Annotated in this window: 38 protein-coding genes, 1 tRNA gene and 4 pseudogenes; 25 read left to right on the forward strand and 18 right to left on the reverse strand. The window is 48.2% G+C overall.

Annotation, left to right across the window (positions count from 1 at the left end):
• The first annotated feature begins 842 nt into the window (after positions 1 to 842).
• Together I6E40_RS03460 and I6E40_RS03465 are read left to right on the forward strand one after the other, a co-directional pair.
• The gene (locus I6E40_RS03460) at positions 843 to 5,378 is read left to right on the forward strand and encodes a translocation/assembly module TamB domain-containing protein (protein ID WP_235385517.1); all 4,536 of its coding nucleotides are present in this window, start codon (positions 843 to 845) and stop codon (positions 5,376 to 5,378) included.
• A 180-nt stretch (positions 5,379 to 5,558) separates the two neighbouring features.
• Positions 5,559 to 6,929 carry a DUF3078 domain-containing protein gene (locus tag I6E40_RS03465; protein WP_235385518.1) on the forward strand — a complete coding sequence of 457 codons (1,371 nt, stop codon included), beginning with the start codon at positions 5,559 to 5,561 and terminating at the stop codon, positions 6,927 to 6,929.
• Positions 6,930 to 6,935: 6 nt separating this feature from the next.
• Here I6E40_RS03465 and I6E40_RS03470 read toward each other — a convergent pair.
• A pseudogene (locus tag I6E40_RS03470) lies at positions 6,936 to 7,259 on the reverse strand (methylated-DNA--[protein]-cysteine S-methyltransferase); the annotation flags it as partial.
• A 340-nt stretch (positions 7,260 to 7,599) separates the two neighbouring features.
• Between I6E40_RS03470 and tet(Q) the strand changes: the two are divergent.
• Together tet(Q) and I6E40_RS03480 are read left to right on the forward strand one after the other, a co-directional pair.
• A complete protein-coding gene (gene tet(Q), locus I6E40_RS03475) occupies positions 7,600 to 9,525 on the forward strand; it encodes a tetracycline resistance ribosomal protection protein Tet(Q) (protein WP_235385519.1) in 1,926 nt (641 codons plus the stop codon).
• A pseudogene (locus tag I6E40_RS03480) lies at positions 9,525 to 9,725 on the forward strand (hypothetical protein); the annotation flags it as partial. The gene tet(Q) and the pseudogene I6E40_RS03480, both read left to right, overlap by 1 nt.
• 130 nt (positions 9,726 to 9,855) lie before the next feature.
• Here the strand turns inward: I6E40_RS03480 and I6E40_RS03485 are convergent.
• Positions 9,856 to 11,145, reverse strand: a complete 1,290-nt coding sequence (locus tag I6E40_RS03485; RefSeq protein WP_005814044.1) for an IS1380-like element IS612 family transposase — start codon at positions 11,143 to 11,145, stop codon at positions 9,856 to 9,858.
• 213 nt (positions 11,146 to 11,358) lie between these two features.
• On the opposite strand from I6E40_RS03485, the gene estT reads away from it, so the two are divergent.
• The 3 genes and pseudogenes from estT to lnu(I) all read left to right on the forward strand — a co-directional run.
• The gene (gene estT / locus I6E40_RS03490) at positions 11,359 to 12,201 is read left to right on the forward strand and encodes a macrolide hydrolase EstT (RefSeq protein WP_235385520.1); all 843 of its coding nucleotides are present in this window, start codon (positions 11,359 to 11,361) and stop codon (positions 12,199 to 12,201) included.
• Between the two features lie 299 nt (positions 12,202 to 12,500).
• Positions 12,501 to 14,090 carry a ribosomal protection-like ABC-F family protein gene (gene abc-f, locus I6E40_RS03495; protein WP_410897028.1) on the forward strand — a complete coding sequence of 530 codons (1,590 nt, stop codon included), beginning with the start codon at positions 12,501 to 12,503 and terminating at the stop codon, positions 14,088 to 14,090.
• Positions 14,091 to 14,374: 284 nt separating this feature from the next.
• Positions 14,375 to 14,827: pseudogene (gene lnu(I) / locus I6E40_RS03500) on the forward strand (lincosamide nucleotidyltransferase Lnu(I)); the annotation flags it as partial.
• Positions 14,828 to 14,999: 172 nt separating this feature from the next.
• Here lnu(I) and I6E40_RS03505 read toward each other — a convergent pair.
• Positions 15,000 to 16,286 carry an IS1380 family transposase gene (locus tag I6E40_RS03505; RefSeq protein WP_235385523.1) on the reverse strand — a complete coding sequence of 429 codons (1,287 nt, stop codon included), beginning with the start codon at positions 16,284 to 16,286 and terminating at the stop codon, positions 15,000 to 15,002.
• 121 nt (positions 16,287 to 16,407) lie between these two features.
• Here I6E40_RS03505 and I6E40_RS03510 point away from each other — a divergent pair.
• Positions 16,408 to 16,611 (forward strand): annotated as a pseudogene (locus I6E40_RS03510) (two component system sensor kinase); the annotation flags it as partial.
• 284 nt (positions 16,612 to 16,895) lie between these two features.
• Here the strand turns inward: I6E40_RS03510 and I6E40_RS03515 are convergent.
• From I6E40_RS03515 to rpsF, 11 genes are all read right to left on the reverse strand, one after another.
• Entirely contained in the window at positions 16,896 to 17,189 is a 294-nt protein-coding gene (locus I6E40_RS03515) for a DUF1294 domain-containing protein (RefSeq protein ID WP_235385524.1), read from the reverse strand.
• Positions 17,190 to 17,444: 255 nt separating this feature from the next.
• A complete protein-coding gene (locus I6E40_RS03520; protein WP_235385525.1) occupies positions 17,445 to 18,344 on the reverse strand; it encodes a LysR family transcriptional regulator in 900 nt (299 codons plus the stop codon).
• A 25-nt stretch (positions 18,345 to 18,369) separates the two neighbouring features.
• Positions 18,370 to 18,867 carry a threonine/serine exporter family protein gene (locus I6E40_RS03525; protein WP_235385526.1) on the reverse strand — a complete coding sequence of 166 codons (498 nt, stop codon included), beginning with the start codon at positions 18,865 to 18,867 and terminating at the stop codon, positions 18,370 to 18,372.
• A gap of 25 nt (positions 18,868 to 18,892) precedes the next feature.
• Complete coding sequence (locus I6E40_RS03530) at positions 18,893 to 19,696, reverse strand: threonine/serine exporter ThrE family protein (RefSeq protein ID WP_235385527.1); 804 nt, start codon at positions 19,694 to 19,696, stop codon at positions 18,893 to 18,895.
• Between the two features lie 482 nt (positions 19,697 to 20,178).
• Positions 20,179 to 20,769 carry a nicotinate (nicotinamide) nucleotide adenylyltransferase gene (nadD, locus tag I6E40_RS03535; protein WP_235385528.1) on the reverse strand — a complete coding sequence of 197 codons (591 nt, stop codon included), beginning with the start codon at positions 20,767 to 20,769 and terminating at the stop codon, positions 20,179 to 20,181.
• Complete coding sequence (gene gmk, locus I6E40_RS03540; RefSeq protein ID WP_235385529.1) at positions 20,766 to 21,335, reverse strand: guanylate kinase; 570 nt, start codon at positions 21,333 to 21,335, stop codon at positions 20,766 to 20,768. The genes nadD and gmk overlap by 4 nt, the downstream gene beginning before the upstream one ends.
• 37 nt (positions 21,336 to 21,372) lie before the next feature.
• On the reverse strand, positions 21,373 to 22,248 hold the full coding sequence (locus I6E40_RS03545) for a YicC/YloC family endoribonuclease (protein ID WP_235385530.1): 876 nt from the start codon (positions 22,246 to 22,248) through the stop codon (positions 21,373 to 21,375).
• 476 nt (positions 22,249 to 22,724) lie between these two features.
• Entirely contained in the window at positions 22,725 to 23,474 is a 750-nt protein-coding gene (gene truA, locus I6E40_RS03550; protein WP_235385531.1) for a tRNA pseudouridine(38-40) synthase TruA, read from the reverse strand.
• A 106-nt stretch (positions 23,475 to 23,580) separates the two neighbouring features.
• Positions 23,581 to 24,036, reverse strand: coding sequence for a 50S ribosomal protein L9 (gene rplI / locus I6E40_RS03555; RefSeq protein WP_235385532.1), 456 nt, complete (start codon positions 24,034 to 24,036; stop codon positions 23,581 to 23,583).
• Between the two features lie 22 nt (positions 24,037 to 24,058).
• On the reverse strand, positions 24,059 to 24,328 hold the full coding sequence (gene rpsR, locus I6E40_RS03560; RefSeq protein ID WP_235385533.1) for a 30S ribosomal protein S18: 270 nt from the start codon (positions 24,326 to 24,328) through the stop codon (positions 24,059 to 24,061).
• Positions 24,329 to 24,330: 2 nt separating this feature from the next.
• Positions 24,331 to 24,672, reverse strand: a complete 342-nt coding sequence (rpsF, locus tag I6E40_RS03565) for a 30S ribosomal protein S6 (protein ID WP_235385553.1) — start codon at positions 24,670 to 24,672, stop codon at positions 24,331 to 24,333.
• A 24-nt stretch (positions 24,673 to 24,696) separates the two neighbouring features.
• On the opposite strand from rpsF, the gene I6E40_RS03570 reads away from it, so the two are divergent.
• The 17 genes from I6E40_RS03570 to I6E40_RS03650 all read left to right on the forward strand — a co-directional run bounded on the left by I6E40_RS03570 (position 24,697) and on the right by I6E40_RS03650 (position 50,712).
• A complete protein-coding gene (locus I6E40_RS03570) occupies positions 24,697 to 25,011 on the forward strand; it encodes a hypothetical protein (protein ID WP_235385534.1) in 315 nt (104 codons plus the stop codon).
• A 45-nt stretch (positions 25,012 to 25,056) separates the two neighbouring features.
• Entirely contained in the window at positions 25,057 to 26,739 is a 1,683-nt protein-coding gene (locus I6E40_RS03575) for an AMP-binding protein (RefSeq protein WP_235385535.1), read from the forward strand.
• Between the two features lie 241 nt (positions 26,740 to 26,980).
• Entirely contained in the window at positions 26,981 to 27,769 is a 789-nt protein-coding gene (gene lptB / locus I6E40_RS03580; RefSeq protein WP_235385536.1) for an LPS export ABC transporter ATP-binding protein, read from the forward strand.
• A 56-nt stretch (positions 27,770 to 27,825) separates the two neighbouring features.
• Positions 27,826 to 30,300: a S9 family peptidase gene (locus I6E40_RS03585; RefSeq protein WP_235385537.1), complete on the forward strand. Its 2,475-nt coding sequence runs from the start codon at positions 27,826 to 27,828 to the stop codon at positions 30,298 to 30,300.
• Positions 30,301 to 30,445: 145 nt separating this feature from the next.
• Positions 30,446 to 31,618, forward strand: coding sequence for a radical SAM family heme chaperone HemW (gene hemW, locus I6E40_RS03590; protein WP_235385538.1), 1,173 nt, complete (start codon positions 30,446 to 30,448; stop codon positions 31,616 to 31,618).
• Between the two features lie 367 nt (positions 31,619 to 31,985).
• Complete coding sequence (locus I6E40_RS03595) at positions 31,986 to 33,008, forward strand: YhcG family protein (RefSeq protein WP_235385539.1); 1,023 nt, start codon at positions 31,986 to 31,988, stop codon at positions 33,006 to 33,008.
• Positions 33,009 to 33,294: 286 nt separating this feature from the next.
• On the forward strand, positions 33,295 to 34,131 hold the full coding sequence (locus I6E40_RS03600) for a BRO family protein (protein WP_235385540.1): 837 nt from the start codon (positions 33,295 to 33,297) through the stop codon (positions 34,129 to 34,131).
• A gap of 498 nt (positions 34,132 to 34,629) precedes the next feature.
• A complete protein-coding gene (spt, locus tag I6E40_RS03605; RefSeq protein WP_235385541.1) occupies positions 34,630 to 35,817 on the forward strand; it encodes a serine palmitoyltransferase in 1,188 nt (395 codons plus the stop codon).
• A gap of 478 nt (positions 35,818 to 36,295) precedes the next feature.
• Entirely contained in the window at positions 36,296 to 38,254 is a 1,959-nt protein-coding gene (gene rho / locus I6E40_RS03610) for a transcription termination factor Rho (RefSeq protein WP_262910839.1), read from the forward strand.
• Between the two features lie 357 nt (positions 38,255 to 38,611).
• Positions 38,612 to 39,589: an ROK family protein gene (locus tag I6E40_RS03615; RefSeq protein WP_235385542.1), complete on the forward strand. Its 978-nt coding sequence runs from the start codon at positions 38,612 to 38,614 to the stop codon at positions 39,587 to 39,589.
• A gap of 235 nt (positions 39,590 to 39,824) precedes the next feature.
• Positions 39,825 to 40,952 (forward strand): DNA polymerase III subunit beta, encoded by a 1,128-nt coding sequence (gene dnaN, locus I6E40_RS03620; RefSeq protein WP_235385543.1) that lies wholly within the window; start codon positions 39,825 to 39,827, stop codon positions 40,950 to 40,952.
• Between the two features lie 146 nt (positions 40,953 to 41,098).
• Positions 41,099 to 41,860, forward strand: coding sequence for a 3'-5' exonuclease (locus tag I6E40_RS03625; RefSeq protein ID WP_235385544.1), 762 nt, complete (start codon positions 41,099 to 41,101; stop codon positions 41,858 to 41,860).
• Positions 41,861 to 42,296: 436 nt separating this feature from the next.
• Entirely contained in the window at positions 42,297 to 43,520 is a 1,224-nt protein-coding gene (gene coaBC, locus I6E40_RS03630; protein WP_235385545.1) for a bifunctional phosphopantothenoylcysteine decarboxylase/phosphopantothenate--cysteine ligase CoaBC, read from the forward strand.
• Positions 43,514 to 44,422, forward strand: coding sequence for a DUF4835 family protein (locus I6E40_RS03635; RefSeq protein ID WP_235385546.1), 909 nt, complete (start codon positions 43,514 to 43,516; stop codon positions 44,420 to 44,422). Before coaBC ends, I6E40_RS03635 begins: the two co-directional genes overlap by 7 nt.
• Before the next feature lie 92 nt (positions 44,423 to 44,514).
• Positions 44,515 to 46,176 (forward strand): DNA repair protein RecN, encoded by a 1,662-nt coding sequence (recN, locus tag I6E40_RS03640; protein ID WP_235385547.1) that lies wholly within the window; start codon positions 44,515 to 44,517, stop codon positions 46,174 to 46,176.
• Between the two features lie 24 nt (positions 46,177 to 46,200).
• On the forward strand, positions 46,201 to 47,916 hold the full coding sequence (locus tag I6E40_RS03645) for a tetratricopeptide repeat protein (protein ID WP_235385548.1): 1,716 nt from the start codon (positions 46,201 to 46,203) through the stop codon (positions 47,914 to 47,916).
• A 534-nt stretch (positions 47,917 to 48,450) separates the two neighbouring features.
• On the forward strand, positions 48,451 to 50,712 hold the full coding sequence (locus I6E40_RS03650) for a putative porin (RefSeq protein WP_235385549.1): 2,262 nt from the start codon (positions 48,451 to 48,453) through the stop codon (positions 50,710 to 50,712).
• Between the two features lie 117 nt (positions 50,713 to 50,829).
• On the opposite strand, the gene I6E40_RS03655 is transcribed toward I6E40_RS03650, so the two are convergent.
• The 4 genes from I6E40_RS03655 to I6E40_RS03670 form a co-directional block, all read right to left on the reverse strand.
• Positions 50,830 to 50,902 (reverse strand) — tRNA-Thr (locus tag I6E40_RS03655).
• 157 nt (positions 50,903 to 51,059) lie between these two features.
• Positions 51,060 to 51,638 carry an OmpH family outer membrane protein gene (locus tag I6E40_RS03660; protein ID WP_235385550.1) on the reverse strand — a complete coding sequence of 193 codons (579 nt, stop codon included), beginning with the start codon at positions 51,636 to 51,638 and terminating at the stop codon, positions 51,060 to 51,062.
• A gap of 98 nt (positions 51,639 to 51,736) precedes the next feature.
• The gene (locus tag I6E40_RS03665; RefSeq protein WP_235385551.1) at positions 51,737 to 51,925 is read right to left on the reverse strand and encodes a hypothetical protein; all 189 of its coding nucleotides are present in this window, start codon (positions 51,923 to 51,925) and stop codon (positions 51,737 to 51,739) included.
• Positions 51,926 to 52,434: 509 nt separating this feature from the next.
• A partial coding sequence (locus tag I6E40_RS03670) for a hypothetical protein (protein ID WP_235385552.1) occupies positions 52,435 to 53,078 on the reverse strand: 644 nt, incomplete at its 5' end.

The raw sequence follows: 53,078 nt of genomic DNA on the forward strand, positions 1-53,078 counted from the left end.
GTTTGCATCAAGCGCAAGGGGTTTTTCCGGTTTTTGTCTTTCATTCATTCGTTCAATTTCTGAACATTTCGCGTGTTTCGTGTTCCAAAACAAAAATATTTCTCCATTAATGTCCATTAATTGTCTCATTAATTGTCCCATTAATTCTGTTCAATTCGTGAACAATTCGTGTTCAAAAAATCAATTAATGGCTTTTTAATGAATCAAATTCATGAACATTAATGTTTCAAAAAGGGTGCGCTCCCAGCAAGAAATGTGTCTCCATTAATGTCCATTAATTGTCTCATTAATTGTCCCATTAATTCTGTTCAATTCGTGAACAATTCGTGTTCAAAAAATCAATTAATGACTTTTTAATGAATCAAATTCATGAACATTAATGTTTCAAAAAGGCTGTTCTTTCGTCTTTCGTCTCTTAGTCTCTTAGTCTCTTAGTCTCTTAGTCTCTCAATGTATAGTTTGTGTATAGTTTGTGTATAGTTTGAAGCATAAACTATACATTTCGTAACGAGCGGAAAATCAGCGAGATGCAGGGTTGAATGTAGGGTTTTGTGTATAGTTTGTATAGTTTTTTTGTTTTCCCTTTTATTTACGTATATGAAGACAGTCGTAGGCTGTGCTCCCGGAAAGGTTGACAGGCGTAAGCCTCCTTCGACGAAGATCAAAAAGCGGGAGCAGGCATGAAGTGCTTCGGTTCGCATTCTGCGTGGACTGAAGGGAAAATGAAGCCAAAACAGAAAGGCACGGCGTAGGTATGCGGCGTTTCGTGGCGTTTTTTGTAAATTTGCGCAGAATAAATCCCAGAAAGCGTTTTTCACCGACCGTACCACTTCATTCTGCTCATGTCTTTCCAACCCCGCCGACATTCCTTCCGAAAGTTTCTGCAATGGACCATTGCCGTACTGCTTTTGGTATATACGCTTCTGTTGGCGGTGCTCAACTTGTCGCCTTGTCGCAACTGGATTGCTTCCACTGCTTCCAAGATTTTGGGGGATGTGTTGAAGACAGAGGTCAGCATTGGCGATGTACAGGTTGATTTGTTCAACCGGGTCATTTTGCACGATGTCAAGGTGAAAGACCAAAAAGGAAAGTCGCTTTTGCAGGCTGGAATGGTTTCTTGCAAAATCGAACTCCGCTCATTGGTGAAAGAGCGTTTGGTCATCCGCACCTTTTCTCTGCTTGACACCGACGTGAATCTCTACAAAGCGTCTGCGCACGAAGCCCCGAACTTCCAGTTCGTGGTCGATGCGTTCAAAAGTTCAGACGAGCGCCCTTCCAAGCCGTTGAATCTGAGCGTGCGTTCTTTGATTATGCGTCGTGTGAATCTCCACTATGATGCGCTTTATCTGCCTCGCAAGAAAACGGGACTTGACGTGAATCATCTCTCTCTGAAGAATTTGGATGCAAACGTCAGTCTGCGTGTGCTGCGTCCCGATTCCATGAATCTTCGTGTGCGTCACGTTGCGGTCAGCGAGAAAAGCGGTTTGCAACTTTCCCATCTTTCGTTTGTCTTTGAAGGCAACGCTCGCTCGGCACATTTGGAAAATCTCCGGTGTCGTTTGCCTCGCTCCTCTGTCTTCGTGGAGGAAATCACTGCCGCTTTTGACACGCGTGCCGCCCGACCGCTCGCCACACTCTCCACTTCCCGTTTCAAGACCAATTTGAAACTTGACACTCGTGACTTTGCCTTCCTGGGCATTGACGCGTTGAACCATGCTCCCCACCTCCTCTCGCTGCAAACTGCTTTGCAATGCCGTCGGGGCAAACTGACGGCAGAGGGACTTCATCTTTCAGTGGATGACGACAGGACGCTGTGGGTGGCAGCACGACAGGGACACTATGCCTGGGGCGGTGCCGAAAAAGGAAATCTGGGAGTGACGGACCTGCAACTGTTTGCCGCTCGCGGCAGTCTCGCCGAGTTGACCGGTGGGGTGATGACTGACAGTACGCTGTGTGGCGTGTTGAAAAGAGTGGGGGAGGTTCAGTTGAACGCGAGCGGTGCATATCGTCTCCTCGCGGATCGCGGCAACCTTCGTGCCACGCTTCGAACCGACTGCGGCGCAGCCGAGGTGCAAGCCACTGCCGACAACGGACATTTGAAGGGCGTTGTCTCCGTTCGCGACGTCGCTCTTTCCTCGCTCCTTGCTTCCGAGACACTTCCGACCATGCTCACCGCCCAAGCCGAGGTGACTTCCACGTTGCAGCGCGGTGAGGTCTTGGCTGCTCGTTCTTCGGTCACCCTTCCACAGATGCAATGGCGCGGAAACGATTTGAAAGACATACGTCTCAATTTGGACTATCAACGCGCCACTTCCCTCCGTCACGCGCTTTCTGCTTCTCTCTCTTCACTGGATGAACAGGCACGAGGAGACGTGGAAGGAAAGGTGGAATGGGGAGGAGGTAAACTCCTGAGCGGTAGTGTGAAAGGTGAACTCCAAAATCTTCAACTTCAGTTGCTCGGAATGCCTGCGGCGTGGCAGCGTGCCTCTGTGGGCGGCAAAGTTTCAGCCGAACTTCTCAGTCCGGGACAGAAGGGGCAGCGTGCAGACATTCATCTCTCCGAGGTGCACTTGCGAGAAGGACCTCACGGCAGCGCTTCCCTTCAAAATTTGAACCTTTTGCTCCAACCCTCGGAAGAGGGAGAACACCTCCACTTGCGCAGCGATTTCCTTGACGCCGATTTGCGGGGCAATCTCTCACCGAAGCGGCTGGTCGCTGCTTTGAAAGAAAAGTGGCAGTGCATCCTGGCGGACACCGCGTCCCACACCGCATCGCTCCGTGACCAAGCCGCCACGTCCCAAGTTCGCACAGCACAGTCGCATCCCGCCTCCACCCGGTTCCGAACCACGAGCGGTCGCCTGCATTGGAAGAGCGCCGACCTTTTGAACGCCCTGCTGGGCACCGACATCGCACTCGCCCACGACGGTGTGGATGTTCAACTTCTTCTCTCCGAAGATGCGCAAAGCCGTTCCTCGCTGACCGTGGGTACCGACAGTTTCCGCATTGGTTCCAACTCCTTTGGGCGCACGGGATGCTATCTCTCCGGTTCAGGCAACCACTATGACCTCTTCTGTCAAACCGTTCGCCACATCTCCCGTCGTCCCTTCCGCCTGGAGGCACAGTTGGACACCCGCGACGGAGAGTTGCCCGCGAAGTTCTCGTGGAAAGCCCTGGACGCTTCGGCGCGAAAATATGAAGGCAGTCTCGCTGCCGTCCTTCGTGCGCTTCCTCGCGGCGGAGGTAAGTTTGACTATCGGGTCCACATTGAACCCACCTCATTCTTCCTCGCCGACAGCCTTTGGCAGGTGGCTTCGGGAAGCGTTTTTGTGACGGGGAAGGAAATTGATTTACAACACATCGGCGTGGCTTCCGGACAGCGAAGCCTCACCGTCAATGGTCGCCTCTCGCCCCACGGCACCGACTCCGTGGTCGCCAATCTGAAAGACATGGAGGTGGCATATATTCTTGACCTCGTGAATTTTGACGACGTCTCCTTTGCCGGTAGCGCCACGGGACGTGTCGTGCTGGCTGGCACCGTGGAAGACCCGCGCATCGAAGCCCGACTCTCAGTGCCCGACTTCTTGTTTAATGACTGCTACATGGGACGTTCCCGCATCAACGGTCGTTGGGACAATCCGACGGGAAGACTCCTCCTTGATGCCGACATGAGACTCACGGAGGACGGCAGCCGGGGCACTGAACTGAACGGTTATGTGGGCATCAAGGAGAAAGCGCTCACGCTGAACATGAAGGCGAAAAAGACCGACCTGCGTTTCCTCTGCCGCTATGTCGATGGTATTTTTGAGGATTTCCGAGGAAACGCCACGGGCGATGTGAAACTCTATGGCGCCTTCAAAGGTCTCGACCTTGGCGGGGAGGTGACAGCCGATGTCACAGCACGCATTCCCGTGACGGGGGTGACCTATCAACTCAAAAACGGTACACTGAAAATGGAACCCGGCGCCTTCCTCTTTGAGGGCTTCGCCATGGACGACGGACGTGGCGGTAAGGGCGAAGTCACGGGAGCACTGAGGCACACCCACCTCAAGAACTTGCGCTATGACTTCCGCGTCGAAGCCAACCGCCTCCTTTGCTACGACCGACAGAAAGATGACGAAATGCCTTTCCAATGCCGGGCTGTCGGTAGCGGAGATGTTCACATCCAGGGTTTTCCGGGATATTTGCAGACCGACATCAACCTCCGCCCCGAATCGCCCACTACGTTCGTCTATACGCTGACCGACACCGACCAAGTGGGAGAAAATGCCGATGTCTTCCGCTTCCACGATGCCGAGGAGAAACTGAAAGCCGCCGTGCTTTCCCAAACTCCCGTCACACTCATTCCCCGAAACACCAGTCCTTCCGGAACGGAAATCGTGCTGAACCTCCTCATCGATGCCAATCCCTCTGCGGAGTTCAAAGTCATCACCGACCCTCGCTCCGGCGATGCCATCACTGCCTACGGCGAGGGCCCGATTCGCGTGAACTTCAGCAACCGAAGTGGATTTGAGATGTATGGCACTTACAACATCGTCAGAGGAACCTACAAGTTCAGCGTACAGGACATCATTCGCAAAGACCTGACTTTGCAGCCCGGAAGCACACTTTCTTTCACCGGAATCCCGAATGAAGGACGTTTGAATTTGAAAGCATACTACACTGTGAACGGTGCGCGCCTCAGTGATTTGAACTACGGCGCCGGATTCAGCGACAAGAACGTCAAAGTGAACACCGTGCTCCACATCAGCGGGCAAGTCAAAGCACCGCAAGTCAGTTTTGACCTCGACCTCTCCGGTATCTCGGAGGACGAAAAGCAGATGGTGCTCCGCCTCATTTCCACAGAGGAGGACATGAACCGACAGGCGCTCTATCTCCTCGGCGTCGGACGCTTCTACACCACCAACACGGGCGGCATCGAGAACGGAAGTGAGAACGCGGGGCGCGGACAGTCCGCTGCAGCCATGCGCTCGTTCCTTTCCACGACACTCTCTGCTCAACTCAACAACGCCATCTCCGAAATGCTCGGCACGCAGTCCCACTGGACCTTTGGCACCAACTTCTCCCCGGGAACGATGGGATGGAGCGACATGGAGGTGGACGGACTCTTGCAAGGAAGACTGCTGAACGACCGCTTGCTCATCAACGGTAACTTTGGCTATCGAGAACGCACCACCTACGGTTCCAACTTCGTCGGAGACTTTGACGTCCGCTATCTCCTCACACCGAAAGGAAACATAAGCCTGAAAGCCTATAGTGAAACCACCGACCGATATTTTACCCGAACCTCTCTCACCACACAGGGCGTCGGCATCGCACTGCAAAAGGACTTCAATCGCTGGTCCGAACTCTTCAAAAGAAAAAGCGAAAAGAAGAAATGAACGAACAGCGACCGCTTCGTGAAGAGTGCCGACCGTTTCGTGAAGAGTGCCGACCGCTTCGTGAAGAGTGCCGACCGCTTCGTGAAGAGTGCCGAGCGTTTCGCATAAATTGTGATAGACAATATATAATATATACCTTATAATATTCCCCCCTCTCGCGGCAAAAGCCGTTTCAAGACCATGACCATCCGAACTGCCTTCTCTCTCTCCGCACTTCTCCTGTGCCAACTGTTGGCTCCGAGCGCCACAGCGGAGAGGGTGCGCCCGCCTCATCGCGCCGCCTCTTCCTCGCAGCCCGACCACTTCACCTCTGTCGCCACCCGCTACGCAGCAAAACTGGATTCCGTCAAGCGCGTCTTCCTTGCGCAGCAAACCGACAGCGTGGCAGTCACTTCCTCTAACCCCTATTTCGCCTTGCTGCTCGGTTCGCCCGTGCTCTATCATTCCGTGCTCCGCCAAACGCTCGGTACGTTGCCCGAGGAAACTTCCTCGTTCTACCTCGGCAGAGGCATATCCGAAGAAACCGACCTCCTCATCGGAGCGCAGCAGTCGTTGCTTCGTTCCGTCTATGCACATGAACCGTGGTTCGTGGTCGGTGAAGAAGACGGCAAAGGGACGCTGAACCTCGACACTGCCATCAAGGAAGGGGCAACGGAGCAAACCACGCTGACCGACCAACTGAAGAAAAAGGAAACCGCGGCGCCGCCTTCATCGTCCGGTGTGCTCAAGGATGACGCAGACCTCGGCATCATCGTGAGAAAACCAAACTTTTGGACCTTCAAAACAGACCTCTCGCTTCAGTTCACTCAGAACTATGTTTCCGACAACTGGTATAAGGGCGGTGAAAGCAACAACGCGCTGCTCGCCACGGTGACCATTGACGCCAACTTTAACAATAAAAAGAAAATTTCTTGGGACAACAAACTCGAAATGAGACTCGGGTTCCAAACCTCCCGCGACGACAGCGAGCACAAGTTCCGCACGAACACCGACCTCTTGCGTCTGACCAACAAACTTGGTGTGCAAGCGTTCAAAAACTGGTACTACACCATCATGCTTCAAAGTTGGTCGCAGTTCTACAAAGGCTACAAAGCCAACGACCCGAAGGTCTATTCCGACTTCATGTCACCCTTTGAGTCGTTGCTCTCCATCGGTATGGACTATAAACTCTCCAAGAAGAACTTCAACATCAGTGCTGCCATCTCTCCGTTGGCTCTGAAGTTTAAGTATGTGGATCGCAAAGAACTCTCTCCCTCCTTTGGCGTCAATGCCGGCAGCCACACGAAATGGGAACGAGGTTCGAACATCACCGTCAACAGCAAGTGGAACATCTGTAAGCAGGTCTCCTGGGTCTCCCGCCTCTACTACTTCACGGACTACCGCAAGGTGCAGGTGGAATGGGAGAATACGTTTGACTTGAAAATCAATGATTTCCTCTCCACTCGCTTCTTCATCTATCCCCGCTTTGATGATTCCGTGGCACGTCAAGAGGGAAAAAGTTACCTTCAACTCAACGAAATCCTCAGCCTTGGCTTCAAAATGAATTTCTGAGATGGCTCAGAGGTGTCCTTCCAGTTTCAAGAGATGCTCTTTCCTGTCCAACCCTCCCGCGAAGCCGGTGAGGGCGTGGTCGCTGCCCACCACGCGGTGGCAGGGAATGAGTATGTCAATCCCATTGGCACCGATGGCGTGAGCCACGGCTCGCACTGCTTTTTCATTACCAATCATTTTCGCTATTTCCTTATAACTCCTTGTCTCTCCGTAGGGTATGTGGAGTAATGCTCTCCAAACTTGGAGTTGAAAGTCTGTGCCTACAGGATGCAGCGGGATGTCAAACTCTTTGCGCCTGCCTGCAAAATATTCATCAAGTTGTTGCTTCGTCTGTTCAACTAAAGAAGATATTGGCCAAAATAAACGCTATACCGAGAGAGAAACTTGATTTTTCAACTTCCTAAAACGGTGTTGTTCAAACATTTCTACTTATTTGTACTTACCAGTTGAACCTACGCTTCCCTAATAAAATGTCTATGGTAAAAAGTTAAAAAATCCTCCCACTTTTGTTAGATATATTTTTTTGTGTAATTTTGTAATCGTTATGCGGCAGTAATAATATACATATTAATACGAGTTAGTAATCCTGTAGTTCTCACATGCTACGAGGAGGTATTAAAAGGTGCGTTTCGACAATGCATCTATTGTAGTATATTATTGCTTAATCCAAATGAATATTATAAATTTAGGAATTCTTGCTCACATTGATGCAGGAAAAACTTCCGTAACCGAGAATCTGCTGTTTGCCAGTGGAGCAACGGAAAAGTGCGGCCGTGTGGATAATGGTGACACCATAACGGACTCTATGGATATAGAGAAACGTAGAGGAATTACTGTCCGGGCTTCTACGACATCTATTATCTGGAATGGAGTGAAATGCAATATCATTGACACTCCGGGACACATGGATTTTATTGCGGAAGTGGAGCGGACATTCAAAATGCTTGATGGAGCAGTCCTCATCTTATCCGCAAAGGAAGGCATACAAGCGCAGACAAAGTTGCTGTTCAGTACTTTACAAAAGCTGCAAATCCCGACAATTATATTTATCAATAAGATTGACCGTGCCGGTGTGAATTTGGAGCGTTTGTATATGGATATAAAAACAAATCTGTCGCAAGATGTCCTGTTTATGCAAACTGTTGTCGATGGATCGGTTTATCCGGTTTGCTCCCAAACATATATAAAGGAAGAATACAAAGAATTTGTATGCAACCATGACGACGATATATTAGAACGATATTTGGCGGATAGCGAAATTTCACCGGCTGATTATTGGAATACGATAATCGCTCTTGTGGCAAAAGCCAAAGTCTATCCGGTGCTACATGGATCAGCAATGTTCAATATCGGTATCAATGAGTTGTTGGACGCCATCTCTTCTTTTATACTTCCTCCGGCATCAGTCTCAAACAGACTTTCAGCTTATCTCTATAAGATAGAGCATGACCCCAAAGGACATAAAAGAAGTTTTCTAAAAATAATTGACGGAAGTCTGAGACTTCGAGACGTTGTAAGAATCAACGATTCGGAAAAGTTCATCAAGATTAAAAATCTAAAGACTATTTATCAGGGCAGAGAGATAAATGTTGATGAAGTGGGTGCCAATGATATCGCAATTGTAGAAGATATAGCAGATTTTCGAATAGGAGATTATTTAGGTGCTAAACCTTGTTTGATTCAAGGATTATCCCATCAGCATCCCGCTCTCAAATCCTCCGTCCGGCCAGACAAGCCCGAAGAGAGAAGCAAGGTGATATCCGCTCTGAATACATTGTGGATTGAAGACCCGTCTTTGTCCTTTTCCATAAACTCATATAGTGATGAATTGGAAATCTCGTTATATGGTTTAACCCAGAAGGAAATCATACAGACATTGCTGGAAGAACGATTTTCCGTAAAGGTCCATTTTGATGAGATCAAGACTATCTACAAAGAACGACCTATAAAAAAGGTTAATAAGATTATTCAGATCGAAGTGCCACCCAACCCTTATTGGGCCACAATAGGGCTGACTCTTGAACCCTTGCCGTTAGGAACAGGGTTGCAGATCGAAAGTGACATCTCCTATGGTTATCTGAACCATTCTTTTCAAAATGCCGTTTTTGAAGGGATTCGTATGTCTTGCCAATCGGGATTACATGGATGGGAAGTGACAGATCTGAAAGTAACTTTTACTCAAGCCGAGTATTATAGCCCGGTAAGCACACCTGCTGATTTCAGACAGCTGACCCCTTATGTCTTCAGGCTGGCTTTGCAACAGTCAGGTGTGGACATTCTCGAACCGATGCTCTGTTTTGAGTTGCAGATACCCCAGGAGGCGAGTTCCAAAGCTATTACAGATTTGCAAAAAATGATGTCTGAGATTGAAGACATCAGTTGCAATAATGAGTGGTGTCATATCAAAGGGAAAGTTCCATTAAATACAAGTAAAGACTACGCCTCAGAAGTAAGTTCATATACTAAGGGCTTAGGCATTTTTATGGTTAAGCCATGCGGGTATCAAATAGCAAAAGACGGTTATTCTGATAATATCCGCATGAACGAAAAAGATAAACTTTTATTCATGTTCCAAAAATCAATGTCATCAAAATAATGGAGCGGTCAGGAAATTTCTATAAGGCAATACGGTTGGGATATATACTTATCTCCATTCTTATCGGATGTATGGCATATAATAGCCTCTATGAATGGCAGGAGATAGAAGCATTAGAACTTGGCAATAAAAAAATAGACGAGCTCCGAAAAGAAATAAACCTAAAATCCGCAACTATCATCCAATACACGATTAAGGGTAGATTTATGAGTCGTTAGTAGCAGCTTTCAGTAAAAAGCAACAGCACAACATCAATATGTAGCCACCATCCCCTTACCCCACGATGCGACTTGAGGTAATACGCAGATTCAAACCGGAAAGAAAGGATTCTTATCCGAATTCTGTTTTGAAGGGTTTTGCATAAGCTCGGTTCTCTGTGTAGATATTCAGCACGTATTGCCTTGCAGTCATGATCCACTTGGCAGGTACGGAGATGAATCTGAAGACAAAAGCCTTTATGCGACTCGTTTTCTTGAGCCCAAAAGCCTTGGTGTCAAGCCTGCTCATGATGGTCTTGTAGAAATTGTGTATCAATGCAGTAAGCAGAAGAAAGACAGTATTCTCCGCCATGAATGACTTGGGGAGCCTGCTCCAACCGAATCCGTTGTTCATGTCGTCAAAGATACGTTCCTTGCCGCCACGCAGATTGTAGAATTCAACAATGTCCCTTGTCGATGACTTGTAATCGTTGGTCAGAATACAACGGTAAGTGTATTCGCCTTCCCACAGGTCAAGGTCGCCACTGTTGCGTCTTTGTCTCTGGATGACAAGACGATAGCACTTGCCTTCCCATTTCTCAACGAGAATGGAATTGAGTTCGAACTGGATGCCGTTAATCTCCTCCGTCTTCCATCCTCTCAGAGCAAAGATGTCATTGTAGAGCGAACTGCATCGGTTGGCACGGATGTAGAAATGTTTGCAATGCTTCTCTATCTCACTGACGATTTCCTTCGAGCAGGAACCGCAGTCTGCCCTGAAGCGATTTACACGGATGTTCTGGGATTCCAGAAGAGCGAAGAATCTCTTATGGGTGTCTGCCTGATGAAAACGCACATTCGTGTTACCATCGCTGTTCTCGATATAGACTATCTTGTCACCGATAACATATACGCCAGGCCTGTAGCCGAGGAACTTTTTGTAGGTCGGTTTTGCATCATACTTCTCCGTTTCAAGGAACTGATGGTCAAAGTCAACATCGTATTCCTCAATTTCCTTCAACTCGCCTGTAGAAACCAAAGCGTTTATAAGCAATGTGTTGAGTTTGTCTGCAGTATTGAAATCATAGGTCTTGCCTTGGTCGGAAGTATAGGAGATGTTTTCCTGTGTCAGTTCCTTGATGGCTCTGAGGATGGTATCAGAGCTGCATGTACGAAGGGTAGGATGATACGAGAGATGGCGCATCAGTTGTGACGTTACATCTTCCACGCATGAGCCGCCACAGAAATAAACGCTCATCAGCGAACGGACTATCTCGCTGAACTGATATCCGAAGATACTGCTGCATCTCTGACCCAGTGTTGAGTCGATAACGGGTGAAAGCATGGAGTCAAATTTCTCCATGATTGAAAAAATTCCTCCAAAAGGTGTGAGTTTCTCAGATTTAATTTGTATTTTTGCCATGTCATATTAGAGTTTTGCTTGTTTTCTTTTTGCAACACTAAGATAAGTGAAAATTCTGACATGGCAAAATCCTGAGCAACTTTTTGTTGCTCAGGAACTTATAAATAAAGTTAAATCAAAGTGTTGCGGAATTAAGGGATAAATGAAAAAAAACTACTTTGGATATTAATTTTAGGACTGATAATAATCAGTTGCAAACAAAGGAAAACAGAAATGAAAGAGAAAATAATTAAAACAAACGGCATTGAACTCTGTACGGAAAGTTTTGGAAATAAGAAAAATCCAGCAATCCTTTTGGTAGCAGGTGCAACCGCATCAATGCTGTATTGGGACACTGAATTTTGCCAACAATTATCTGAAAAAGGATTTTTTGTTATTCGTTACGACAACAGAGATGTAGGAAAATCCACTAATTATGAACCAGGTTCTACTCCATACGATATTGTTGACTTAACTAATGACGCTATTTCAATATTGGATGGCTACAAGATTGACAAAGCACATTTTGTGGGGATTTCTTTGGGCGGACTAATTTCTCAAATAGCATCAATAAAGTTTGCCGACAGAGTTAACTCCTTAACTCTTATGTCATCAGGCCCTTGGGGAGACTCAGACCCAACTATACCTGAAATGGACACGAGTATTTTAGATTTCCATAGTAAAGCAGGTACAGTCAATTGGACAAATGAAGACAGTGTGGTAAACTATTTAATTCAGGGTGCAGAATTAATGAGTGGCAAGAAACAATTTGACAAACAAAGAAGTGAAAAACTGATAAGAGCTGAGTTCAATAGAGCCAACAATTATATAAGTATGTTCAATCACGCTGCATTGCAAGGTGGTGAAGAATATTGGAACAGATTAAACGAAATCAAACAACCCACCTTAATTATCCACGGAACAGACGACAAAATTTGGCATTATAAGAATGCAGTTTTTTTACAAGAAAAAATAAAAGGTTCAAATCTAATCACCCTTGAAGGTACAGGACACGAATTACACGTTGATGATTGGAAATCAATAATTGATGGAATAGAAAAACACATAAATGACTGATAAACAAAAATAACGACCCGCTAACAATGTATATAAAAAATAGGCGAAACAGTAGTAAATTCAAGGCTTTTGGCTCGTATTATACTTTGTGCTTAACCGAAAATTTGGCACTTCGAAATCGCCTACTTTTCATATACTAACCGTTATCGGCAATACGAAACAAGGTAATTCAGAAAAAACATTATATTTGTACCATAAATAAAAAGTAAGCGGAAAATGTAAAAATTAATTTCTTAGACAATCTAACAATCAGCTCAAAAAATTGGGTTCCCACTTTTGTTAAACTCAAAAAGAAATTAATTATGCTTACGATTCAAAATTTATCCTATTCACATCCCAATAAAAATACGCTGTTTACTAATTTAAGTATGACAGTAAACCAATCCGATAAAATTGCATTAATTGGCAATAATGGCATTGGAAAATCCACTTTGTTAAAACTTATCGCTAAGGATTTAAAACCTGATGAAGGTCAAATTACTTCCCAGGCTAAACCTTACTATATTCCTCAAATTTTCGGTCAGTTTAATAAGTTAACCATTGCACAAGCCTTACAAGTTGAAACTAAGCTCAATGCTTTACACAAAATTTTAAGCGGAAGTGTAGATGAAAAGAATTATAGTCTTTTAAATGACGATTGGACAATAGAAGAAAAATGTCAAGAAGCCCTAAGCTATTGGGATATATCTGATTTATCACTATCTCAAAAATTGAGCGAATTAAGTGGAGGACAAAAAACAAAAGTCTTTCTTGCTGGTTTATTTATTCATCAACCATCATTTGTTTTATTAGATGAACCCAGTAATCATCTGGACAAATCCAGTAGAGACTTACTATACGATTTCGTTCAAACTTCAAGAGCAACTTTTATAATCGTTAGCCACGACCGAGAGTTACTTCAATTATTAAATCCTATTTATGAGCTCAACAGAAATGAAATTAAAGTTTATGGCGGAAACTATGAATTTTATAAGGAGCAAAAAGAAATTGAACAAAATGCTTTAAGCCAAGATATTCAGAGTAAAGAAAAAGCACTTAGAAAGGCAAAAGAAAAGGAGCGAAAAACAATTGAACGACAAAATCGTTTGGATAGTCGTGGAAAAAAGAAACAGGAAAAAGCAGGTGTTGCCCGAATTATGATGAACACATTACGAAACAATGCCGAAAACAGCACATCAAAAATGAAAAGTGTTCACACTGAAAAAATCGGTAGTGTTTCACAGGAATTGCAGGAACTACGTTCTTCGTTGCCAGACATTGACAAAATGAAATTCGGCTTTGACAATTCTGCATTGCACAAAGGCAAAATTCTATTTACGGCTAATGACCTCAATTTCAGTTACGACACACAACCGCTTTGGACAGAAAACCTAAATTTTAAAATCACAAGTGGCGAACGCATTGCTTTAAAAGGCAAAAACGGTTCAGGTAAAACAACCTTGATAAAACTGATTTTAGGCAACATAGAACCACAAACAGGAAAAGTTTACAGAGCAGACAACAAATCGGTTTATATTGACCAAGACTATTCGCTGATTGACGACAAACTGAAAGTTTACGAACAAGCCGAACAATTCAATACTTCGGCATTACAGGAACACGAAATCAAAATCAGGCTTAACCGATTTTTGTTTACCAAAGAAGATTGGGACAAATCTTGCAACGCTTTGAGTGGCGGAGAAAAAATGCGTTTAATGTTGTGTTGTTTAACAATCAATAATCAATCGCCTGACATTATTATTTTGGACGAGCCAACCAACAATCTGGACATACAAAACATTGAAATCTTGACAAGAGCTATTAACGAATATCGGGGGACATTGATTGTGGTTTCGCACGATGAAACCTTTTTAGAGCAGACAAACATAGAACGGACAATTCAACTCTGACAAAAGTACAGCCGCTAACATCGGTTTTGCGTCAGGCGGGGGGACGTTCTCCGTATGAAAATTTGTGCTAAATTTGAACTGTGGTTCTTCGTATCAAGTGCAGTGCTAAAAATCCCGCCCGAACGCAAAGCCGCGAACCGTTGGCGGTAATTTGAAGAAACGATTAACAACGAAAAACATTCAAGAAAATGAAGCTATAAGTAACTGTAAGATAGAATAAGAATTGAAATATCCTTTACTACGCTAAGTAGAAAGGACGATTGTTAATATTAAAAAATTAGAAAATGATACAGTTACAGATGATTGACAAAACAAAGTCAATAGCTCAAAATGATAAAAATATTTCTGCCGTATTTATGTATGGGTCATTTACCAAAAATGAAGGGGACAAATATTCAGATATTGAATTCTACATCTTCTTGAAGGATAAAGAAAAATTTTCCGCTGAAAATTGGGTAAGCCAAATTCATCCTTTGGCATTATATTTTACCAACGAGTTTGGAAGTGAAGTTGCCATTTTTGAAAATATGATAAGGGGGGAGTTTCATTTTTTGACAAACGACCAAATGGAAGTTATCAAATCGTGGGACGGATTGGTAGAGTTTAGCGACTTTGACAAGATGATTTTAGTAGATAAAGAAGATTTATTGACTAACACGCTCAAAGAAATAAAAACTAAAGTACCTGATCGAACAACAAATGAAAATATCCTGTGGTTGAGCCAATCATTGTTGAATGCCTCAAATCCGCAACTACGCGCCTAATATGATACAGAAGCGAAAATAATCTGCATCGTTAGTAAAAAGGGGGCACAGTGCATCGAATGTCACCATAAAGACATATAAATGCCCCTTACCCCACCATGCGACTTGAGGCAATACGCAAAATCACGACCATAAGTTGCCGGTGTTATCCAAAGTCATTCTGGAACACATCAGCATAAGCGTTGTTGCATGAATAGATATTCAGCACATACTGCCTTGATGTCCTGACCCATTTTGCTGGCACAGAGATGAACTTGAAGACAAACGCCTTGATGCGGCTTGTTGCTTTGAGTCCGAACCTCTTCACGTCAAGCCTCGCCATGATGAATTTATAGAAGTTGCGTATGAGTGCCGTAAGCAGAAGAAACACCGTGTTTTCTCCCATGAAGGATTTTGGAAGCCTGTTCCAGCCGAATCCGTTATTCATGTCATCGAAGATGCGTTCCTTCCCTCCACGGAGGTTATAGAATTCGACAATCTCTTTCTCGGAAGACTCGTAGTCATTTGTAAGGATGCAGCGGTAGGTGTATTCTCCTTCCCACAGGTCGAGTTCGCCGTCTATCCGCTTCTGTCTTTGAATCACAAGACGGTATGCCTTCCCTTTCCATTTCTCGATGAGAATGGAGGCCAGCTCAAACTCAATACCGCCCAATTTCACTTTCTTCCAACCTCTGAGGGCAAAGATGTCATTGTAGAGCGAACTGCATCGGTTGGCACGGATATAGAAGGTCTTGCAGTGTTTAGCAATCTCTTCCACTATCTCTTCAGAACACGAGCCGCAATCAGCTCTGAAACGGTTGATAATAAGCTTGTTCTGTTCAAACCTTTCAAAGAACCTCTTCAGCGTGTCCTTCTGGTGGAAACGGACATTTGTGTTGCCGTCGCTGTTCTCAATGCCGACAATCAAGTCGCCAATAACTGCCACGCCAGGGCGATAACCAAGGAACTTCTTGTATGTAGGCTTCGCATCATACTTCTCAGCCTCTATGAACTGGTGGTCGAAGTCAACGTCATACCCCTCGCCCTCTTTCAGCTGCCCTGTGGACAATAGGCAATTGAGGAGCAGTGTATTCAGCTTGTCTGCCGTGTTGAAGTCGTAGGTCTTGCCAGTGTCGGATGTGTAGGAAATGTTATCCTGGGTCAGTTCCTTTATGGCTCTGAGAATCGTGTCGGCACTGCATGTGCGAAATGTCGGATGAAGCGAGAGGTGGTACATCAGATGAGTGGTGACATCCTCTATGCATGAGCCGCCACAGAAATAAACGCTCATAAGCGAACGGATGATTTCGCTGTATTGATAACCATACAGCCTGCATCTCATACCGAGAGTTGAGTCGATTACAGATGAGAGATTGGAGTCAAATAGCTCCATTATTGAAAAAAATCCTCCAAAAGGAGAGAGTTTCTCAGATTTTATTGCTACCTTTACCATGTCTGTCGGGTTTGATACATATTTTGATTTGCAACACTAAGATAGGTGAAAAATCTGACATGGCAAAATCCTGAGCAACTTTTTGTTGCTCAGGTACTTAAAAAGTTATATTTGTAATAGTGTTGCGGAATTAAGGATAAACAATATCAATATTCAAATGATAAAATTTTCTCTATTGGGTGAAACAATACTGGAATGGAACGATAAAGATATCGAGCATTACCATGCACGGCGTATGGCAATGGACAGTATGCTCTGCCGTTTCAAGGTCACCTATCCAGCAGAGCGTATCGATAGTGTGCGCAGTCTTTTAGAGGATAAGGAAGAACTGGGGAGGATGCCGTGCTGAATTTTGCATGCACATATCGTTCGATTCTTCGCAAGTTCCGTTCGGCACAAGGCATTCCCTTCCAGTCACACAGACACAGGGCATTGTCCAGCGAAGCCAGGATGAGTTCCCCGCACGGTGTGGGGTGAAACTGTGTGCAAACCGTTTGCTGAGTAAGGTTTTTTGTGACCATCTTTCTCGTCAGAGGGTTGAAGGGGTGTTCTATAAATTACGGGATAAGGAACGTTCAAAAGAAAGTGCTTACGTTTTCAACCTAATTTTTAGAACACCCCTGAAAGCAAATGAAGATTGGAAGTGAGCAGATAAGTCCCTAAAGCAAGTTGAAGAATGAGGATAGAGGGGATGCCAAACTTGAATTTCTTGTGTAACGTTTTGTGATGCCAAATTCGCATTCCGCCCCATGCTCCGATGCTTCCGCCGATGACAGCCATGGTCAGTAGGGTGGCTTCAGATATGCGCCATTTCCCTCTCTTTGCCTTATGTTTGTCCAAACCAAAGAGCAAGAAGGTCATCACGTTGACGGCAAGGAGATAAATGAGAAAAAGTGGAAGCATGTTCTTCTAAGGGATGTTCTATCAATTACGGGATAAGGAACGTTCACAAAAATCAACTCAACCGATTTAATTTTTCAACGCTTACCGGACACCCATATCACGGCATCCATTTTTCAGCGGGCGGTGGGGCGTTGAAAGGCCGGCGGGGCAAACAGCCACGCTATGCTCTCGGCACGAGGCCGAACGGCTGCCCGAGTGAACAGAATGTGGGGATGGACAAAAAAAGTAGGCGTGCTAACTATTATCCTGCTATTTCTATATCCAGTTGTTCTGAAAGCGTTTGACTGCGATTGATTCCGTAAGGATACGCACAAACTCCTGCATCGACTGTTTGCGATAGGTCTCTTTTAGGATATGGACACAGCCCGACATCTGGTTGTCGGGAACATTGATAGGCACGGCCTTCACATCGCCCACGCCGTATATGGTATCTTCTGCCAACACGGTGACGAGGTTTGTCTGGCGTACGAGTTTCAAGAGCGTGTTGACATTGTTCAGTTCAATGCGTATCTTGAATTGTTCGTAATCTGACACAATGTTGTCAAAGGCATTACGGGCCTGCAACCCCTTTGAAGGGAGTGCCAAATCATAGTTTGCAAGTTCGGATATGGCCACTTTGTCTTTCGAGGCAAGGGGGTGGTTTGTCCTGACTATCGCCGACAGGGTGTTCTGAAACAGAATATGCGACTCCACATGGGGCAAGGGCTGAAGGGGTTTGAAGGCGAGCACGAAGTCGAGTTCGTGATTGGAGAGCAATTCCATCAGCTCATTCATCTGCTTGTACACGATGTTGACTTTTATCTTCGGATACAACTTTATAAAAGCTATCAGGGATTCCGTAAGAATAGCGCTGAAGGAGTGGGTGACTCCAATGTTGAGCGTGCCGGTCAGCATGTTCCGTAAATCACGAATCCGGTCGGCACACGCTTCTGCATCGTGTATGGTTCGAAGAGCAAAGGGTAGCATCACTTCTCCAGCCTCGGTCAACTGGAAGGAGCGGCTGTCGCGGATAAAGAGCTTGGTGCCAAGTTCGTCTTCCAGCTGCTTAATCTGCTGCGAAAGCGAGCTTTGGGCTATATGCATGCAGTTTGCAGCGTGTGAAAAGCTCTGCGTTTCGGCAGCTTTTGCGAAATATCTTAATTGTCTTAGTTCCATATAAAGGTAAAATTACAAAATATTTCTATCGCGTTGCAGTAAACGACAGTTTTTTTAGTAGAAAGACCGGAGTCGTAGCCCCTATGACCATGCCTAAAATAATAAATGTACAGGTGAGACCATTAAAGGCAAACAGATAAAAGTAGTGACTGAAGACCTCCTCCCGGGTGTGATACAGACATAACAGCAGTGCCTCGATTGTACGGTAGGCATACATGCCGGGTATCATAGGCAGCAGTGCCGGGAAAAAGCACACTTCGGCGGGGCACTTGATACGTGAGGCAAACAACACCGCGAACATGCCGATGGCAAATGCAGCCACCGTGCTGGCAGGGATAATGTGTAAGCCTCCTAATTCAGGCTGTGTCAACACATAACGTATGGCGTGTCCCACAGCAGCAATCAGAGCGCAGGTTGAATAAGCACGCCTGGGGGTATTGCTTATACTGGAGAAACCGATGGCTGCTATCGCTGCAAAGAAGCCGTCCTCAAAAATATTGATAAAAATATCGTTCCACATCATTCTTTCAAGGTGGGTTTTGGTCGACCTAAAACCATTTTAAGCCAAGCATGAGCATTCCGGCACAAAGTCCCGCTGACAGACACGCGGTCAGCACAGCCGCATCAAAAAAACGGCTGAACGCACACAGATAATGCCGGTATATCATATCACTGACCGCATTTATATAGGGTACTCCGGGAATCAAGTACAAAACACTCGTGCCAAGTGCTAATTCTGGAGTTGAACCAATATGGAAGATATGCCCGCCAGCACTGATGGAAGCTGAGAAGAATGAGGCGCACAGAAAGGTCAGGCGCACGTCGCGCCCATCTTCGAGCATGATTTGCTTGAGCCTATACCCCGTCAGTGTGGAAATGAATACTATCAGCATGGCAAACCAGTCGCCGCCAAACAGACGGCAAAATGCTGCATTGGCAAAACTCGTCAGAATCAGCACCTCCCACTTGCCCGTGGGCTTTGTGGTCTTGATGCCTTCGAAGTGCTCCACCGCAGCAGGCAGCCCCAAGCGGTTGTCTGCTATTTTCCAGCTTAGTTGGCTCAGGCGGGTGTTCAAGTCAAAGCTTATGCCACAGTGGGCGGTTCTGCGTTGCGCTATTTCGGCATGCGTCTGGGCCGTATTCCACACCGAAACAGTGACATGGTCCGGCATGATGAAGATGTCGAGGTTCACGCCAAAGGCCTCTGCCATACGCTTGGTGTTCTTTTCTATACGGATACATGTGCCTCCGCATCCCAACAGCAGTGAAGCATATTCGGCAAGAAACGCAGCCGTTTGTCGCAAAACGGTGCTATCACCAGGCATGCTCATATTATTGGTCTTCGCTTGCATCTTCTTTGTTAGTGATACCCGGGATATGATCGTCGCCAGGAACGTAGAACATATCTGTTTCCCTACCGAACCCAAGCAGATGCTTTGCTTTGTGGTCGCAACTGTAACTACGGTGTCTGGCAGTGTAATATTCGATGGTTCTGAAGATAAATGCGCATAACAGCACAGCAGCAATAATGCACCACGTAATCATTGGATAGTTCATAATCGTTTAATTCTTAATGTATGATATATTTCTTGAATTCAGTGCAAAAGTAGAACGTCTCTCAAAGATGTATAAATGTGAGTTAATGGATTCTCCTATCATTGCTATAGGCAAAGTTGAAGCCTTAAAAACTTTATGCATGTACATGTGCCTATGCATAAAGTTTTTAAGGCTTGACAAAGTATGATCCCCTAAAACTATTTTTTGGGGTTCATAAAGCAAACGGTTGGTGGTACACAGCACCGAAAGTGAGAATCGTTCCTTATGGGGCAGGTATTCAATCTTTTACTAAGTTCTCTCTTTTCATCAGTGCGTCAAAAACGGCGGGGTGAAGGTGGCGACGGGCGGTTTCCGTGTTGCCCTCGCGGAGCATTTGACGAATCTCGGTGGAGGAGATGTGGTGGAGTGGCGCGTCAATGATGCGCACTCCGCGGGGGAGGGTGGAGGAGCAGGGCAGGGTGTAGCCGGGACGGGGATAAATCAAGATTTCATGGTTCTCCAAAATTTCGCGTGCTTTGAACCATCGTTCGAAAATCGCCCAGTTGTCGGCGCCAATCAGTAGGGAGAAACTTCGGTCGGGATAGGCGTTCTGCAGTGCTTGTAGCGTTTGCCATGTGAAGGAGGGGCGGGGGAGACAGAACTCAAAGGCGGAGGCTCGGATGCCCTTCTCCTCAGCGGTGGCGAGGGCGCAGAGCGCATAGCGTTCTGCTTCGGGCATCAAGTCGGCGGAGGCTTTCAAAGGATTGTGGGGAGTGACCATCATCCAGACTTCATCGGCAAGACCTTGCGTCATGACGGCACGACACAAGGCAAGGTGGCCGTTGTGAATCGGATTGAAAGAACCGCCAAAGAGAACCGTGCGCTTCATGGCTTGTCCAGGAATTCGGAAATCAGGGCTACGAAATCTTTCTTCGCCGTCTCAAGGTCGTCGTTCACCACAATCTGGTCAAACTTCTCTGCCTGGCTCAACTCAAAGCGGGCTCGCGCCAAGCGGTCTTCAATGACTTCGGGCGCATCAGTGGCGCGTTGTTCAAGTCGTTGCCGCAAACTTTCAATGGAGGGAGGCTGGATGAAAACGCTCAGAGCACGGTCGCCATAGTATTCTTTTATTTTCTGAGCACCGACCACATCCACGTCGAAGATGACGTGCTTGCCGTCTTCAAGTTGGCGATTGACCTGCTGCTTGAGGGAGCCGTAGAAGCGACCGCCATAGACTTCCACATATTCCAAAAAGTCGTTTTGCTCAATGTGGTGCCGGAACTCCTCGGTGGAGAGAAAATGATAGTCCACACCATTTTGCTCTTTCCCTCTCGGCGCACGGTTGGTGGCAGAAACTGAAAAAGCGATGTCGCTGCGGAATTTCATCAGGTGGTTGATGAGCGTGCTTTTTCCGGTTCCGCTCGGAGCAGAGACAATGACTACTTTTGTGCTCATGGCATTAGATTTAAGGTTGTTGATTGGTATGTGCTAATCACATGACATTCAGCACTTGTTCTTTGATTTGTTCAAGTTCATCTTTCATTCTCACCACGATGTTTTGCATTTCGGCGATGTTGCTTTTTGAGCCGGTGGTGTTGATTTCTCTTCCCATCTCTTGAGCGATGAATCCGAGTTTTTTTCCTTGTCCGCTGCCGTTGAGCATGGTTTCGCGGAAGTAGGCGATGTGGTTCGTCAGACGTTGTTTTTCTTCGCTGATGTCAAGTTTCTCGATGTAGTAGATGAGTTCCTGTTCGAGTCGGTTTTTGTCGTAGTCCACTCCGGTGAGTTCCTCGAGTCTTTCCTCGAGTCTTTTGCGGATTTTCTCGACGCGTGCTTTTTCAAAGGGCACGATTTCTTCCTTGAGCGCGGCGATGGCATCCAGTTTCTCGGTGAATTTTTTCGCGAGTGCTTCTCCTTCTTGCTTTCGGAAGTCAATGAGATGGTTCAGCGCTTCGTCAATGGCTGCGCAGACTTTGCTCCATTCTTCTTCTTCGAGGCTTTCTTCGGTTCGTTGCATCGTGCTTTCGGGCAGGCGAACGAGCACCTCCCACGGGTTGGTCGGCATGGGGATTCCCGTTTTTGCGGAAATTTCCTTCATTTGTTGAAGATAGGACTCGGCGGCTGCAGCGTTCAAGACGGGCGTATAAGTCGTTTCGTCTTTTTCCAACCAAAGATAGAAATCCACTTTTCCGCGCTCAAGTACTTGAGACACACGGGTTCTGATTTCCATTTCCTTTTCTCTGTATCTGGAAGCCACACGCGTGGAAAGGTCCATGCTTTTGCTGTTGAGAGAACGAACTTCGATGTGAATGGTTTTTCCTTCAAGGATGGCATCGGCTTTGCCGAAACCGGTCATTGACTGTATCATGTCAAAGAAAAATGTGTGAGAGATGAATGAAGCGTGGCAGAAAAATGCCACAATTTGTTTATTTATTCGCAAAAGTACTCAAAAAATCAGAGATTCAGCACAGTTTGAATCCCTTAGTAATATGAAAATAATAAGTTGCGTCAGATTTGAATTAGATTTTCGAGGTCAGATTTTCACCCGAAGAAGGAGCATAGCCGTAGTTATGTGACTGATGAGGGTGGAAATATGGACCGAAAAGATTTTCAAAGATGATGCAGGTTATTTTTTGAGGATTACTTAAATAAAAGAGCCTTCCAATATGCTCTTCGTCATGTCTGTTTGCAAGATGAGTTTTAGCTTCACCCTCGAAGGTGCGTCAGAATGGCTAAGATGCAAGGCGCTGAGGATGAGGGCGCAGGGAGTGTACTGAAGTACATGACCAAGCCCGAATCCGATAGCAACGAAGCAGATTGGCTATTATGACACACCGCCAAGCATTATAAGAAAATATCGGTAGGATAGACCACATCCACCAGGAAGAGTCCGTGAGCCGGAACCGAATCGCCTGCAGCGCATCGGTTTCGGCTTTCGATGATTTGGCGGAAATCTTCCAACGTTTTCTTTCCTCTTCCCACCTCCAAGAGTGTGCCGACCACGGCTCGCACCATGTTGCGAAGGAAACGGTCTGCAGTGATTTCAAAACGCCAGACGCCGGGTGAAACTTCTTCCCACACTGCGCGTTTCAAACGACAGATGTTTGTTTTGGCATCGGTGTGGAGTTTGGAAAAAGAGGTGAAGTCACTGACTGAGAGCAGCATCTTTGCTGCCTCATTCATCTTTTTGAAGTCAAGTTCAAAAGGCATGTGGGCGGCGGAGTCCGTCAGGAACGGGTCTTTGTGCTGGCAGAGGAAGTAGTGGTAGGTTCGTTCCTGAGCGTCGAAGCGTGCGTGTGCTTCGGGTTTCACTTCACGAAGTGCGTGAATGGCAATGTCCGGTGGAAGGATTCGGTTGAGCCGATAGGCAGTTTGTTTCGTGTCCAGTTCCTTTTCCGTGTCAAAGTGTGCAGCCATTTTTTTTGCGTGCACCCCCGTGTCTGTTCTTCCGGCTCCGGTGATGGAAACGGTTTGTCCGAGCAAGAGACTGAGTGCTTCATTGATTTTTTGCTGCACACTGACGGCGTTGGGTTGCACTTGCCAACCGTGATAGGCTGCGCCGTGATAGGAAAGGAAGAGGAAATAGCGATGCATGGGCGTGGAGGGAGCACTTTTGATGTGTCCCTCAAAAAAGAAAAGCGTGCTGCTTCTCGATGGGAGGCAGCACGCGAAAGTTTTCAATATTGTCAGAAACGAAGTTTTAAGCTTCAGCAGCTTCAGCAACCACAGTGAAGGGGATTTCAACGGAAACTTCTTTGTGGAGTTTCACGGTTGCGCTGTAGGAGCCCACTTCTTTCACTTCTTTCACCACGATGCTCTTGCGATCCACTTCGAAACCGAGTTTAGCGAGTGCTTCAGAGATGTGGAGGCTGTTGACGGAGCCGTAGATAGCACCGGTTGCGCTGACTTTCGTAGCGATGGTGATGGGTTCAATGGCGCCGAGTTTTGCTGCGAGTTCTTCAGCGTCAGCCTTGATCTTGGCGAGCTTGTGAGCGCGCTGCTTGAGGTTCTCAGCGAGTACTTTCTTTGCGGAGGGAGAAGCGATGACAGCTTTGCCCTGGGGGATGAGGTAGTTGCGGCCATAGCCGTTCTTAACCTCTACGATATCGTCTTTGTATCCGAGTCCGGGTACGTTTTCTTTAAGAATCAGTTCCATAATGTAAATGTGTCCTCCTAAATTATTTCATCAAATCGGTTACGAAGGGCAGGAGTGCCAAGTGGCGTGCACGTTTCACTGCCTGAGCGACGCGGCGCTGGTATTTGAGGGAAGTGCCGGTGATGCGACGGGGCAGGATTTTGCCTTGTTCGTTGAGGAACTTTTTGAGGAATTCGGGATCTTTGTAGTCAATATACTTGATTCCGCTCTTTTTGAAGCGGCAGTATTTTTTCTTTTTGGTATCTACGGTGGGGGGAGTGAGATAGCGGATTTCAGATTGTGCCTGTGCCATGATTAGTTCTCCTTTTTGTTAAATTTGTTACGACGTTTTTCTGCGTAGAGCGCTGCATATTTTTCCTGTTTCACAACGAGGGAGCGGATGACGCGCTCGTCGCGACGGAAAGCAATTTCCAAGCGTTCGATGGCAGCAGGTTCAGCCTTGAACTCGATGAGTTCGTAGAAGCCGCTGGACTTCTTTTGAATAGGATAGGCGAGGGTCTTCAATCCCCATGCTTCTTCATTGATGATCTCTGCGCCGTTCTGGACGAGGACATCTTTGAATTTTTCGACCGTTTCCTTCATCTGTTGGTCAGACAAAACGGGAGTCATAATGAAAACGGTCTCGTACTGATTAATCATAAGACTTTTGTGGATAAAAATGTGATTATTGCAAAATTGCGGTGCAAAATTAGAACTTCTTTGTGGTTTGAACAAACTTCCCGTGTCTTTTCTTTTGATTTTTTAGGAATAAGAGCCGATTTTTCAAGGAGAAGGCGGCATATTTTAGTAAGGATTACTTACCTCATCCCACACCGCTTTTTTCTCCCCTTCCTTTCCCTTTTCTTCCTTTCTCCTCCTTTTTTGCAAGCCGGCGTGGACAAAAAAAGCGGGAAAAGGGAGTGTCATGTGGATTTTTTCGTAACTTTGCGCAAAAATTATCTTTTTGTGCGAAAGAAGCTCCCCAAAGAGGAGTGAAAGAGCGCATTTTTTATCTCCTTTATATATCCTTTATATAATACTATGGAAATCCCTTCAAACTACTCCGACTTTGTGGGTCTGATTGCCGAGAGCATTCGCAACAACTGGAATGCAGATGCACTGACAGACTATCAAGGTGTCACACTTCAATACAAGGACGTAGCCCGAAAGATCGAGAAACTTCACATTTTGTTTGAAAATGCCGGTGTCAAGAAAGGCGATCGCATCGCTCTCTGCGGACGAAACAGCGCACACTGGGCTGCCGCTTTCCTCGCCGTTTTGAGTTATGGTGCTGTCGCGGTGCCCGTGCTCCACGAGTTCAAGGCGCAGCAGGTCCACGACATCGTGAATCACTCTGAAGCCAAAATTCTTTTTGTCGGAGACATGGTTTGGCCCGAACTTGACGGTGAAGCCATGCCGAACCTTGAAGGCATCATCTACATTCCTGACTATTCTGTCGTGCTCTCGCGCTCCACGCTCCTCACCGATGCCCGAGAGAGACTGAACGAATACTTCGGAAAGAAATATCCGAAATATTTCCGACCGGAACACATCAACTATTCCCATCAAACAGACCCCGACGGACTCGCGCTCATCAACTACACCAGCGGAACAACCTCCAACTCCAAAGGCGTGATGGTTCCCTTCCGCGCTCTGTGGTCCAACTATATGTTTGCCGAAGAAGTGCTGGGCAACTATGTAAAAGCCGGAGACAAGGTGATTTCCATGCTTCCGTTGGCTCACATGTATGGCATGGCATTTGAATTCATTTTTGAATTCCTCCACGGCTGCCATGTCTATTATCTCACTCGCATTCCTTCCCCGAAGATTGTGTTGAAGGCTTTCAGCGACATCAAGCCTGTCATCATTATCTCCGTTCCGCTCATCATCGAGAAAATCATCAAGAAGAACGTGCTCCCGAAACTTCAGACCTACAGCATGAAGGTCTTGCTCAAAGTCCCCGTCATCAGTGGTAAGATTCTTGACAAGGTGCGCGACAGCCTCAAAGAAGCCTTCGGAGGAAATTTCTACGAAATCATCATCGGCGGTGCCGCCTTCAACAGCGAGGTCGAAAGTCTGCTGAAGAAAATCGGATTCAACTATACGGTCGGCTACGGTGCCACCGAGTGTGCTCCCATCATCACCTACGAAGACTGGCATCATTTCCGTCAGGGCTCTTGCGGAAAAGCCGCGCCTCGCATGGAGGTGAAGGTGAACAGCGCAGACCCGCAGCACATTGCCGGCGAAATTCTCACGCGAGGCATGAACACCATGCTCGGCTATTTCAAAAATCCCGAAGCCACCGCCGCTGCGCTTGACAGCGAGGGATGGTATCACACGGGCGACCTTGGTCTCATGGATGCCGAAGGCAATCTCTTCATCCGCGGACGCAGCAAGAACATGCTCCTCGGCGCTTCCGGTCAGAACATCTATCCCGAGGAAATCGAAGACAAACTCAACACCTACCCCTACGTCAGCGAGAGCATCGTCATTCAGAGAAACGAAAAACTCTATGCGCTGATTCATCCGGACTATGATGAAGCCGCTGCCGCCGGACTTGACGCGGATGCGCTTCACGCCGTGATGGAGCAAAACCGCAAGGAACTCAACAATGAGGTCGCTACCTACGAACGGCTCAGCGGTTTCAAACTCATGAAAGAAGAGTTTGAAAAAACTCCGAAGCGAAGCATCAAGCGTTTCCTCTACGAGAACGAGGAAGTCTGACTCACGCTCCGCTCGACGTTCCTTGCATAGTTCCTTATATATATATAATATGGTATAGTGGCAGTGTGTCATAATAGCCAATCTGCTGCGTGGCTATCGGACTCGGGTTTGGTCATGTGTTTTTCCCGCACTCCCTTTGCCCTTTTCCTCAGCGCCTTGCATTTTGCCTATTCTGACGCACCGTCCAAGGGTGTAGCCAAAATGTGCATTTTGACACATCCCGTCTTGAAAAAAGAACAACATGGCAGAACTTGAAACAACGCCTGCTCCCGAACACCGCATGGTGTTGCGTTCGGAGAATTTGGTCAAGAAATATGGTCGCCGAACCGTCGTGAACGGCGTGTCTTTTGACGTCAAACAAGGAGAAATCGTGGGTTTGCTCGGTCCGAACGGAGCGGGGAAAACCACGTCTTTTTATATGACCACCGGACTCGTCGTGCCCAACGGCGGAAGAATCTTCCTTGACGATGAGGAAATCACGAAAGACCCTGTCTATAAGCGCGCTCAGAAAGGCATCGGCTATCTCGCCCAGGAAGCATCCGTCTTCCGCAAGATGAGCGTGGAGGACAACATCGCCTCCGTGCTGGAGATGACCGGGCGTTCGAAAGAATATCAGCGCGACAAACTCGAGAGCCTCATTTCCGAGTTCAACCTTCAGAAAGTACGCAAGAACCCCGGAGACGCCCTCTCGGGTGGCGAGCGACGCAGAACCGAGATTGCACGCTGTCTCGCCATCGACCCGAAGTTCATCATGTTGGACGAACCTTTCGCCGGCGTGGACCCGATTGCTGTCGAAGACATTCAGTATGTCGTCTGGAAACTCAAAGACCGCAACATCGGCATCCTCATCACCGACCACAATGTCGAAGAAACGCTCTGCATCACCGACCGCGCCTATCTCCTTTTTGAGGGAAGAATCCTCTTCCAAGGCAATCCCGAAGAACTCTCCGAGAATCAAGTCGTTCGAGACAAATATCTCACCAATAGTTTCAAACTGAGAAAGAAAGACTTCAGCGCAATGAACCGTTAGGCTTGTTTCGTCCCCCTTTCCTCTCTTTGATTTTTCTGAATCCATCATTCACCATCATGAACATAGCACTTCTCAGCATCCTTTCCTTGGCGGCCTCCGCCGACACCCTCGTGGTGGAGAAGGCAGACCTCGTTTCCTCTGCCCCTCTCATCCGCCCCTATCAAACAGATTCTGTCAATCTGAAAGAAAAGACTCTTGACCTGAAAGAGGCTTTGGAGAAAAACAAACCCTTCAAACCCGCCCGTGTCGCACAACCCGCCGCCGTGCAGGTTGTGAAACGTGGCGAAGCCCTCAACTGTCCGGAAAATGCAGCGGGCGTCCTCCGCACCCTGCGTTTCAACGTGCAGACTCCGCGCTTCGTCGAAGCCACACTCTCGGTGGAGAAGTTGGCGAACCATCGCGTCTATGTCGATGGAACGCAACTCAGCGGCGACAAACTCTCCCTCCAACCCGGTCGCGCTGAGATTGTCATCCAAGCCTTGACGCTTGCCGAAGCCAAAGACTCCTTCTTTGTCAGCCTTCGGGGCGACAACCTCAAAGATGTCGTGGTGAACGCCACCGGCAAGCGCCCCTACACCATGAAAGACATGCTGCTCGGCGAAAGTTACAGCCGATGCTCCATGTCGCCCGATGGAAAATTCGCCGTCATTCTGACCTATCTCCGAGAAGAGAACGGAAACATTTCCTACACCACACGCCTCACCGAACTCGCCACCGGAAAAGACGTTTTCAAACTCAACGGCTACACGCCCTATTCCTGGCTCGAGGCGGAAGACCATCAACTCTTCTTCACCCGCAACAACCTGCAGGGACGGGAACTTGTCCTCTTCGACGCTGCCACTCGCAACGAGACGGTGTTGGCGGAACACATTCCCGACGGAAACTTCGAGGTCTCTCCGAAAAAGGACTATTTGATTTACACCCTCACCGAAGAAGGCCCCACCACTTCCAACAGTCTCAAACTCCTGCGCGACCCGGATGACCGTATGCCGGGATGGAGAAATCGCAGCACGCTTTGGAAATATGACCTCGCCTCTGCCACGATGAGCCGACTGACCTACGGCAGTGCAGGAGTCTATCTTTCAGACATTTCTCAGGATGCCAAGAAACTCCTGCTTTGCTACACCCGCTTCGATCCTGCCAAGATGCCCTTCGAACGCAGAACCATCGTCGAAATGGATGCCTACACCGGCAAGGTGGACACGCTTCTCGCCGACACGGCTTTCATCTCCTCTGCCATCTACTCTCCCGACGCCACCCGCCTGCTCATTTCCGCTTCTCCCGCTTCCTTCAACCGCCTCGGCTGTGAAGTCGGAAAGGACATGAATCCCAGTGCGTTTGACTATCGTCTTTATCTCTACGACATCGCATCTCACCAGACCAAACCCTTGCTCCCGGGCTTCAAACCCTCCGTCGGAAACTATCAGTGGTCTCGCGGTGACGGTCAAATCTATTTTGTGGCGGATGACGCCAGCGGTCGCGGCATCTTCTCGCTGAATCCCGAGAGCGGCGCGGTCAAGAGTTACCGTCTTCCCATCGAATGCGTTTCCGGCTTCTCCATGGCTGTCGGACAGCGCAAGAATCCGGACTTTATGGCGTTCGGGCAGAGCGGAGAGCGTGCACGCGACATGGTGATTGGCAAGTTGGACACCACGACTCCGCGTGTGAAACCCTTCGGTCCTCTCAGCTTTGAAAAGAGTGTCGGCGACGTCGCCGTCGGAAGTTGCCGCGACTGGAAGTTCCTCACCTCCCGAGGCGACTCCATCGATGGTTTCTTCTTCCTCCCGCCCAATTTCGATGAGACGAAGAAATATCCCATGATTGTCTATTACTACGGCGGCTGCACGCCCTCCACGAAGTGTTTGGAATATCAGTATCCCGTGCAGGTGCTTGCCGGTCAGGGCTACGTGGTCTATGTCGTCAACCCGAGCGGTTGCATCGGCTACGGTCAAGAATTTGCCGCCCGCCACGTCAATGCCTGGGGCAAGCGCACCGCGGAGGACATCATTGAAGGCACCCGTCAGTTCTGCAAAGAACACACCTTTGTCGATGCTTCCAAAATCGGTTGCATGGGTGCTTCCTACGGCGGCTTCATGACGCAGTATCTTCAGACCCGCACCGACCTCTTCGCCGCAGCCGTTTCCCACGCCGGCATCAGCAACATCGCCAGCTACTGGGGTGGGGGATATTGGGGCTACACCTACGGCGAGTGTGCGCAGTATGGCAGCTTCCCCTGGAACAACCCCTCTCTCTATGTCGAGCAGTCTCCCTTGTTCAGCGCAGACAAAATCAAAACCCCTCTGCTCCTGCTCCACGGCACCGTAGATACCAACGTGCCGACCAACGAGAGCCAGCAACTCTACACCGCGCTGAAGATTCTCGGCAAGGAGGTGGAATATGTGCAAGTCGATGGCGAGAACCACGTCATTGTGGACTACAAAAAGCGCATGGCTTGGCAGCAAGTCATCTTCGCCTGGTTCGCCAAGCACCTGAAAAACGACGATGCCTGGTGGAAGAGTCTGAAACTCTAAACCGACGTTCTGAAAAACAGGTTGAACAGTTTTTCGTTTAGAGGAGCGGTCTTTTGTGAGTGGAGACGGAAGCACAGCGTGCTGTGTGACTGACGAGACTTACAAAAGACCGCTCTGACAATCGCAATAAAACCCTACAAAAACAATGATCTACGTCCACGTCCCTTTCTGTGCTTCGCGCTGCACTTACTGCGACTTCTACTCCACAACCGGTGGGGTGGAGCAACGGCAGGCATACGTCAAGGTACTGAAGGAGGAAATCAAGGCAAGAGCACACGAACTGAAAAAAGTGAGAAAAAGTGGGCGGGAGGAAGGTGTGCCACTGCGCTCCATCTACTTCGGCGGGGGAACGCCGTCGCGGCTGACCGCTGAAGAAATTGAGGAGATTCTTGACACACTGCGCCAATTCTATTTCTTGGATGACGCCACCGAGGTGACGCTGGAGGCAAATCCCGATGACTTGACAGATTCCTTTCTTTCTGCACTCAAGAAGATGGGCATCAATCGCGTGAGCCTCGGGGTGCAGACCTTCAACGACGACTTACTGAAAGTGATTCATCGGCGTCACGATGCTGCCACGGCGGTGAGGGCGGTGGAACGCCTGCAGCGGGCGGGGATTCGGAACATCAGTCTCGACCTCATCTATTCTTTGCCGCTTCAAACGCTTGAGTCTTTCCGACATGACGTTCGGACGGCACTCTCGCTTGGCGTAACCCACCTTTCTGCCTACGCACTGATGGTGGCGGAGGGCACGGTGATGGCACGGCGCATTGATGCCCACGAACTGGCGCTGCCCGACGAGGAAACGGTGCTGAAAGAGTATGACACGCTGTGTGAAATGACAGCCGCGGCAGGGATGGAGCACTATGAGATTTCCAACTTTGCCCTACCGAACTTTCACTCCCGCCACAACAGCGGGTATTGGGATACGGAGGTGGCATACGTAGGTCTCGGACCTGGAGCGCACTCTTTCCGTCTGGCATCGGAGGATGCACCGTGGGGCGTGCGTCGCCACAATCTTTCGGACCTTGGTGCGTGGTTGAAGCGTCCAGGTCAGCCCCCCTTCCAAGAAGAAGTACTGACGGAGGAGGATGCTTTCAACGAGACGGTGATGACGGCGCTGAGAACTTCAGCGGGACTGAATCTTCAGAAATTGGAGCAACACTTTTCGCCACGTCGTTTGGAACGTCTTCTTCAAGATGCCCATGTGCATCTGAAGCGCGGCACGCTGTGTCTGATAGGTCAGCACCTGCGTCTCCCGGAAGCAGCATTCCCCGTGAGCAACGACGTCATCAGCGACCTTTTCCAGGTGGAGTAGGGGCGAGGAAGAAAGACACGGCTCCCTGCGAAAATCTTGCAGAATCCGAGGGGGCTGACAAAATTGGCTTTGAAGTTGCGCATAAGCAGAGTAAGGGTTCTTAGCGTTTTACTCGCTTCAAAGTCACTAATGGTCTGTGGATTGTGCAGCTTTTTGTTAGTAAATGTTCAAAAGCTGACTTCAATCAAAGAGTGATGAACCTTCGTAAAACGAAATGTATTGCAATAAGTTTGTTACATTTGCATCATAGAACATCTCTTTATCTCCAAGCCCGTGCAGCTCCGCACCCTCGATGCCATCATGAAGGACTTCCGCAGCATCGAGCACGACACCGACGGACTGTTGGACGAAATAATGAAGTAAGCGTATGAATGAATTGACGACCAACGGCAATGTCTTGAACGACATCCGCAGGATTATAGAAGATGGCAGACGGCAGGCGTATGCTGCTGCCGGTCAGATAGCCATTGCAACCTATTGGAACATTGGCAGGCGAATTGTGGAAGAAGAACAGCAAGGACAGGAGCGGGCTAAATATGGCACTAAACTAATCGCTAATCTTGCCCGACAACTGACGTTGGAATATGGTTCGGGATTTGGGCAGCGTAGCTTAGAGCAATATCGTCGTTTCTACTTGAGTTTCAAAGATTTGGAGATTGCGCACACGCGTGTGCGCAATTTGACTTGGAGTCATCTTTGTATCATCATGCGCGAAGCAACACCGGAAGGAAGGCAATGGTATATGAAGGAGGCATCTGAGCAGATGTGGAGCGTGCGTACCTTGGAACGTAATGTTTCCACCCAATACTATGGTCGCATGATGGCTTCGCAACGTCAGCAATTAGAACTTCCGTTGCCTGCAGTTGAAGGTGAAGACCCGAAGGAATACATCAAGAATCCCTTTGTGGCAGAATTCATGGGCTTTCGCAAGGATGCTAAATTTGACGAATCTGAGATGGAGCAAGCCTTGCTGGACAACCTTCAGCAGTTCATCTTGGAGCTTGGTCGTGGCTTTGCCTTTGTAGATAGACAGAAACACATCAAGGCGGACACCGAGGACTATTATATTGACTTGGTGTTCTACAACTATCGTATGAAGCGATTTGTCTTGTTTGAGCTGAAGACGCACAAACTGACCCATCAAGACGTGGGGCAACTGGATATGTATGTACGTATGTTTGACGATCTGGTGAAAGGAGAGGATGACAATCCAACCTTAGGAGTGTTGCTTTGCACCGAAACAGACAAGACCATTGCCAAGTATTCCGTACTGCACGAGAGCGAACAGCTGTTTGCCTCGAAATATATGGCATACATGCCCACCGAAGAAGAACTGCGTCGAGAGATAGAACAGCAAAAGCAGTTCTTTCTCGCTCAGCATGGTAAATAATGAAGTAAGCGTATGGAAAATGTCTCGATAAGATTCTATAACGACCACGAGTTGGTTAGTGCCACTACCCAACTGAAACTGCGGACTGCCGACGGAAAGAGATACAACAACTGGAATAATAGTATATGACACAACGATACGATACATATAAGGACAGTGGGGTGCAATGGCTCGCTCCCCGCAGTTTAGTGTGCGACACCGACGGACTGCTGGACGAAATAATGAAGTAAGCGTATAGTATTTGCAAATACGTTTGCAAATTCTTACTACAAAACATAAAATACTTATGACAAAGAAACAAGAGATAAAGATATTTGAAGACAAGAAGGTACGCACAGTGTGGGACTCCGAGACTGAACAGTGGTACTTCTGTGTTGTGGATGTAGTAGAGGTTCTTACCGATAGTAAGAATCCGACGGACTATATAAAAAAGATGAAGAAACGTGATCCATCCCTTGCTGAAGGGTGGGGACAAATTGTCTCCCCCCTTTCTTTACAGACCGCTGGAGGAAAGCAACGTGTCAACTGCGCCACACAACAGGGACTTTTCCGCATCATCCAGTCCATCCCTTCGCATAAGGCTGAGCCATTCAAGATATGGATGGCACAGGTTGCATCGCAACGTCTCGACCAGATGCAGGATCCTGAACTCTCCATCGAACAAGCTATTGCCGACTATAAGCGTTTGGGGTATAGCGACAAATGGATAAACAGTCGGGTGAAAGGCATTGAGGTACGCAAGGAACTGACAGACGAATGGGAACGAGCCGGTGTGAAGCAAGGACAACAGTACGCTTCACTGACCGACATCATTACACGTGAATGGAGCGGCATGACCACACGTCAGTACAAGCAACACAAGGGATTGAAGAAAGAGAATCTTCGAGACAACATGACCAACGTGGAACTTGCTCTCAATATGTTGGCAGAGGCTTCGACTACAGAAATATCCAAGCAGAAAAATCCTCGTGGATTTGCTGAGAGTGCCAAGATTGCCAAAGAAGGAGGCAGTGTGGCAAAAGCTGCACGAAAGCAGTTGGAAAGCAAGACAGGCAAGTCGGCTATCTCGTCAGCAAAGGCAAGCGACTATCTGTTGCCACCAACCGACAATGAGGGGGAATAGGAATTATGACACAACGATACGATACATATAAGGATAGTGGGGTGCAATGGCTCGGGGAATTTCTGGGGCCTTGGGGATGAGGAGAGCAAAATATCTATTAAATTTAGTAATCCTCAAATAATAACCTGTCTCGTCTTTGAAAATCTTTTCGGTCCATATTTCCTCCCTCATCAGTCACATAGCTACGGCTATGCTCCTTCTTCGGGTGAAAATCTGACCTCAAAAATCTAATTCAAATCTGACGCAACTTATTATTTTCATATTACTTAGCGGACAGCAATCATCTTCAAATTTGACCGCCGACTGCATTCTTTTGCACTCCTTGTTCCACATTATTCAATAGTTTACAGAACACCCCTTAACATATTTCTTTTAAAACCCGCACACTTTTGAGGGAAATGTGTATCTTTGCAGCCGCAACAAAGAGTTTTGCCCCGTCTTCAATAGATAAACTCTTAAAACGGAGCGGGCAGCACCATCAAGTTAAACAACTAAAATATGGGCATTTTACAAGAAAGATTGGCCAAGTATACCCTGCCTCAGGAATATCAAGCAAAAGGTGTTTATCCTTATTTCCGCGCCATTGAAGGCAAGCAGGGCACTGAGGTCGAAATGGGAGGACATCACGTTCTCATGTTCGGTTCTAACGCCTACACCGGACTTCCCGGAGACGAACGCATCATTGAAGCAGGCATCAAAGCCATGAAGAAATATGGGTCCGGATGCGCCGGCTCACGCTTCCTCAACGGCACACTTGACCTCCACCTTCAACTCGAAAAAGAATTGGCGGCATTCGTCGGAAAAGAAGACGCTCTCTGCTATTCCACAGGTTTCACCGTGAACTCAGGTGTGATTTCCTGCCTCACGGGAAGAGAGGACTACATCATCTGCGATGACCGCGACCACGCCTCCATCGTGGACGGAAGAAGACTTTCATTCTCCACCTGCTTGAAATATAAGCACAACGACATGGCAGACTTGGAACGCCAACTGCAGAAATGTGCTCCGGAAGCGGTGAAACTGATTGTCGTGGACGGGGTCTTCTCCATGGAAGGCGACCTCGCCAACCTCCCGGAAATCGTGAGACTGAAACACAAATACAATGCGACCATCATGGTGGATGAGGCTCACGGCGTCGGCGTCTTCGGACGACAGGGCAGGGGAGTCTGCGACCATTTCGGACTGACGGAAGAGGTGGACCTCATCATGGGAACGTTCAGCAAGTCTCTCGCCTCCATCGGTGGATTCATTGCTGCCGACGAAAGCATCATCAACTGGTTGCGCCACAATTCCCGCACCTACATTTTCTCCGCTTCCAACACTCCGGCAGCCACCGCTTGTGCGCTGGAGGCGCTTCACATCATTCAGGAAGAACCGGAACGAATTGAAGCGTTGTGGGAAGTGACACGCTATGCGTTGAAGCGTTTCCGTGAAGAGGGCTTTGAAATCGGTGACACGGAATCTCCCATCATCCCGCTCTATGTGCGTGACACGGAAAAAACTTTCATCGCCACCGCAAGAGCCTTCGACGAAGGTGTCTTCATCAATCCGGTCATCCCGCCGGCTTGTGCTCCGCAAGACACACTGGTGCGAGTGGCACTCATGGCAACTCACACGAAAGAACAAGTGGACCGTGCCGTGGCATCGCTGGCAAAGGTGTTCCGCGAATTGGGAATCATTGCTTGAGTTTCCTTCCCCTCCAACCAAAAAGAGTTGCCTCGCAGAAGAAAAATTTGCGTGGCAACTCTTTTTTTGTAAAATTATTTTTGCGCAAAAGTGTTTTTTGCTACTTTTGCGCTTGCTATCACGGGCGTTCTCAAAAACGCAGTTTCATCGATGGCATTGTCCCTGCAGAAAATGATGTGATTCATCTTTTTTTCGTAAAGGACTTTTGACGGGGTGTTTGTTTCCTTGTGGAATCCCCAAATTCGTCAACGGCGAATCTCCGCTCTTTTTCAACTTTATTTGGTGCGGACATTCCCAATGTAGATTTTCCTTCCTCTTTTTCTCATGTTCTTGTTTTCCAACAGTGCTCATGCTGGGTTTGACAAGATTGCATCAATGCAGTTTGCATGTTCGCCACACGTGAAGGTGTGCCGCCGGCAAGGAACTTCAGTGTGAGCATGAAAAAAAGACAGAGAAGAGGAGAATAGCAATGAAAAATATGTCTAAAAACAATTCTGACAACACGGAACATGTGTTCAGCAAAGAACAGCTCCAATCCATGAAGCCTGAGAATCTTCATGCGGTGGCTGCAGCACTGGACTTAAACTCAAACGACTTTGAAGACGAAACGGCTTTGATCTATGCCATTCTTGACAAACAAGCCGACTTCCTGAAGAATCAAGTTGAAAAACAAAATTCTGCAAGCAAGGAAGAGCCGGCACCGGTGGTCAAAAGAAAAAGAGGGCGTCCCTCAAAGGCTGAAATCGCAGCACGAGAGGCTGCCGCCAAAAAACTCGCGGAAGAATCGTTGGATTTCACCGGAGAAGTCGAAACCGGCATCAACACTGCTGATGCAGAACAACCAACAACGGGTGACACCAAGGTGGCTGACGAGACAGCCAATGGCGTTGCGAACACAAGCGGTAGCAATGCAATCCTCGACATGGACGAGGTGAGAAAAACGTTGGAAAATGCGTCAGTGGAAATCCCGAAAGAAATCGTTGCAGCAGATAACGAAAACACTGTGGAAGTCCCTTCCGCAAAACCAATCATCTCTGCCAATCCCAACAACGAGGAAGATTTGGTGATTGTCAAAGACGTCGTACCCATCTTCCAAGGAATGGAAATTCAGGAAACGGAATCCAAAGAAGAAGAATTTGTCCTGCCCGAAGAAGACGACTACATGTCACAGAAACCCAAATTCCGTCGCTTCAGAGATGACCCGGAGATGAACCCGCAGAAGGCGGTTGTGACGGAGAAAGTGACACCCCAACCTGCACCCCAACCTGCACCCCAACCTGCACCTCAGCCCGTGAAGCCTCAGGTGACGCTCACTCCCGAGGACTATCTGATTACCGGGCGCGGCGTGCTGGAAATTGTGCAAGAAGGATATGGTTTCCTCCGCTCCTCAGACTATAATTATCTCGCTTCTCCTGATGACATTTATGTGGCACCGGCACAGATTCGCCAGTATGGTTTGAAGCAAGGAGACGTGGTGGAAGGTGTGGTGAAGATTCCTCGCGAAGATGACAAGTTCTATGTTCTCCACACCTTAGATCGAATCAACGGACAACTTCCCTTCGAAGTCAGAGACCGCATCGCTTTTGAGCATTTGACACCGCTTTTCCCTGAAGAGAAATTCAATCTCTGCAACGGAAAAGACGACAGTGTTTCATGCAGAGTCGTGGACCTCTTCACTCCCATCGGCAAAGGACAACGTGCGCTCATCGTGGCACAGCCCAAGACGGGTAAGACCCTGCTGATGAAAGACATTGCCAACGCCATCGCACGCAACCACCCGAACACCTATCTCATGATGCTCCTCATCGACGAGCGTCCCGAGGAAGTCACCGACATGATGCGTACCGTGAAGGCAGAAGTGATTGCTTCCACCTTTGACGAACCTGCCGCGCGCCACGTCAAAATCGCAGATATGGTGCTTCACAAAGCCAAACGCATGGTGGAATGCGGACACGATGTGGTCATTTTCTTGGATTCCATCACTCGTCTGGCACGAGCCTACAACACCGTCGCACCCACCTCGGGCAAAATCCTCACCGGTGGTGTGGATGCCAACGCACTTCAAAAGCCAAAACGTTTCTTCGGTGCTGCCAGAAACATTGAGGGAGGTGGCTCACTCACCATCATTGCCACCGCGCTCATTGACACCGGCTCCAAAATGGACGAAGTCATCTTTGAAGAGTTCAAAGGTACGGGCAACATGGAACTCCAACTCGAACGCAGTCTCTCCAACAAACGAATCTTCCCCGCAGTCAACCTCACCGCATCTTCCACACGAAGAGACGATTTGCTGCATGACGACGTCACACTGAAGAGAATGTGGGTGCTTCGAAACTACATCGCCGAGATGAACCCCGTCGAAGCCATGACCGAAATGAAGAAGCGCATCGAAAACACCAAAGACAACACCGAATTTCTCCTTTCCATGAACGGATAAATGAGGCATACCGGGCTGCAAAGCCTGCATGACAAACAAAAAATGAATCCGGAATGAATTGTTTTGAAAAGATTCATTTCCGGATTCATTGCTTTTCACTATTTTTGCCACATTCTGTGACGAAAACAAAGTCGCAAATCGTGAGTAACATCACATCACCTGCCCCGAACTAAACCTTAAGTAATCCTCAAAAAATAACCTGCATCATCTTTGAAAATCTTTTCGGTCCATATTTCCTCCCTCATCAGTCACATAGCTACGACTATGCTCCTTCTTCGGGTGAAAATCTGACCTCGAAAATGTCATTCAAATCTGACGCAACTTATTATTTTCATATTACTAAAAACGAAAAATATCATGGAAATCGAAACTGAAAAAAGCTTAGTAATCGGCTTAGACATGGGAGAAACCAATTCCGTGTTTGGCATTGTGGACCAGAGAGGTAACATCAAATCTCAGACTGTCATCAGCTCCACAGCCTATCCTGATTTTGATGACTACGTCAAGGCTTCCGTGGACGCTCTGCAACCCGCCTTAGACGCAGTGGGAGGCATCGGAAACGTGAGAGCCATGGGCATCGGCGCCCCGAACTCCAACTACTATAACGGCTGCATCGAAAACGCAGCCAACCTCGTTTGGCCCGGCATTGTTCCCGTGGCTGAAAAATTTCAAGAAGCACTCGGCATTCCCTGCCGCGTCACCAATGACGCCAATGCTGCCGCCATGGGTGAAATGACCTACGGCGTGGCTCGAGGCATGAAGAATTTCATCATGATTACACTCGGCACCGGTGTCGGCTCCGGCATTGTTTGTGACGGCAAGATTGTCTATGGCAGTGACGGATTCGCCGGCGAACTCGGACACGTCATCGTGGACAGAGGTGAGTCTGCCCGTGCTTGCGGCTGTGGCAGAAAGGGATGTCTGGAGACCTACACCTCCGCCACCGGTGTGGCTCGCACTGCTCGTGAAATTCTGCAAAAGAACACCGCAGACAGTTTGCTGCGCGAACTCGACCCGGAGAAAATCACTTCCTTCGACGTGTTCCAAGCAGCCGAAAAAGGCGATGCCCTGGCATTGGAAATCTTTGACTTCACCGGCACCGTGCTGGGACGCGCTTGTGCAGACTTCACAGCCTTCAACTCCCCTGAAGCATTCGTCTTCTTCGGCGGACTGACCAAAGCCGGTGACTACCTCATGAAGCCTCTTCGCAAAGCCTTTGACGAGAACGTGCTGAGAAACTACAGAGGTAAGGTGAAACTCCTCATCTCTTCTCTCAACGGTTCTGAAGCCGCCGTGCTCGGTGCGAGCGCGCTGGGCTGGGAAGAAAGCCTCTGATTCAGTCTCGGATTTTCCATTTTTCAACACGAAATCTCTTTTTCTCAGCAATGCCCGTTTTCAAGCGGGCATTGCTTTTGCTGTGCTTATGAGCGGTTGCCAAATAAAGGTGTTTAAACACAAAGAAAAGAGAGAAAACAAACATCGCTCTTTCCGCATTTATTTGTAATTTTGCGCCGTATGTGAATACCCTCTAATACAAGAATAAAACAAATACTAAAAATACATCACACTTATGAGATTCGTAATTCCAAGTTCGCTTCTGTCTGCACACCTGCAAACCATCGGACGTGTCATCGTTCAAAAGAACACGCTTCCCATCTTGGACTGCTTCAAGTTTGAAACCTCCGGTCTTCAATTGACCATCACTGCTTCCGACAGTGACTCTACCATGGTCACCGTTTTGCCCATGGAAGAATGTGATGCCGACATCAGCTTTGCAGTGAACGCCAAGACCTTGCAGGATGCCATCAAAGAACTTCCCGAACAACCCCTTGAGTTCTACGTGCACGGCGAAACGCTTGAGGTGACCATCTGCTACCAGAACGGGCAATATAAAATCATGGGGCAGGACGCACTTGACTATCCTGTGCCTGCTGAAAACGATGAGGAAACTGTCAAACTCACCGTGCCTGCCGAACAATTGCTCTCAGGACTGAGCCGTGCCATGGTGGCAGCTGCCAACGATGTGTTGCGCCCGCAACTCAACACGGTTTGCTTTGACTTGAAAGGAAACGACCTCTCTTTGGTTTCCAGCAATGGAAATCAGTTGGCTTTGACCACCATCAAGGGTGTCAACACGGAAGGAAAAGAAGGCACTTTCTTGCTCGCCACACGCATCGCAGGGCTCCTGCGCGGCATGCTCGCTAAACAAAATGAAGATGTGACCTTTGAACTGGGAAGTCGCGGAGCTGTTTTCTCTACCAGCGAATACCGTCTGACCTGCCGACTGATTGAAGGACGCTATCCGAACTATCGCAGCGTGATTCCTCACGACAACTCCAATGTGGTCAAGGTTGATCGTGCCGGATTCATCAGCATGCTTCGTCGCATCCTCGTCTTTGCAAATCCCGGCATCGTGCTCGTCAAACTCGCGCTGCAACAAGGCTCTCTCCAAGTGTCCACTCAATATGTGGACTTCGGACGCTCTGCTGAAGAAACCATGTTGTGTGATTACACCGGAAACCCGATGCACATAGCCTTCAAAGGAAACACTTTGCTTGACCTCGTGCAACACATTGACGGAGACGAACTGAGCCTCAGCCTCTCTGACCCGAGCAGAGCCGGAGTCATCATGCCCGTTGAGCAAAAGGAGGGAGAAGAAGTGCTGATGCTTCTCATGCCTTCTGTATTTAACGGATAAACGTTCTTGACGGAAGCATAGAACTTCTGTTTGAAGCATAGGGCCTTCCAGACTGAAACATGGAATGTTCCTGTGTGAAACGTAGTCTTTCTTTCTATATTTCCTTCCTTTAAAACATACTCTTCATTCGTCAAAAGGTTGTTCCCATGAAACTTGAAAAACCTCTTTTGTTCTTTGACATTGAAGCCACCGGTTTGAACGTGGCTTCTGACAGAATTGTGGAACTCTCCTACATCGTTGTCCATCCGGACGGCAGAGAGGAGGTGACAACGGAACGTTTCAATCCGGGCATTCCCATCTCCGCGGAAGCTTCTGCAGTCAATGGCATCAAAGACGAAGACGTGAAAGACTGTCCTCGCTTCAAAGAAAGAGCCAAGGAATTGGCTGACTTGTTTGCCCAATGTGACATCGCCGGATTCAACTCCGACCGCTTTGATGTGCCCATGTTGGTGGAGGAGTTCATTCGTGCCGGAGTGGACTTCAATCCCGAAGCATGCAGATTCATTGATGTCATGGGAATCTATCACAAGATGGAGAAGCGTGACCTTTCTGCCGCTTGCAAGTTCTACCTCGGAAGAGACCTCAAAGATGCCCACACCGCGGAGGCTGACACAATCGCCACAAAGGACATCTTTTTTGCCCAACTCGAACGCTACAAAGACACCCTGAAAGAAGACGTGGACTTCCTCGCTTCTTTCTCACGACGACAAAACAACGTGGACCTTGCCGGAAGAATCGTGAGAGATGAGCAGGGGAACGAGGTGATTAACTTCGGAAAACACAAAGGGCGCAAAGTGGTTGACGTGCTTCGAAGTGAGCCGAGTTACTTCTCTTGGATCATGCGCGGAGATTTCGCACAGAACACCAAACAGGCTTTCATGCGCATCAAACTGAGAGAAGGCATTTAGTAATCCTCAAAAAATCACCTGCATCATCTTTGAAAATCTTTCCGGTCCATATTTCCTCCCTCATCAGTCATATAACTACGGCTATTCTCTTTCTTCGGGTGAAAATCTGACCTCGAAAATGTCATTCAAATCTGACGCAACTTATTATTTTCATATTACTTAGTGGTGTGTGTTTCACTCACCTAATATATACTTAAGGGGTGTTCTATAAATTACGGGATAAGGAAGGTTCAAAAGAAAGTGCTTACGTTTTGGTTGCTTTTCGTTTCTTAGCGCGCCCTTTTGTAAGTTTCGTCAGTCGCATAGCCCGCTATGCTCCTTCCTCAACTGACAAAAGTTCATCTCTAAGAAATCAAAAATCAACTCAACCTAATTTTTAGAACACCCCTTAAGAGTTCTCCCTTCATTCACTCACACCAAAATCTGCGGTTTCAGCGTGAAAAATAATTCCCTACAAGGCAAACACATTGTTTTAGGTATCACCGGCAGTATTGCCGCCTATAAAGCCTGCTCCCTCATTCGCCTCTTGGTGAAAGACGGAGCAGACGTGCAGGTGGTCATCACGCCTGCCGGAAAGGAATTCATCACTCCGGTCACACTCTCTGCGCTGACTCATCATCCCGTCATCTCCGAGTTCTTTTCCGGAAGAGATGGCAGCTGGCATAGTCACGTGGATCTCGGGCTCTGGGCAGACGCCATGCTGATTGCTCCCGCCACCGCATCTTCCATTGGGAAAATGGCACACGGCATTGCGGACAACATGCTCATCACGACCTATCTTTCCATGAAGGCTCCGGTGTTCATTGCTCCTGCCATGGACTTGGACATGTTCCGACATCCTGCGACCACCCAAAACCTTGAAACACTGAAGTCACGTGGAAACATCATCCTCGAGCCGGCTTCGGGCGAACTTGCCAGCGGTCTGGTCGGAAAAGGAAGGATGGACGAGCCGGAAAACATTCACCGCGCACTCGCCCTTTTCTTTGAAACCAAAGAGAAGAAAAGCCTCAAAGGAAAGAAAGTTTTGATTACGGCTGGTCCGACCTACGAAAAGTTGGATGCTGTTCGCTTCATCGGTAATTTCTCTTCCGGAAAGATGGGCTATGCTTTGGCAGAGGTTTGTGCGGAACGAGGCGCTACGGTGGAACTGGTCAGCGGACCGGTGTCGCTGAAAGCACAGCATCCCTCCATTCACGTCACTTCCGTCGTTTCTGCCGCAGAGATGTTTGAAGCCTCCGCCCGTTTGTTTGAGGATTCAGACGCCGCCATCCTTTGTGCCGCCGTGGCAGACTTCACCCCCGAAACCTGTGCAGACCACAAAATCAAACGCGAAGGGAGTGGGGGAATGACGCTGCAACTCGTGCCAACCAAGGACATTGCGGCTGAACTCGGAAAACGAAAGAAAAACTCCCAACTCCTGGTGGGCTTTGCACTGGAAACAGACCACGAGTTGCAAAATGCCGAAGGCAAATTGGAACGCAAAAATCTCGACATGATTGCGCTCAACTCTCTGCGAGACAAAGGCGCCGGCTTCGGAACGGACACCAACAAGGTGACGCTCATTGAACGAAACGGAGAAACCACCTCGCTGCCGCTTCTTTCCAAACGTGAAACGGCGGAAGCCATCATTGATAGAATGTCAAATTTACTTCCATGCTGAGAAAACTGTTTTTGACCACTCTGCTCCTCGCTTTCTTCAGTGTCTTTGTTTCAGAGGCACAGGAGTTGGACGCCCGAGTGAACATCAATCACTCGCAGGTGCAGGGAACGAGTACTTCCGTCTTTGAGAACTTGAAAACCACCTTGGAACAGTTTCTCAACGAGCGCAGTTGGACGGACATGCAATTCAAGAATGGAGAACGCATCAACTGTAATTTCAACATCACGGTGAACAAATATTCTCCTGCCGAGAACTCTTTTGACGCCACGCTGTTGGTGCAGGGAACGCGACCCGTCTATGGCTCCAACTATACCACCACCTTCTTTTCCTTCAACGACACGCGCTTCACTTTCAACTTTCAGGAATATGACCAGATTGAGTTCCGCACCGACCAAATCGAAAACAATTTGACAGCGGTGCTGGCATACTACGTCTATCTTCTCATTGGCATGGACATGGATGCCATGGCGGAACTCGGCGGGACGGAATACCTGCAAATCGCACAGACCATCGTCAACAACGCCCAGAGTTTGCAGGCAAAAGGGTGGAAAGCGTTTGAAGATTCCAAAAACCGTTATTCCATCATCACCGACATGCTTGACGGAGGCATGGAACCCTTCCGAAAAATGCAGTATGTCTATCACCGACAAGGCTTAGACGTCATGGCTGAAAACGTCGAGAGAGGACGCGCCGGAATCACTGCAGCCATGGAACTGCTGAAAGAAGCCAACACCAACAAATCAATGAGCATGCTGCCGCAAATCTTCACGGAGTATAAGCGGGACGAACTTGTCAACATCTACAAAGGACACGGCACGTCCAAAGAGAAAGAAGACGTGGCAAACGTGCTCGGAAAAATCAATGCTTCACAGAACTCCTACTGGAGACAAATCAAACAATAGAAAAATGTGTCGGAAAGCCTCGCCTTGCTTGCAGAAAGCAGTCAGCAGGTCTTCCGGCATTTTCTGCAAACACACCATTCCCCCAAAAACTCATGCTGAAACATCTCTCCATATCGCACTACGCTCTCATTGATGAATTGGAGACTGACTGGTCTCCGGGCTTCTCCGTCATCACGGGTGAAACGGGTGCGGGAAAGAGCATCATCCTCGGAGCCATTGGGCTCATGATGGGCGGGCGTGCCGACGCTCGCACCATTCGCGACGGCCACAAAAAATGTGTCGTGGAAGGCATCTTCGTGCCGACTCATCCAATGCTCCGCAGCGTACTGGAGGCTCACGACGTAGATTTCGACGAGAGTGAATGTATCGTGCGCCGCGAGGTCAGCCTCAACGGAAAGAGTCGCGCTTTCGTCAATGACACCCCCGTTGCCGTGGGCGTGCTCAAGGAGATTGCTCCGCTCTTGATTGACGTGCATTCCCAGCACCAAAATCTTCTTCTGCGCGGCGAACAGTTCCTGATTGACACGCTCGACAGTTTTGGAGAACTCTCCGGTGATTTAGATAAATACACCTTATTATATAAGGAGTGGAAGAACGCTTCCGCTCGTCTTCGCCAGCTCACTCAGGAGGCTGAGGAAGCAGAGCGCGAGAAAGATTTGCTCACCTTCAATTTGGAGAAACTCGAAGAGTTGGCATGGGAAGAGGGCGAACAAGAAAGTCTGGAGCAAGAGCAAGAAGTGCTCTCCCACGCAGAAGAAATCAAGCAGTCGCTCTTAGAAGCCACCGCTTGCATCCAGTCCGATGAAACCGACGTGCTCCACCTCCTTCGCAGAGCCGCTGAGGCTGTGAACCGAATCGCAGCCCACCTGCCGGGAGTGGAGGAGGAAGCAAAAAGACTTGAAGAGGCGCGCATTGAAATCGATGACATCCAAAACAGTCTGCTGCTCCACGCCGACAAAGTGGAGTTCAATCCCGCTCGGCTCGACTTCGTACAGGAGCGACTCAATGCGGTCTATCAGCTTGAACAAAAACACCATGTTTCTACTGACGCCGATTTGCTCGCCTTGGGACGCGAATGGAAAGAGAAACTGGACCAGATGGAAACAGCCGGCGACGAAATTGAAAAACTCTCTCGCCAGATTCAAGCACAGCAGCAGCGACTCACCGAAGAAGCAGCCACGCTTTCGAAAAAACGAAAACTGGCTGCCAAAGGACTCACTGACAAACTGGCGGAACTGCTCCACACGCTCGGTATGCCGCATGTCAGCCTGGACTTCCGAATCGAACCTTCCGAGTTGTTGCGTGAAAACGGAGCGGACAAGATTTCGCTTTGGTTTTCTGCCAACAAAGACATTCCTCTGCGCGAAGTCGGAGAGATAGCCTCCGGTGGTGAAATTGCACGTGTGATGCTGGCTTTGAAATCCATTCTGAGCAAGAGCGGCAGAATGCCGTGCATCGTCTTTGACGAAATCGACACCGGCGTCTCAGGTAAGATGGCGGGAAGCATGGCGGAAGTCATGAAACTCACTTCGGAACATTGCCAAGTCATTTGCATCACTCATCTTCCTCAAATCGCCGCAGCAGGCGCACACCACTATAAAGTCTTCAAGTCGGAGGACGAAACGGGAACACACAGCCACATCTCTCTGCTCTCGGAAGAAGAGCGCGTTCACGAAATTGCCACCATCCTCTCCGGCGCGGAACTCTCTGAAGCCGCCCTTGAAAACGCAAGAACACTCCTCAGACATAACTGATTTCCATTCACATCACATTTGACAATGAAACACACTTCAAAATATCTCCTTCTCGCTCTTTCCTTCCTTTTCTCCGTCGCCACTGTTTCGGCACAAGTGAAACTGAAAGACGCACTCAAAGCGGTTGTGCAGGTGAAAGCCTTCGACGCAGCCAACCAACTCATCGCCTCGGGCAACGGCTTCTATGTTTCCGACAAAGGTGACGTCGTTTGTGCCTATCAAGTGCTTGCCAAAGCCGACAGAGCGGAGGTGACCGACATGAAAGGAAAAACTTTTGCACTTGCACGAATCCTTGGTGCTGACAGTTCCAACGATTTGATTCGCTTCTCAACCGCCGCCACTTCCTCCACACCGTTCTTCCGTCTTTGCGATGCGCCTGTGAGCCAAGGTTCTGCGCTCCAAATTGTTCGCTTCTCCAAGGACAAAAAGCAAAAGCCGGAGGCTGTCACCGTCACTGCCGACGCGCCTTATAACCTCTATAAATACTATGACCTTTCCGTGGCCAACGAAGACCGGAACATGATGTGTCCCCTGTTGGATGAAGAGGGGACGTTGGTGGCAATGACGCAAAAGAACATGAAGAAGGACGCCACGACAGCCTGTGCCATCGATGCTCGTTTCATTCAATCTCTCACGATGTCTTCCACCGCCGCCATTCAGTCCGACTTGCGTGCTTTGGCTCTTCCCAAGGCACTCCCCGAGGGAATGAAGGAGGCTTCAACCTTCCTTTATCTCATGAACAAAGCGGACACGGTGAATTGTTTGCTGGCTTATGATGACTTCGTTGCAGCCTATCCTTCTGCCCCCGATGCCTTTGTCAGTCGTGCCAACTATTTCGCTTCGATTGGTCGCTTCCAAGATTGTGAGAAAGACTATGCCGCTGCCTTCCGTGCTGCGGAAACCGCTGCCGACACTTTGATGCAGCCCGACGCCGTGCACTATGCGCTGAGCGATTTGATTTATCGCACCATCATTCTCCAGACTGACAGCATCCCGGTCTTTGAAGGCTGGACCATGGAGCGAGCACTGGACGAGGCAGGTAAAGCCTACGCGCTGAAACCCTTCACGCTCTACAACTATCAGAAAGCCAACTGTTTGTTTGCCTTGCGTCGCTACGAAGATGCCTATCTCGGCTTCCGCGCCGTTTTGTCGGACTCGAACTTTGTCTCCCCCGAGGTCTATATGTCTGCCATTCGTTCTTTGGAACGGGCACGCAAGAATGACCCGGAGATTCTCGTGCTTTGCGACAGTATGATTCAGAGTCTCCCGCAGCCCGTCACGACAAAATCTGCTCCCTACTATCTTGAGCGCGCCCGACGCTATCTCGCCGCAGAGAAATTCCGTGAGGCGGTGTTTGACTATAATGAATACGAAAAGATTATTGGTCCCCGCAATCTCAACGAAAAGTTCTACTATCTCCGTCATCAGGCTGAGGTGAAGGCGAAGATGTATCAGCAGGCTTTGGACGACATCCGCACGGCTGTTGCCATCGCGCCGCTCCCCTTGGCATACAGGCTCCAAGAGGCTTTGCTCCTGCTGAGGGTAGGGGAGTTCGCCGATGCTGAAAAGGCTGCCAAAGAATTGTTGAAAGACCTGCCCGAAAATCCTGACTGTCACCGCATCATCGGACTTTGCGCCGGAGAACAGGGACGCAAGCAGGAGGCACTCCAACATCTCCGAAAGGCTCAGGAACTGGGCGACGAGAATGTGGAGGCTTATATTGAGAAATATAGTAAGTAGGGGCTATAAATTAGGTTTAGTAATATGAAAATAATAAGTTGTGTCAGATTTGAATGACATTTTCGAGGTCAGATTTTCACCCGAAGAAGGAGCATAGCTGTAGCTATGTGACTGATGAGGGAGGAAATATGGACCGAAAAGATTTTCAAAGATGATGCAGGTTATTTTTTGAGGATTACTTAAGGGGTGTTCTAAAAATTAGGTTGAGTTGATTTTTGATTTCTTAGAGATGAACTTTTGTCAGTTGAGGAAGGAGCATAGCGGGCTATGTGACTGACGAAACTTACAAAAGGGCGTGCTAAGAAATAAAAAGCGACCAAAACGTAAACACTTTCTTTTGAACATTCCTTATCCCGTAATTTATAGAACACCCCTAAATACGTGCGCACATTCTTTTGCTGCTTATTCCATAACTAATAAGGGGGGGGCTAAAAATTAGGTTGAAAACGTAAGCACTTTCTTTTGAACGTTCCTTATCCCGTAATTTATAGAATACCCCATAATATACACCCCGTAAATGATTTCACAAGGCACATGAAAAAAACACTTGCCCTTTCCCTATATCTCCTGCTCGCTTCGCTGACGCTGCCGCTCTTTGCTCAGATGAATCGAACGACCTCCACTTTGCCCATCGGAGGACAAAACCGAGAACACGGCTTCTCCACCGACAGTGTGGAGCGTACCAATGTGCCGGAGGGAATCTATGTTTGGACCGTGGACCCCTACTCGGGAAACACACTTCCTGCCGTCTTTGACACCATTCCTCACCTTTTCCCCAACGAGGCTTTCACATCCGGAAAAACCGGTCACTACAACTTCACGGGAAACCTTGGAGCACCCCGCGTCAGCCGCTTCTTCAACGAGCAAAACTTTGACTCCATGTGGGAACCCTTCCTCTTCAAGAAGCCCTATGACTATTTCCTCACCGCACCCTCCGACCTGCATTTCACCAACACTAAGTCGCCTTTTACGAACCTGACTTACCACGAATGCGGAAACAAAGAAAACGGAGAGGACAGACTTGGAGCATCCTTTGCTGTCAATGCGGGGAAAAAATTCGGAGCGGGTTTCAAGGCGGACTACATCTATGGCAGAGGTTACTACCAAGCGCAGTCCACAGCCCATTTCAATGGAAGCCTCTATGCTTCTTATGTGGATGACAACTACAAAATGCACCTCATCATCAACCACACTCAACTGAAAAACAGAGAAAACGGTGGTATTGAAAATGATGACTACGTCAATCGTCCGGAGTCTTACCCCACAAAATACGCCCCGGCAGACATGCCCGTCAATCTGGCGCGAGCCTGGAACAAGATGGAAGAAAACAGCGTTTTCCTTTCCAACCGCTACAGCCTTGGATTTCAACGCTGGAGAGATGGAAAGGGACGAGTCGTTCACAAAGACTCGGTGGCTGCCATCATCGCACGTCAGACACTGACTGCACGAAAGGACACGGCGGGCGTTGCAGCCGTAGGACTGAAAACATCAACCGCTGATTCTACGGCGAAAACCATGCGCCTGCCGCGAGGGGGCTTCCTGACAGAGAAAGAAAAAACGGATTCACTGAGCAAAGCCGCTGCCATTCCTGACTCCATGAAAATCCATTCGGAGTTTGTGCCCGTCACTTCTTTCGCCCACACGCTGCGTCTGCAAGATGACGCACGGCGCTTCATGTCGAACCAACGAAACAACGCGACAAATCCCGGCTTCTTCAAGGATTTCTATCTGCCGGGAGATTCCGCCTTTGACCGCACCGATCACCTGCTTCTGGAAAACACGCTACTTGTGGAACTCCATGAAGGCATGAACAAATGGATGAAATCGGGAATCCAACTCTTTGCACGTCACGCCTTCAACCGCTTTGTACTTCCCGAAGCCGACCGCATCAGCACAAAAGCCTACATTGAAAACTATTTCACCGTCGGGGCTCGCCTACTCAAGCAACAGGGAAGAACCTTCCGCTATCAACTCCTCGGAGAACTCAGAACCAGTGGAACGGACTGGGGAGAATTCAAAGTGGGCGGCGACGCCACGCTGTGCATACCGCTGAAAAAAGACAGTCTGAAATTCACGTTCCAAGGAGAAATCAAAAACGAACTTCCCTCCTTCTACTACCGTCACTACCATGGCAGAAATGCCTGGTGGGATAACGATGACTTGAAACACGAGCTCAAAACTGTGCTCGACGGGAAGTTGCAATACAAACAGACCTCGCTGAGCGTTCGACTCCAAAACATTCAGAACTACACCTACTTCGCCGAAGCACTCGAACCCTATCAAATGTCGGACGGTGTCACGAACTATCGTCACGGCGTCACTAGGCGTCAAGCCGCCAGCAACGTGCAGCTGCTCGGCATCACGCTCAATCACGACCAGCGATGGGGAATCTTCCACTGGGACAATGAGTTGACCTATCAAGCCACGACGAACAAGGAGGTCTATCCCGTGCCCACATTCAACCTCTACTCAAATCTCTATGTGCAGTTCCGAATCGCGAAAGTTTTGAAAACGGAACTCGGTGCCGACCTTGTTTTCTTCACCGCCTACCACGCGCCGACCTATTCGCCCATCATTGGGCAGTATGCCGTGCAGGATTTGAACCATGCGGAGAAGATAGGAAACTATCCCATGGTGAATGTCTATGCGAACTTCCACTTGAAGCGCACCCGCTTCTATCTGATGGCTTCGCACGTCAATTCCTCTCAAGGAAGCGGAAACCCGTTCCTCGTGCCGCACTATCCGATGAACCAAATGGTCATTCGACTCGGCATTTCCTGGAATTTCATCAATTAGTTTCCACACTGCGCCGGCGGCGCATCAAAATCATTCAAAAATAACAGGAGGTGAGCACCGTGTGGTGTTCACCTCCTGTTTCAAACTGTGACCTTTCGCCCGGTGGGCAGGTCGGAGAGCTGAAAGCCGGGCTCGAACCGGCGACCTATTCATTACGAATGAATTGCTCTACCAACTGAGCTATTTCAGCCGCTTGTCACGCCTTTTTCGCGTTTGCAAGCGCAAAAGTAAGGGTTTCATTTGAAACAAACAACAAATTCCGTTTTTTTCTTTTTGAAACCTCACGGCTTTTTCGTTTAAACAGGAATAAGCCATTTTCTGTGATTAGGTTTTGACAAGAGCGAACCTTATTTCTTCTTGTTGTAGCGTTTGTTCAACCCATCGATGACAGCCTTGGTGATGTCAAGCGATTTGTCGGCATAGAGGATGTTGTCGCCGCTCTTGCTGAGAATCATGGAGTAGCGTCCATCCTTGTTGAAGTCCTTGATGAAGGAAGCGAGGCTGTCGCGCAGCACCTTCTGATATTGCTCCGCAGCACTTGCCATTTCTCCTTCGATTTTCTCCTGAAATTGTTGGAGTTGTTGTTGCTGACGCTGGATTTTTTTCTGTTCGTTTTCAGCTTCAGACTGAGAAGAGAAAGTTCCTTTCTGCATTTTTTTCTGGAAAGAAGCGACAGCATTCTGAAGGCTGTTTGCTTTTGCATCAAGCTGGGAACGATAGCTCTGCTGTTTGGCTTGGAGTTCCTTCTGTCCATCAATGCAGTAGGTGTAGGCTGTGGCAAGGCTGTCAATTTCCACATAGGCGATGATGCCCTGAGACTTGGCTTCGGGCACTGCCTTTGGTTTGACATTTTCAGCCGGTTCTTTCTTGTTACAAGCCGTCACGGCAAGGAGAAGAAGAGAGAAAAGAAAGATTTTTTGTTTCATGACATATGATTTTTATTTGAATTAATAAGCTTTGATAATGAGTGATTTGGTTTGATGAGCGGAAGTGTTTCTTCAAGAGCGTGATGTTCTGTTTGGCTTCAGCGTTGCAGCGGACGACGTTTGCGAGCCTGAGCGTCTTGAGTGCGAGCGCAGGGGATTCCTTTCTTGCGCAAGGCTGGGTTGGAATCCGTGTGCATGTTGACGAAGTTGCGTCCGAAGAAGAGACGCACCGCCAAAAGTGCCACGGCAACACCGACCAACAAGAGGGAAAGAAGAAAAATTTTCACGTGCGAGAAAGAATGGTTGAGAGATTGTTGAAAAGGAGAGAAAAAGTGCTTTTCGGAAAAAGAAAAGAAAAACCGACAAAGTTTCTTTGACTTTCACGCCCGATGCACTAATTTCGCGGTGCGAAGATAATGCTTGTTAGGCAAACAATCTGCGAAGTCGGCAGTTTTTTTCGTTTTCTGAGCCGCCGACAACTCCTGACCGAGAATCTCAAAGCATTATCTTCTATAGGGGTGTTCTATAAATTAGGTTGAGTTGATTTTTGATTTCTTAGTGATGAACTTTTGTCAGTTGAGGAAGGAGCATAGCGGGCTATGTGACTGACGAAACTTACAAAAGGGCGCGCTAAGAAACGAAAAGCGACCAAAACGTAAGCACTTTCTTTTGAACGATCCTTTTCCCGTAATTTATAGAACACCCCTATACCTATATCTATACAATAGATACAACACAAAACTGAGAATGAGGGAAGAATGATGAAGAATCTATGAGAGTGAGCGGATTAATTGATTTAGTAATGTGTAAAATTTTTTGAATGCGTGTCTTGCGACTCTTCCGGATTCTCTGCACTCTGCGGAATCTGCGAAATCTGCGAGAAATTATTCTCTGCACTCTGCGAACTCTGCGCACTCTGCGAGAAATTCTTCTCTGAAATCTGCGAAATCTGCGAAATCTGCGAGAAATTTCTCTCTGCACTCTGCGGACACTGCGAACTCTGCGAGAACTCGTCCTCAGAAATCTGCGAAATCTGCGAAATCTGCGAGAAATTATTTTCTGCACTCTGCGCACTCTTCGAGAACTCGTTCTCCGCACTCTGCGGACACTGCGGACTCTGCGAGAAATTTTGCTCTGCACTCAGCGAACTCTGCGGACTCTGCGAGAACTCCTTCTCAGAACTTTGCGAACACTGCGCACTCTGCGAGAACTCTTTCTCTGAAATCTGCGGAATCTGTGAAATCTGCGAGAAACTATTCTCTGCACTCTGCGAGAACTTTTTCTCCACATTCTCCACCTCTGTTTCAGCGGGTTTCTCCAGTTTCTTCACTCCATAGAACATGCCCTGGGCGGTGCGCTTCTTGGGAATACCCATGCGGCGCAACTGACGACCTAAGCCCGTCATTTTCAAGCCCTGCAGGGCGCGGCGAGAGTCACGCT

Source organism: Prevotellamassilia timonensis, assembly GCF_021531665.1.
Taxonomy (GTDB): domain Bacteria; phylum Bacteroidota; class Bacteroidia; order Bacteroidales; family Bacteroidaceae; genus Alloprevotella.

What these genes read in the sequence shown, in the direction of transcription:
- I6E40_RS03460 (WP_235385517.1), top strand. Translation starts at nt 843, where the DNA reads ATGTCTTTCCAACCCCGCCGACATTCCTTCCGAAAGTTTCTGCAATGG.
- I6E40_RS03465 (WP_235385518.1), top strand. Translation starts at nt 5,559, where the DNA reads ATGACCATCCGAACTGCCTTCTCTCTCTCCGCACTTCTCCTGTGCCAA.
- I6E40_RS03485 (WP_005814044.1), bottom strand. Translation starts at nt 11,145, where the DNA reads ATGGCAAAAATACAAATTAAATCTGAGAAACTCACACCTTTTGGAGGA.
- estT (WP_235385520.1), top strand. Translation starts at nt 11,359, where the DNA reads ATGAAAGAGAAAATAATTAAAACAAACGGCATTGAACTCTGTACGGAA.
- I6E40_RS03505 (WP_235385523.1), bottom strand. Translation starts at nt 16,286, where the DNA reads ATGGTAAAGGTAGCAATAAAATCTGAGAAACTCTCTCCTTTTGGAGGA.
- I6E40_RS03515 (WP_235385524.1), bottom strand. Translation starts at nt 17,189, where the DNA reads ATGCTTCCACTTTTTCTCATTTATCTCCTTGCCGTCAACGTGATGACC.
- I6E40_RS03520 (WP_235385525.1), bottom strand. Translation starts at nt 18,344, where the DNA reads ATGGAACTAAGACAATTAAGATATTTCGCAAAAGCTGCCGAAACGCAG.
- I6E40_RS03525 (WP_235385526.1), bottom strand. Translation starts at nt 18,867, where the DNA reads ATGATGTGGAACGATATTTTTATCAATATTTTTGAGGACGGCTTCTTT.
- I6E40_RS03530 (WP_235385527.1), bottom strand. Translation starts at nt 19,696, where the DNA reads ATGCAAGCGAAGACCAATAATATGAGCATGCCTGGTGATAGCACCGTT.
- nadD (WP_235385528.1), bottom strand. Translation starts at nt 20,769, where the DNA reads ATGAAGCGCACGGTTCTCTTTGGCGGTTCTTTCAATCCGATTCACAAC.
- gmk (WP_235385529.1), bottom strand. Translation starts at nt 21,335, where the DNA reads ATGAGCACAAAAGTAGTCATTGTCTCTGCTCCGAGCGGAACCGGAAAA.
- I6E40_RS03545 (WP_235385530.1), bottom strand. Translation starts at nt 22,248, where the DNA reads ATGATACAGTCAATGACCGGTTTCGGCAAAGCCGATGCCATCCTTGAA.
- truA (WP_235385531.1), bottom strand. Translation starts at nt 23,474, where the DNA reads ATGCATCGCTATTTCCTCTTCCTTTCCTATCACGGCGCAGCCTATCAC.
- rplI (WP_235385532.1), bottom strand. Translation starts at nt 24,036, where the DNA reads ATGGAACTGATTCTTAAAGAAAACGTACCCGGACTCGGATACAAAGAC.
- rpsR (WP_235385533.1), bottom strand. Translation starts at nt 24,328, where the DNA reads ATGGCACAGGCACAATCTGAAATCCGCTATCTCACTCCCCCCACCGTA.
- I6E40_RS03575 (WP_235385535.1), top strand. Translation starts at nt 25,057, where the DNA reads ATGGAAATCCCTTCAAACTACTCCGACTTTGTGGGTCTGATTGCCGAG.
- lptB (WP_235385536.1), top strand. Translation starts at nt 26,981, where the DNA reads ATGGCAGAACTTGAAACAACGCCTGCTCCCGAACACCGCATGGTGTTG.
- I6E40_RS03585 (WP_235385537.1), top strand. Translation starts at nt 27,826, where the DNA reads ATGAACATAGCACTTCTCAGCATCCTTTCCTTGGCGGCCTCCGCCGAC.
- hemW (WP_235385538.1), top strand. Translation starts at nt 30,446, where the DNA reads ATGATCTACGTCCACGTCCCTTTCTGTGCTTCGCGCTGCACTTACTGC.
- I6E40_RS03595 (WP_235385539.1), top strand. Translation starts at nt 31,986, where the DNA reads ATGAATGAATTGACGACCAACGGCAATGTCTTGAACGACATCCGCAGG.
- I6E40_RS03600 (WP_235385540.1), top strand. Translation starts at nt 33,295, where the DNA reads ATGACAAAGAAACAAGAGATAAAGATATTTGAAGACAAGAAGGTACGC.
- spt (WP_235385541.1), top strand. Translation starts at nt 34,630, where the DNA reads ATGGGCATTTTACAAGAAAGATTGGCCAAGTATACCCTGCCTCAGGAA.
- rho (WP_262910839.1), top strand. Translation starts at nt 36,296, where the DNA reads ATGTCTAAAAACAATTCTGACAACACGGAACATGTGTTCAGCAAAGAA.
- I6E40_RS03615 (WP_235385542.1), top strand. Translation starts at nt 38,612, where the DNA reads ATGGAAATCGAAACTGAAAAAAGCTTAGTAATCGGCTTAGACATGGGA.
- dnaN (WP_235385543.1), top strand. Translation starts at nt 39,825, where the DNA reads ATGAGATTCGTAATTCCAAGTTCGCTTCTGTCTGCACACCTGCAAACC.
- I6E40_RS03625 (WP_235385544.1), top strand. Translation starts at nt 41,099, where the DNA reads ATGAAACTTGAAAAACCTCTTTTGTTCTTTGACATTGAAGCCACCGGT.
- I6E40_RS03635 (WP_235385546.1), top strand. Translation starts at nt 43,514, where the DNA reads ATGCTGAGAAAACTGTTTTTGACCACTCTGCTCCTCGCTTTCTTCAGT.
- recN (WP_235385547.1), top strand. Translation starts at nt 44,515, where the DNA reads ATGCTGAAACATCTCTCCATATCGCACTACGCTCTCATTGATGAATTG.
- I6E40_RS03645 (WP_235385548.1), top strand. Translation starts at nt 46,201, where the DNA reads ATGAAACACACTTCAAAATATCTCCTTCTCGCTCTTTCCTTCCTTTTC.
- I6E40_RS03650 (WP_235385549.1), top strand. Translation starts at nt 48,451, where the DNA reads ATGAAAAAAACACTTGCCCTTTCCCTATATCTCCTGCTCGCTTCGCTG.
- I6E40_RS03660 (WP_235385550.1), bottom strand. Translation starts at nt 51,638, where the DNA reads ATGAAACAAAAAATCTTTCTTTTCTCTCTTCTTCTCCTTGCCGTGACG.